Origin of the sequence: Pseudomonas sp. W2Aug9 (assembly GCF_023127755.1) — a bacterium.
Classification (GTDB): Bacteria; Pseudomonadota; Gammaproteobacteria; order Pseudomonadales; family Pseudomonadaceae; genus Aquipseudomonas; species Aquipseudomonas synxantha_A.
Map to the genome: position 1 here is coordinate 1 of NZ_SPKL01000030.1, position 49,062 is coordinate 49,062.

43 protein-coding genes, 1 tRNA gene and 5 pseudogenes are annotated in these 49,062 nt (G+C 59.5%); 22 read left to right on the top strand and 27 right to left on the bottom strand.

Features of this window, described 5'->3' with window-relative positions; translation table 11 throughout:
* Positions 1–718 (top strand): TolC family protein (locus E3O56_RS19385; RefSeq protein ID WP_248128817.1); only part of this gene is annotated, 718 nt, incomplete at its 5' end.
* 256 nt (positions 719–974) lie between these two features.
* On the opposite strand, the pseudogene E3O56_RS19390 reads toward E3O56_RS19385, so the two are convergent.
* Positions 975–2,450 (bottom strand): annotated as a pseudogene (locus tag E3O56_RS19390) (aldehyde dehydrogenase family protein).
* 86 nt (positions 2,451–2,536) lie between these two features.
* Here E3O56_RS19390 and E3O56_RS19395 point away from each other — a divergent pair.
* Positions 2,537–3,457 carry an AraC family transcriptional regulator gene (locus tag E3O56_RS19395; protein WP_103735334.1) on the top strand — a complete coding sequence of 307 codons (921 nt, stop codon included), beginning with the start codon at positions 2,537–2,539 and terminating at the stop codon, positions 3,455–3,457.
* Here the strand turns inward: E3O56_RS19395 and E3O56_RS19400 are convergent.
* The 6 genes and pseudogenes from E3O56_RS19400 to E3O56_RS19425 form a co-directional block, all read right to left on the bottom strand.
* Positions 3,454–4,203, bottom strand: a complete 750-nt coding sequence (locus E3O56_RS19400; protein WP_103735335.1) for a glucose 1-dehydrogenase — start codon at positions 4,201–4,203, stop codon at positions 3,454–3,456. The genes E3O56_RS19395 and E3O56_RS19400 overlap by 4 nt on opposite strands.
* Positions 4,204–5,216: 1,013 nt before the next feature.
* Positions 5,217–5,292: transfer RNA gene (locus E3O56_RS19405), tRNA-Gly, on the bottom strand.
* Positions 5,293–5,352: 60 nt separating this feature from the next.
* Complete coding sequence (pgsA, locus tag E3O56_RS19410) at positions 5,353–5,913, bottom strand: CDP-diacylglycerol--glycerol-3-phosphate 3-phosphatidyltransferase (RefSeq protein ID WP_034135291.1); 561 nt, start codon at positions 5,911–5,913, stop codon at positions 5,353–5,355.
* 32 nt (positions 5,914–5,945) lie between these two features.
* Entirely contained in the window at positions 5,946–7,769 is a 1,824-nt protein-coding gene (gene uvrC, locus E3O56_RS19415) for an excinuclease ABC subunit UvrC (RefSeq protein WP_032876705.1), read from the bottom strand.
* Between the two features lies 1 nt (position 7,770).
* Entirely contained in the window at positions 7,771–8,412 is a 642-nt protein-coding gene (gene uvrY, locus E3O56_RS19420) for a UvrY/SirA/GacA family response regulator transcription factor (protein ID WP_005786991.1), read from the bottom strand.
* 160 nt (positions 8,413–8,572) lie between these two features.
* Positions 8,573–8,704, bottom strand: a pseudogene (locus tag E3O56_RS19425) (transcriptional regulator); the annotation flags it as partial.
* Positions 8,705–8,786: 82 nt separating this feature from the next.
* Here E3O56_RS19425 and E3O56_RS19430 point away from each other — a divergent pair.
* A pseudogene (locus E3O56_RS19430) lies at positions 8,787–8,849 on the top strand (DNA-binding protein); the annotation flags it as partial.
* Positions 8,850–8,888: 39 nt separating this feature from the next.
* Here E3O56_RS19430 and E3O56_RS19435 read toward each other — a convergent pair.
* Positions 8,889–9,320 carry a GNAT family N-acetyltransferase gene (locus E3O56_RS19435; RefSeq protein ID WP_103735338.1) on the bottom strand — a complete coding sequence of 144 codons (432 nt, stop codon included), beginning with the start codon at positions 9,318–9,320 and terminating at the stop codon, positions 8,889–8,891.
* Positions 9,321–10,070: a carbon-nitrogen hydrolase family protein gene (locus E3O56_RS19440; protein ID WP_228309694.1), complete on the bottom strand. Its 750-nt coding sequence runs from the start codon at positions 10,068–10,070 to the stop codon at positions 9,321–9,323.
* A 619-nt stretch (positions 10,071–10,689) separates the two neighbouring features.
* Here E3O56_RS19440 and E3O56_RS19445 point away from each other — a divergent pair.
* On the top strand, positions 10,690–11,769 hold the full coding sequence (locus tag E3O56_RS19445) for a 3-deoxy-7-phosphoheptulonate synthase (RefSeq protein WP_248128819.1): 1,080 nt from the start codon (positions 10,690–10,692) through the stop codon (positions 11,767–11,769).
* Positions 11,770–11,809: 40 nt separating this feature from the next.
* Here the strand turns inward: E3O56_RS19445 and E3O56_RS19450 are convergent, their stop codons facing one another.
* From E3O56_RS19450 to E3O56_RS19480, 7 genes are all read right to left on the bottom strand, one after another.
* Positions 11,810–12,232 (bottom strand): chemotaxis protein CheY, encoded by a 423-nt coding sequence (locus tag E3O56_RS19450; RefSeq protein WP_248128820.1) that lies wholly within the window; start codon positions 12,230–12,232, stop codon positions 11,810–11,812.
* Between the two features lie 135 nt (positions 12,233–12,367).
* Positions 12,368–15,940: a transporter substrate-binding domain-containing protein gene (locus tag E3O56_RS19455; protein ID WP_248128821.1), complete on the bottom strand. Its 3,573-nt coding sequence runs from the start codon at positions 15,938–15,940 to the stop codon at positions 12,368–12,370.
* Positions 15,941–15,989: 49 nt separating this feature from the next.
* A complete protein-coding gene (locus tag E3O56_RS19460) occupies positions 15,990–16,616 on the bottom strand; it encodes a response regulator transcription factor (RefSeq protein WP_032876719.1) in 627 nt (208 codons plus the stop codon).
* A gap of 290 nt (positions 16,617–16,906) precedes the next feature.
* Complete coding sequence (locus E3O56_RS19465) at positions 16,907–17,623, bottom strand: MgtC/SapB family protein (protein ID WP_005786976.1); 717 nt, start codon at positions 17,621–17,623, stop codon at positions 16,907–16,909.
* A 166-nt stretch (positions 17,624–17,789) separates the two neighbouring features.
* Positions 17,790–17,960, bottom strand: coding sequence for a hypothetical protein (locus E3O56_RS19470; protein ID WP_216092241.1), 171 nt, complete (start codon positions 17,958–17,960; stop codon positions 17,790–17,792).
* 508 nt (positions 17,961–18,468) lie between these two features.
* Positions 18,469–18,813, bottom strand: a complete 345-nt coding sequence (locus E3O56_RS19475) for an antibiotic biosynthesis monooxygenase (RefSeq protein ID WP_032876723.1) — start codon at positions 18,811–18,813, stop codon at positions 18,469–18,471.
* Positions 18,810–19,970 carry a cytochrome P450 gene (locus E3O56_RS19480; RefSeq protein WP_248128822.1) on the bottom strand — a complete coding sequence of 387 codons (1,161 nt, stop codon included), beginning with the start codon at positions 19,968–19,970 and terminating at the stop codon, positions 18,810–18,812. The genes E3O56_RS19475 and E3O56_RS19480 overlap by 4 nt, the downstream gene beginning before the upstream one ends.
* A 74-nt stretch (positions 19,971–20,044) precedes the next feature.
* On the opposite strand from E3O56_RS19480, the gene E3O56_RS19485 reads away from it, so the two are divergent.
* On the top strand, positions 20,045–20,782 hold the full coding sequence (locus tag E3O56_RS19485) for a helix-turn-helix transcriptional regulator (protein WP_248128823.1): 738 nt from the start codon (positions 20,045–20,047) through the stop codon (positions 20,780–20,782).
* A gap of 12 nt (positions 20,783–20,794) precedes the next feature.
* On the opposite strand, the gene E3O56_RS19490 is transcribed toward E3O56_RS19485, so the two are convergent.
* Positions 20,795–21,394, bottom strand: a complete 600-nt coding sequence (locus E3O56_RS19490) for a GNAT family N-acetyltransferase (protein ID WP_248128824.1) — start codon at positions 21,392–21,394, stop codon at positions 20,795–20,797.
* Positions 21,395–21,405: 11 nt separating this feature from the next.
* The gene (locus E3O56_RS19495) at positions 21,406–21,750 is read right to left on the bottom strand and encodes an FKBP-type peptidyl-prolyl cis-trans isomerase (protein ID WP_248128825.1); all 345 of its coding nucleotides are present in this window, start codon (positions 21,748–21,750) and stop codon (positions 21,406–21,408) included.
* A gap of 397 nt (positions 21,751–22,147) precedes the next feature.
* On the opposite strand from E3O56_RS19495, the gene E3O56_RS19500 reads away from it, so the two are divergent.
* A complete protein-coding gene (locus tag E3O56_RS19500) occupies positions 22,148–22,393 on the top strand; it encodes a DUF3077 domain-containing protein (RefSeq protein WP_248128827.1) in 246 nt (81 codons plus the stop codon).
* A 59-nt stretch (positions 22,394–22,452) separates the two neighbouring features.
* Here the strand turns inward: E3O56_RS19500 and E3O56_RS19505 are convergent, their stop codons facing one another.
* From E3O56_RS19505 to E3O56_RS19515, 3 genes are all read right to left on the bottom strand, one after another.
* Complete coding sequence (locus tag E3O56_RS19505; protein ID WP_103735345.1) at positions 22,453–22,704, bottom strand: hypothetical protein; 252 nt, start codon at positions 22,702–22,704, stop codon at positions 22,453–22,455.
* Between the two features lie 263 nt (positions 22,705–22,967).
* Positions 22,968–23,588 (bottom strand): hypothetical protein, encoded by a 621-nt coding sequence (locus tag E3O56_RS19510; RefSeq protein ID WP_005786964.1) that lies wholly within the window; start codon positions 23,586–23,588, stop codon positions 22,968–22,970.
* A gap of 78 nt (positions 23,589–23,666) precedes the next feature.
* Positions 23,667–24,635, bottom strand: a complete 969-nt coding sequence (locus E3O56_RS19515) for a hypothetical protein (RefSeq protein ID WP_248128828.1) — start codon at positions 24,633–24,635, stop codon at positions 23,667–23,669.
* A 203-nt stretch (positions 24,636–24,838) separates the two neighbouring features.
* Here E3O56_RS19515 and E3O56_RS19520 point away from each other — a divergent pair, with 203 nt between their 5' ends.
* Positions 24,839–26,335, top strand: a complete 1,497-nt coding sequence (locus tag E3O56_RS19520; protein ID WP_248128830.1) for a helix-turn-helix transcriptional regulator — start codon at positions 24,839–24,841, stop codon at positions 26,333–26,335.
* A gap of 103 nt (positions 26,336–26,438) precedes the next feature.
* Positions 26,439–26,711 (top strand): DUF1652 domain-containing protein, encoded by a 273-nt coding sequence (locus tag E3O56_RS19525; RefSeq protein ID WP_032876742.1) that lies wholly within the window; start codon positions 26,439–26,441, stop codon positions 26,709–26,711.
* Here the strand turns inward: E3O56_RS19525 and E3O56_RS19530 are convergent.
* Both E3O56_RS19530 and E3O56_RS19535 read right to left on the bottom strand, forming a co-directional pair.
* Positions 26,674–27,867, bottom strand: a complete 1,194-nt coding sequence (locus E3O56_RS19530; RefSeq protein WP_032876744.1) for an MFS transporter — start codon at positions 27,865–27,867, stop codon at positions 26,674–26,676. The genes E3O56_RS19525 and E3O56_RS19530 overlap by 38 nt on opposite strands.
* Before the next feature lie 88 nt (positions 27,868–27,955).
* Entirely contained in the window at positions 27,956–28,264 is a 309-nt protein-coding gene (locus E3O56_RS19535) for an RcnB family protein (RefSeq protein ID WP_005786954.1), read from the bottom strand.
* Positions 28,265–28,532: 268 nt separating this feature from the next.
* Between E3O56_RS19535 and E3O56_RS19540 the strand changes: the two genes are divergently transcribed.
* The 3 genes from E3O56_RS19540 (at position 28,533) to E3O56_RS19550 (ending at position 32,486) form a co-directional block, all read left to right on the top strand.
* Positions 28,533–29,090: an XRE family transcriptional regulator gene (locus E3O56_RS19540; protein ID WP_032881000.1), complete on the top strand. Its 558-nt coding sequence runs from the start codon at positions 28,533–28,535 to the stop codon at positions 29,088–29,090.
* An 11-nt stretch (positions 29,091–29,101) separates the two neighbouring features.
* The gene (locus E3O56_RS19545; RefSeq protein ID WP_032876747.1) at positions 29,102–30,448 is read left to right on the top strand and encodes a glutamine synthetase family protein; all 1,347 of its coding nucleotides are present in this window, start codon (positions 29,102–29,104) and stop codon (positions 30,446–30,448) included.
* 178 nt (positions 30,449–30,626) lie between these two features.
* On the top strand, positions 30,627–32,486 hold the full coding sequence (locus tag E3O56_RS19550; protein WP_248128832.1) for a DUF3857 domain-containing protein: 1,860 nt from the start codon (positions 30,627–30,629) through the stop codon (positions 32,484–32,486).
* A 123-nt stretch (positions 32,487–32,609) separates the two neighbouring features.
* Here E3O56_RS19550 and E3O56_RS19555 read toward each other — a convergent pair whose 3' ends face one another.
* The gene (locus E3O56_RS19555; protein ID WP_148854144.1) at positions 32,610–33,503 is read right to left on the bottom strand and encodes a LysR family transcriptional regulator; all 894 of its coding nucleotides are present in this window, start codon (positions 33,501–33,503) and stop codon (positions 32,610–32,612) included.
* Between the two features lie 129 nt (positions 33,504–33,632).
* On the opposite strand from E3O56_RS19555, the gene E3O56_RS19560 reads away from it, so the two are divergent.
* The 6 genes from E3O56_RS19560 (at position 33,633) to E3O56_RS19585 (ending at position 41,360) form a co-directional block, all read left to right on the top strand.
* Positions 33,633–35,300 (top strand): GMC family oxidoreductase N-terminal domain-containing protein, encoded by a 1,668-nt coding sequence (locus E3O56_RS19560; protein WP_103735349.1) that lies wholly within the window; start codon positions 33,633–33,635, stop codon positions 35,298–35,300.
* A gap of 88 nt (positions 35,301–35,388) precedes the next feature.
* A complete protein-coding gene (locus tag E3O56_RS19565) occupies positions 35,389–37,011 on the top strand; it encodes an MFS transporter (protein ID WP_005786943.1) in 1,623 nt (540 codons plus the stop codon).
* A gap of 166 nt (positions 37,012–37,177) precedes the next feature.
* Positions 37,178–39,127 carry a DNA topoisomerase III gene (locus E3O56_RS19570; RefSeq protein WP_248128834.1) on the top strand — a complete coding sequence of 650 codons (1,950 nt, stop codon included), beginning with the start codon at positions 37,178–37,180 and terminating at the stop codon, positions 39,125–39,127.
* A gap of 130 nt (positions 39,128–39,257) precedes the next feature.
* The gene (locus E3O56_RS19575; RefSeq protein WP_148854148.1) at positions 39,258–39,698 is read left to right on the top strand and encodes a CBS domain-containing protein; all 441 of its coding nucleotides are present in this window, start codon (positions 39,258–39,260) and stop codon (positions 39,696–39,698) included.
* Positions 39,699–39,706: 8 nt separating this feature from the next.
* The gene (locus tag E3O56_RS19580) at positions 39,707–40,561 is read left to right on the top strand and encodes an NAD-dependent protein deacetylase (RefSeq protein ID WP_248128836.1); all 855 of its coding nucleotides are present in this window, start codon (positions 39,707–39,709) and stop codon (positions 40,559–40,561) included.
* Positions 40,562–41,030: 469 nt separating this feature from the next.
* Positions 41,031–41,360 carry a hypothetical protein gene (locus E3O56_RS19585; protein ID WP_003190335.1) on the top strand — a complete coding sequence of 110 codons (330 nt, stop codon included), beginning with the start codon at positions 41,031–41,033 and terminating at the stop codon, positions 41,358–41,360.
* A gap of 55 nt (positions 41,361–41,415) precedes the next feature.
* On the opposite strand, the gene E3O56_RS19590 is transcribed toward E3O56_RS19585, so the two are convergent.
* Positions 41,416–42,318, bottom strand: a complete 903-nt coding sequence (locus tag E3O56_RS19590) for a LysR family transcriptional regulator (RefSeq protein WP_032876764.1) — start codon at positions 42,316–42,318, stop codon at positions 41,416–41,418.
* Between the two features lie 133 nt (positions 42,319–42,451).
* Here E3O56_RS19590 and E3O56_RS19595 point away from each other — a divergent pair, with 133 nt between their 5' ends.
* From E3O56_RS19595 to E3O56_RS19605, 3 genes are read left to right on the top strand one after another with little or no spacing between them, the layout of a single operon-like run.
* On the top strand, positions 42,452–43,150 hold the full coding sequence (locus tag E3O56_RS19595) for a CoA transferase subunit A (protein ID WP_122488244.1): 699 nt from the start codon (positions 42,452–42,454) through the stop codon (positions 43,148–43,150).
* A 31-nt stretch (positions 43,151–43,181) separates the two neighbouring features.
* Positions 43,182–43,841: a CoA transferase subunit B gene (locus tag E3O56_RS19600; RefSeq protein ID WP_005786928.1), complete on the top strand. Its 660-nt coding sequence runs from the start codon at positions 43,182–43,184 to the stop codon at positions 43,839–43,841.
* 11 nt (positions 43,842–43,852) lie between these two features.
* Positions 43,853–45,034, top strand: coding sequence for an acetyl-CoA C-acetyltransferase (locus E3O56_RS19605; RefSeq protein WP_078820863.1), 1,182 nt, complete (start codon positions 43,853–43,855; stop codon positions 45,032–45,034).
* 139 nt (positions 45,035–45,173) lie between these two features.
* Here the strand turns inward: E3O56_RS19605 and E3O56_RS19610 are convergent.
* Positions 45,174–45,413 (bottom strand): annotated as a pseudogene (locus tag E3O56_RS19610) (acyl-CoA thioesterase domain-containing protein); the annotation flags it as partial.
* Between the two features lie 85 nt (positions 45,414–45,498).
* On the opposite strand from E3O56_RS19610, the gene E3O56_RS19615 reads away from it, so the two are divergent.
* The gene (locus E3O56_RS19615) at positions 45,499–46,293 is read left to right on the top strand and encodes a DUF4349 domain-containing protein (protein WP_116667358.1); all 795 of its coding nucleotides are present in this window, start codon (positions 45,499–45,501) and stop codon (positions 46,291–46,293) included.
* Here E3O56_RS19615 and E3O56_RS19620 read toward each other — a convergent pair whose 3' ends face one another.
* Positions 46,294–47,379 (bottom strand): DUF1615 domain-containing protein, encoded by a 1,086-nt coding sequence (locus E3O56_RS19620; protein ID WP_248128838.1) that lies wholly within the window; start codon positions 47,377–47,379, stop codon positions 46,294–46,296.
* A 237-nt stretch (positions 47,380–47,616) separates the two neighbouring features.
* Here E3O56_RS19620 and E3O56_RS19625 point away from each other — a divergent pair.
* A pseudogene (locus tag E3O56_RS19625) lies at positions 47,617–49,062 on the top strand (DUF6531 domain-containing protein); the annotation flags it as partial.

A 49,062-nucleotide genomic window follows, 5' to 3' on the forward strand; every position in this document is an offset into this window, starting at 1 on the left:
TTATCGGCTCGCCGTACTCACGGGCTCGCGGCCCAATGAGCTGCAAGCGCTGACCGACCTGAAAGCGCTTCCGGCATTGGTCACGCGCTTGCCGATTGGCCAGGTCAGCGATTTGCTGCGCCAGCGTCCCGATGTCGCCAGCGCCGAACGCGCTTTGGCGGCCTCGAATGCGGACATTGGTGCCGTGACAGCCGAGCTTTACCCAAGGATTGACCTGGGCGGCTTCCTCGGCTTCGTGGCCTTGCGCGGTGGGGATTTGGGCGACAGCGGCAGCCGCGCGTTCAGCGTGATGCCCTCGGTCAGTTGGCCGGCGCTGCACCTGGCCAGTGTTAAGGCCCGGCAGCGGGAGGCTCAGGCGCGTGAGGTGGGCACCCGAGCGCGTTACGAGCAAGTGGTGCTGAATGCGATTGAGGAAACCGAGAGCGCGCTGACGACCTATAGCTTGTCGCAGCAACGGGTACGTAGCCTGGCTGAAGCAGCAGCGCAAAGTGAGCGTGCGGCTCGACTGGCACATGCGCGTTATGAAGCAGGTAGTGCGGCGTATCTGGTAGAGCTGGACGCGCAGCGTACGCAACTGAATGCTCAGGACGCGCTGACGCAGGCAGAGACCGCGTCGTATCTCAATGTGGTGCAACTCTATAAAGCGTTGGGTGGTGGCTGGCGTGCGCCGGAGCCGCTCAGTTCGTATGCGGTTACCGGACAAGGCCCTCGCGGGTAAGCCTAACTCCCAAGGTAATCGGCCACGGCCGTGGCCGATCCTGAGCCGGCCAGCACGGCATTGATGCGCAATGAATAGGTGCCTGGACGCAGCAAGGAACTGGAACATGGCTGCCGAGGCGGCGCCGAGTACATGCCAGTGCAGGTCGGACAAGTGAAGGGGTAGTTTGCGGCGAATTTAACCACGTACAATCGTTGAAATCATGAAGGGGCAAGTCATGCGCGCACCCTACGGCTGCGCGCAGATCCCCGTTGAATTACACGCCTGCAAACCAGGGCAGTGGCGCACGCGCCTGCATTGTGATCGTCTTTATCTGTGTATAAGCATTGAGCGTCTCCCGACAAAACTCACGCCCAATCCCACTGTTCTTATACCCTCCAAACGCAGTGCCATCGGTAATGTTCGAGTAACGATTGATCCACACCGAACCTGCCTCCAGCCGTGCTGCAGTCTCCATAGCGTGCTGCAAATTGCTGGTGTAGATCCCGGAGGCCAACCCATATTCAGTGTCATTGGCTTGGGCGATCATCGTTTCATAGTCGTCCCACACGATCAGCGATAGCACCGGGCCAAAAATCTCTTCCTAGCAGATGCTCATGTCGTTACGTGCAAGTAACAACGTTGGCTGAATGAAGTAGCCATTTTCACAACCTGGGACTGCAGCCCGGCCGCCACCTGCGAGCAACTCGGCGCCCTCTTCCAGGCCCATGGTGATGTAACTCAACACGCGCTCACCTTGTTGGGCGTTGACCACACAACTGACCCGTGAATCCTCTGCCAAGGGTGCTCCTACTCTCACACGCTTGAACGCGGCTATCAGCTTTTCCTGAAACGCCTCTGCGATCGAGGCATGCACAAACAAACGAGTGCCAGCCAGGCACGACTGCCCATTGTTATGAATGGCCGCGAAAGTGGCGTTGTCGACCACCGCATCGATGTCGTCGATGTCAGGGAATACGATATTGGCACTCTTGCCGCCCAGCTCCAGTGTTGAAGGCACGAGGCGCCGGGCTGCAACACCGGCTACTGTGCGGCCGACTTCGGTACTGCCGGTAAATGACAGTTTCCTGACCAGAGGATGCTCGCTCAATGCTGCACCGACTATCTCTCCCAACCCAGTGACCATGTTCACCACCCCGGCGGGAAAGATCTTGTTGATCAACTTGCCCAGTTCCAGCGTCGACACCGAAGCATTTTCATCAGGTTTGAGCACGACGGTATTGCCGGCTACCAGCGCGGGGGCGAGCTTGAACGCGGCCATGATCGCCGGCGCGTTCCAGGGAATGATCTGCCCGCAAACGCCAAGTGGTTCACGCTTGGCAATGGCATAACCGCCTTCAATTTCACGGCCGGTGTCTTCATGGGCCATGATCACCGAGGCGAAATAGCGGTAGTGCCGGACAGCAGTCAGGTAGTCCTTGCGTACTTCGCTGATGCAGCGCCCCACGTCATGGGCATCGATCATGGCCAGACGTTCGCTGTGCTCTTCGATCTCGTCCGCCAAGAGGTTCACCAGGCGTGCGCGCATCTGCTGACCCAGGGTACGCCAGGCTGGAAACGCTGCATGCGCGGCCTTCACAGCGCGATCAACATCTTTGGCGTCACAATAATGAATGTAAGCTAGGTGTCTGCCCGTGGCAGGGTCGACCGCAGCAAACGAGCGCGACTTATCCTCAGTTTCAAACACGCCATCGATCAGCGGGCCATAAGAATTATCGAAATTGATTTGCATGGAGAACCTCACATTTAAAGATGAAATCTGGATTAGCTCTGATATAAAATCGCGATTACTTTATTATTCGTCCAACCAGGTGATGCATGGATCCTCTGTCCGACGTTCTTTCACTGTTGAGAATCCGTAATTACCACTCCGCCACGCTTTCCCTGGGCGGTGATTGGGCTTTCACCTTTCCCGAGCGCGAAGGCATCAAGTTCACGGCGGTGATCAAGGGCAGTTGCTGGCTGCACGTAGAGGGCGAACAGCAGCCGCAGCGCCTGCACCAAGGCGATTGCTTTCTGATGACTCGGGGCATGCCTTTTTCGCTCTACAGCGATATGTCCCAGCCGCTGATGAATTCCGATGGTCACTTTCAAACCCTCGCAACGGACGAACTGGCCCTGCATTACGGCGGCAACGACACGCAATTGGTCGGTGGCCGGTTTGACTTCAGCGGTGTTCCTACCCAGTTATTACTCAGCAGCCTGCCCTCAATGGTTCACGTGCAGGCCAATGAACCGCAGGCATCGCTCCTGCGCTGGGCGCTGGAACGGTTCACGTCGGAGCTACAGCAGAAGCGCCCCGGCCGCTCGCTGATGAATGAGCACTTGGCGCACCTGATGCTGGTCGAAGTACTACGCACCCACCTGGCAACGCTGGAGAACAACGGCACTGGTTGGTTTTACGGCTTGGCTGACCGTCACCTCAGTGTCGCTCTGAGTGCCATGCACGCTGACCCTTCCCATCGCTGGAGCGTCCAGGAGTTGGCGCAACGGGCTACCATGTCGCGCTCGGCGTTCGCGTTGCGCTTCAAGCAAGTGGTGGGCGCAGCACCGATGGAATACCTGACGTACTGGCGGATGTTGCTGGCAAGCGACCGACTGAAAAACTCCGATGACTCGGTCTCCACCATCGCGTTCTCATTGGGTTATGAGTCCGAAAGCGCATTCAGTACCGCATTCAAGCGCGTGATGTCACAGTCGCCCCGCCACTATGTGCGCGAGCACGCCACCCAGGCTTAGTGCAGGCCACCGCCGATTATCAGGGTTTCACCGGTGATCCAGCTTGCATCGGACGACGCCAGGAAGGCGACGGCGGGTGCGATGTCTTCGGGCTGACCGATGCGGCCCAGCGGCGTGATCGCTTCGATTTTCTGACGGAACGCATCTTCGAAGAAGCCACTGGCGTGCACGCCCTCGGTGACGACCAACCCTGGGTTGACCGAGTTGACCCGGATATTTCTCGGCCCCAGTTCATTGGCCAGCGTGCGGGTGATCGCGTCAACCGCAGCCTTGGACGCGGTGTACACCGTTGAGTTGGCCGGCGTGAACGAAGTCACGCTTGAGCTGACATTGACGATGCTGCCCCCCAGCACGTTGAACACTTCAACGGCAGCTTGTGTGCATTGGATCAGCCCTAGAACGTTGAGGTTGAATTGACGGTGAAACTCCTGTTCGGTGATATCGGCCAGGGGACTGGTCGAATAGACACCGGCATTGTTGACCAGAATGTCGAGATGGCCATGCTCATGCACGATGGTCTTGAACAACGCCTTGAGGTCAGTGCTGTTGGACACGTCCGCCTGCACCGCGTAGGCCCTGGCGCCGGTTTGCAAAATCTGCTCAACCACTCGCTCGGCGTCTAAGCGACTGCTGGCATAGTTGACGATCACAGTGGCGCCATCCTGGGCCAATTGCTTGGCAATCGCTGCGCCGATGCCCTTGGAGGCACCAGTCACCAGCGCGACTTTCTTATGCAACCTTTTCATGTTCACTTCCTACTTGTTGCTGGCTGAAAATCAGTCAAGCCAGCTTAAGAGGATGGCGGGAACCGGTTAATAGCCAGTGCTCCAGAAAAGCTTTGTGATCGTCCAGATGGCAGACGGTCATAGTGATCAGTCAAGGAGAAGTTGAAACTGACCATGAGGAGGCAGACGTATCGCCGACGTTATAGCTATCTGCAGCATCTTTCTCCAAGAAACGACTCGGGGTCGGCTTTGTAGCCTTATGCGGTGGGGATCTGCCTGAACGGGGCGGCATTCCAAGCTTATAAATCTCAATAGCGCATTCGACGCGCTGGATAAACGCTGCAACATCTGCATGGGTGTGGGCCAGCCCATCCCGTGCGACAGCGATCTCCAGCTCGCGACACAACTGGATCAGGCTCTTGGCTTTGCCGACCGCCAGCGCGCCCCGAATCCGATGCAGTAAACGGACCACCTCATCACTGCTCTGCCCCACGCTCAGCGCTTTAAGCTCACCCAAATCCTGGGCGATGGTTCTGAAGAAGAGTTCAAGCTGCGCTCCGTTCGGCCCTGCCCTTCAAATAGAAATGGTACCTGTCCATAACCCTGACAACGAAGATTTCACAACGATTCAGGAGCACGCTCATAAAACAAATGATCACGACTTTACGGCTGTAGAAACATCATCTGACTACACAGAACTGGATCAACTATCGGGGTTGGCAGAGGGTTCAGAAAATTGAGTCACCGAATTTTACTCACCCCGGACACATCGAATTTTAATTGATTTCAGTGTCATTTAAGGCCAGACCGAACCAATGATGGGGTGAACAGCTCGTCTCACGACCTGAGAGTATCCAGCAACAATGCGGGTTCGAGCCTGGCCATGAGACAGCACCTGGAACGGTACCTAGATTTACCGATCACCCTGGATTTCAGTGGTTTTCTCAAGAAACGAAAAACGACGCCAAAGCGTCTATTCCACAAATCGCAGGCAAAAAAAAGCCACTCGTTAGAGTGGCTTTTTCATTAATGCTTGGAGCGGGAAACGAGACTCGAACTCGCGACCCCGACCTTGGCAAGGTCGTGCTCTACCAACTGAGCTATTCCCGCTTGGTGATGCGCATTCTATAGAATCCTCAGCACCCGTCAACCCCTTGATTCAAAAAAGTTTTATTTCTTTTCAACAGTGGTTCGCAGATGGGGCCAGGCCGCACGCAGATATTGCAGCATGGACCACAGCGTCAAGCCTGCGGCGACCAGCAGCAGGGCGTAGCCGGTGAGCACCCAGAATGTGAAGTCCGACGGGTTGGCCAGCAGGATGACCAGCGCGAGCATCTGCGCGGCAGTTTTCCATTTGCCCATGTTCGATACGGCGACGTGGGCGCGGGCGCCGATTTCGGCCATCCATTCGCGTAGGGCCGAGACGACGATCTCGCGGCCGATGATGACGGCGGCCGGCAGGGTCAGCCACAGGTTGCCGTGTTCCTGCACTAGCAGCACCAGGGCGACGGCGACCATGAGTTTGTCGGCCACGGGGTCGAGGAACGCGCCAAAGGGCGTGCTCTGTTCCAGGCGGCGTGCCAGGTAGCCATCAAGCCAGTCGGTGGCGGCTGCGAAGGCAAATACCGAACTGGACGCGACGTAGCTCCATTCATACGGCAAATAGAACAACAAAATGAAAATCGGGATAAGCAGGACGCGTAGTACGGTGATCAGATTAGGGATATTCATCGGCACAACTGGCTACGAGGTGAGAAGGCATTCTATTCGCTGTGCAGATTGGCATAAATCAATTCAGCGAGCTTTTTACTGATACCGGGTGCTTTGGCTATTTCGTCAATGCTGGCACGGGAGAGCTCCTGCAAGCCACCAAAATGTTTAAGCAAGTCGCGACGCCGCGTCGGGCCAACCCCTGCCACCCCTTCCAGGGTTGAGGTTCGCCGGGTTTTGCCACGGCGCGCGCGGTGGCCGGTAATGGCGAAACGGTGGGCTTCGTCACGGATTTGTTGAATCAGGTGCAGCGCAGGCGAGTCGCCCTTCAACGTGAACTCATGGGCGGCATCATTCAAGTACAACGTCTCGAAACCGGCCTTGCGCGTGGTGCCCTTGGCGACGCCGAGCAGGATCAGGTCGGGCACCGCCAGTTCGTTGAGCACGTCTCGCGCCATGGACAACTGGCCCTTGCCGCCGTCTACCAGCAGGATATCGGGCAACTTGCCCTCCCCGTCCTTCAACTTGCTGAAACGCCGCGTGAGCGCCTGGTGCATCGCGGCGTAGTCATCGCCGGCGGTAACGCCTTCGATGTTGTAGCGCCGGTAGTCGGACTTGATCGGCCCTTCCGGCCCGAATACCACGCAGGAGGCCACCGTGGCCTCACCGCTGGAGTGGCTGATGTCGTAGCACTCCAGGCGCTGGGGCGGCTCGTCCAGGTTGAGGACTTCGGCCAGGGCGTCGAAGCGTGCGGCAACATGCTGTCGATTGGCCAGGCGCGCGCTCAGGGCCTGCTCGGCGTTGGTCACGGCCAGTTGCTGCCAGCGGGCACGGGTGCCGCGTACGCGGTGGCTGATGTCCAGCTCGCGGCCGCGCAGCTCGTGGATCGCTTCGATCAAGGTGGGGAAGTCTTCGTGTACCACATTGACGATCAGCTCCGAGGGCAGGTCGCGCTCTGGGCTGCTCACGTAGTACTGACCAAGGAATGCGGCCATCACCTCGGCAACGTCTTCGTCGATACCGGTCTGCGGGAAGAAGTTCTTGCTGCCCAGCACCCGCCCGCCACGCACGCTGATCAGGTGCACACAGGCGCCGCCCGGATTGACGAACGCGGCGATCACGTCGACGTCACCGGTGCCGCCTTCCATGCTTTGCTGGTCCTGGACGCGACGCAGCAGAGAGATCTGGTCACGTAGCTCGGCAGCCTTTTCGAAATCCAGGGTGCTGGCCGCCTGCTCCATGGCCCCGGACAGCTCATCGGTGAGCGCGTTGCTGCGCCCTTCGAGGAACATCACCGAGTGGCGCACATCCTCGGCGTACTCTGCCGGCTCAACCAGGCCCACACAGGGCGCCTTGCAGCGCTTGATCTGGTATTGCAGGCACGGCCGCGTGCGGTTCTTGTAGAAGCTGTCTTCGCACTGGCGTACAAAAAAGGTTTTTTGCAGCAGGCTCAGGCTTTCACGGATCGCACCTGCGCTGGGATAAGGCCCGAAGTACTTGCCCTTTTGTTTTTTAGCCCCGCGATGAATGCTCAGGCGCGGGAAGTTGCCATCCGATAAAAACACGTAAGGGTAGGATTTATCGTCACGCAGCAGGATGTTGTACGGCGGCCGCCATTCCTTGATCAGCGTCTGCTCAAGCAGCAGCGCCTCGGTTTCATTGGCGGTGATGGTGGTTTCGACCTGGGCGATACGTGCCACCAGGGCAGCGGTTTTCGGCGCAAGGCCGGACTTGCGAAAATAACTCGCCAGCCGGTTCTTGAGGTTCTTGGCTTTGCCCACATACAGCAGGCGTGCCTCGCTGTCGAACATGCGGTACACGCCGGGGCGGCCACTGCAGGTCGAGAGAAAGGCACTTGGATCAAACGGCGTAGTCATGTCAGGCGCTGGCGTCCACCATGCCGTGGCGCACCGCGAGCAGGGTCAATTCAACATCACTGCTGATGGCGAGCTTCTCGAAGATGCGATAGCGGTAGGTATTGACGGTCTTGGGCGACAGGCACAGCTTGTCGGAGATCGACTGCACTTTCTGGCAACCGACGATCATCAAGGCGATCTGGATTTCCCGCTCCGACAGCGTATCAAACGGCGAATCGCTGGTGGGCTGGAAGGATTTGATCGCCAACTGTTGGGCGATCTGCGGGCTGATGTAACGCTGGCCGGCAAAGACCAGGCGAATGGCCTGCACCATCTCCGCCAGGCCCGCGCCTTTGGTCAGGTAGCCCGCAGCACCGGCCTGCAGGAGCCGCGTCGGAAACGGGTCTTCCTCGCACACCGTCACCACCACGACCTTGATGTCCGGGTGGCTGCGCAACAGCTTGGTCGTGGCACCAAGACCGCCGATCCCAGGCATCTTGACGTCCATCAACACCACATCGGGTTTCAATTCCCGAGCCTTGATCAGAGACTCCTCCCCTGACTCAGCCTGGCCGACTACTTGCAGGCCGTCGATGTCAGCCAGCATTCGTGTAATGCCTGTACGAACGAGATCATGATCATCGACTACTAGCACCCTAATCAAGCAGACACCTCGCGATATGGTCTTATAGATTGCTGAACACCTTAGCAAAAAAGCTGGGCACAGACCTAGCCGCAAGCGTCATATATATGGAGTTTGCCTGCCCGGTAGTCGTCCAACGGGTGGTGGACGACCGAATTTATTGGGCAAAAGGTCAGAAATCCTGGGGCGCACACCCGCCGCTTTCATATTTGCCTTGAGCGTTGGCTTCAACGCCTCCGATTTCACCAAAAACTTTCTGCGACAGGCCGAGTCGCTCTCTTTCTTGCCTTAAACGCGAACCGATTCCACTCATTTGGATGCATGATCCCATTTTGCACACATCAAGAGGTGACGCCCTCATCTCTTCGTCGAACGAACTTGAACGGTTTTGAACCATGCCCGGAATCCGCACCGCTGCACAAGCCAAGGCCTGGCTGGAACATCAAGGGAAGTCGGTTCCTGAATCAGTATGCGCTTATTAGGATTTTGTACAGGGTTTAGCGTACGCGACAGACACGCTCCATCCGCCAGAAACCATCCTCCTCGCCAACAATGCTGAACCCCATGCGTTGATAGAGCCTTCTGGCCGGATTGGTCTTGAACACGGTCAACCGCAACAGCCCAAGCGCCTGCGCCTTCAGCGCTATCTGCTCCAGCACCCAAGTGCCTGCGCCCTGCCCGCGATACGCCTGGATCAAATGCAACTCACGGATGTATAGAGCGCCACCGTCGCGACTGAGGCTGATAAATCCCAACGTGTGGTCATCTCGGCAAATCAGCCAGTTTTCCCGACCGGCCCAGGCCGTGTCGAAGCCGGCATTGGACCAAATCAGCTGGTTTTGCACGTAGTAGCGGTTCATCGCCTCGTGGGTCAGGGCCCGCGCAAACGGCAGATCCTGTTCTGTGGCAGCACGCAGGTGAAAAGCCATTTACACGGCCACCACTTGGCCCACCCAATGCTCGCCGTCGCGACGGGCAATCACCAGCGCTTCGCCGACACCGGGTACCGCTGCAAGCAAACGGCCGTCCGCGGCCCAGATCGCGCTGCGACCTGCACAGGTCCAGCCACCCGATGGGCCACCGTGGTTAGCCATCAGCACCAGCAGACGATGCTCCGCGGCATAGCCCTGCAGCAGCGCGCTGTCTTTTGCGTAGCCGCCTTCGCTGATCAGTACGCCTGCTGCGTAGACATTGGCGCCCGCTTGCGCCGCATGACGTGGATGACTGGCGTGGGAGAAGTCGGCGCAAACCGCCAGGGCAATACGGTCATTGCCCCATTGGAGTGCCTCACCACCCTGCCCGGCCGCAAACGCCACGTCTTCGCCTGGATGCAGATGCTGCTTGGTGTACACCGCCAGTGAGCCGTCGGCCCCCAGCACCAGGGCGCCAATCAAAACATCCGCTTGCGGGGCCAGTCGGATCGGCATACCCACCACTGCCGTCAGCTGCAACTCGCGCGCCATCTCGCGCAGGGGCGCCAACACTGGCGCATCGGGAGCGATGGCCAAGTCAGCGGCCAGCGTGGGTTCATAACCGGTCAAAGACAGCTCCGGAAACACCAGCAATTGCACACCCTGCTCTGCCGCAGCCTGCATGAACACCCGGTGCCGTGCGATATTGGCTTCAACGTCGCCGGCAATGGAAAGGGTTTGCGCCGCAGCAAGGGTCAAGGCAGTCATGGTCGCGTCCTGGCAATCATCGTTTATGAGCCACCAGCATAGCGACACTCACCCCATAGCCGTAAGTACCCTCAAGCAATAGAAATTACTGATTGAATCCACCCGTGCGCCTCTAGTAAGCTCCCCCCATCATTTGGAGAGCCACCATGTTGCAACTCACCCACACTCAGGTTTGCCCTGCTGCCAGCGCCTTGCGCTTGGTGTCGGCTACCCGCGTGAACGGTTCGAGCGCACTGGCCGGCTTTTATTTTGGGTATTGGTTTAGCCACTGGCGCGCCTGATACCTGAAATCGGCGCCCACTACTCAAGGGGTCGCCTACCAGAGAAATCTAAACCCCCGGTCGGCTCCCCGACCGGGGGTTTTGTTTTTCAGCCGCTAACCATTTTGTTTGTTCAAGAACACTTAAAGGAATCACGCCATGAACTACGCCACTTATTACCGCTTCGACACTTGCACTGCATGGCGATTTAGCCAGCTCCGTTCGGGACAGCCTGCCGCCTCCGATCGGTCACCTATTGGTGGCAAACCAACACACCTCGCCAGTACGGCCAATTGTCGAACACCCCAGTAGGCCAAGCGCGCGGGAACAACCCGCCGCTTGCCCAGGAAGCCTTGAATATGAACTCCTCCGTCGCCGCTTTGCCCGTCTGCACCCTCAACAGCGCCAATGAAGCCCTGACCCAGCGCCTGCCCAGCTCCCTTGAGCTGAAACACCAGCTGCCCCTCAGCCCGTTCCTCCATGAACAGATCCACGCCCATCGCCAGGCCGTGCGTGCCATCCTCAATGGCGAAGATTCGCGCTTACTGGTGATTGTCGGCCCGTGCTCGATCCACGATCCGCAATCGGCCATGGAATACGCACGCAACCTGAAGAAACTCGCGCTTGAAGTCAGCGACCAGATGCTGCTGGTGATCCGCGCCTACGTCGAAAAACCGCGTACCACCATCGGCTGGAAAGGCCTGGCCTACGACCCGCACCTGGACGGCAGCGATGACATGGCCGCCGGCTTGACCCTGTCCCGCGAACTGATGCGTGAAATGCTGCGCCTGGGCCTGCCGGTCGCCACCGAGCTGTTGCAACCCATGGCTGCCGGCTACTTCGATGACCTGCTCAGTTGGGTCGCCATCGGCGCACGCACCACCGAGTCGCAGATCCACCGCGAGATGGCCAGCGGCCTGGGCATGCCCGTAGGTTTCAAGAACGGCACCGACGGCGGCGTCGCGATTGCCTGTGATGCAATGCGCTCAGCGTCCCACCCGCATCGCCATTTCGGTGTCGACAGCCAAGGCCATCCCGCCATCATCCAGACGCCAGGCAACCCCGACACGCACCTGGTACTGCGCGGCGGCCACCGTGGGCCAAACTACGATGCACAGAGCGTGGCCCAGGTGAAACATGACCTGGCCAAGGCCAAAGTGGCGGCGCGGATCATGGTCGATTGCAGCCACGCCAACAGCGGCAAGGACCCACTGCGCCAACCGGCAGTGTTCAATGACGTAGTGGAGCAGCGCTTGCAGGGTGATACGTCGCTGATCGGCATGATGCTTGAGAGCCACTTGTTCGAAGGCTGTCAGCCGCTGAGCGCGTCAATGCAATACGGCGTGTCGGTAACCGATGGTTGCCTGGGTTGGGACGCGACCGAGCAGTTGCTGCGCAGTGCGGCCGAACGCCTGCGCGCCTCTCACAAAACCAACTGACGGGTGTGGATCAACATGCGGCAGCAGCGTTGAAGCGAAGCTAGGCCCGGGCCACCCGCGCCCGGGACAACTCCCGTAGCCACGGCAGTACCCGCAGGCCATGGGCAGCCTCGCATGGGTCGACGATGTCCATGAAGTGTTCGAGGCTGACGTTGTCCGGCACGCCCGGCAGACGCACCCGCACCGCTGACGCTGCACCGGCAGGCTCGCCCAGGTCGATGTGCTCGTATACCAACACGTGGTGCACTGACTGCTGGAGCCCAATGGCATGGTCCAGCAACCCGGCATTGATGATGAGCGCATCGAAGGGTTCGGCTGGAATGGAGGTCAGAATCTGGACTTCTTCGAACGTTTGCACCGGCACGATCCGGTAATACCCCAACTGGTTGAGCATTTTCTCGATGTACAGGCGTCGCAGATGCTGTTCATCGGCAATCAGGACAGTCAGTGCTTTGTTTGGCATGGCAAACCCCTGGGGCAGGCAGTGCTCGGCAGTGAGCGTCGCCCATTTTCCAGACATATGCCGACGACAAAATCAGGCATTTTCCCCGTTCACGTAAGAGTTTTCCCAAATCGCCTGAATGGTGATCAACCGCGGTCAAGGCCGATTGCAATACGCGTTCAAGCCTTGCTGCAAAATACCAATCGCTTCACTGACGCCATCAACCGCAGGGCCCAATGCCAGGCGGTCCCGCTGTTCACACACCGCCTCCAATGTTTCACAACACGCGACCAACCCCTGCGCCTTGACCATCCGTGCGCCACCCTTGGCGCGATGGGCCAGGTCGTGCAGCTTGGCAAAGTCGGCCTGGCTTGACAGCTGTGAGAGCAAGGCACGGTCCGTTTCCAGGCTGTCGAGCAACGGCACCAGCAACTCGATAAGCGCGGGGCGATCGTCCCCCGTCAATGCGACCAGGGTGCTCAAGTCAAACGCCTGCATTTGTGGCGGGCCCAACTCGGCTGAACGCGAAGCCAATGCCGAGCGCAAGTCGTCCAGCCCGGTGGGTTTGAACAGGCAGCCGTCCATGCCGGCTTGCCGACAGCGCTCGGTTTCCTCCGGCTGGGCGTTGGCGGTGAACCCCAACAGCAGGCAAGGTGCCTGACCCCGTTCACGTTCTTGCGCACGAATCTCGCGCGCCAACTGGTAGCCATTCTTGAACGGCATATTGCAATCGGTGATCACACCGTCGAATTGTCCCGCCCGCCACTGCTCAAACCCTTGGACGCCATCTTCGGCCGTAGTGATCTGGTGGCCCAGGAAGGTCAACTGGCGCGCCAGCAGCAAGCGGTTGGCCGGGTAGTCATCCACCACCAGGATGCGCAGTGCGCGGCCCTCTGGCACGGCATCAGCAGTGTGTGCGGCATGGGTCGGCAAGCTGTCCGTCAGGGCCAGCGCCAGTGTCACATCCACCCGGGTGCCCTGCCCCAACACGCTGCTCAAGTGCAACTGGCCGCCCATCATTTCGCACAAGCTGCGGCTGATCACCAACCCCAGGCCAGAACCGCTGCGGGCCGACTGCTGGTTATTGCTGCCCTGGATAAACAGGCTGAACAATCGCTGCTGATCTTTGACGCTGATCCCAATGCCGGTGTCTTGCACCCATAGCTGCACATTCAACCGGTCGTCCTCGACTACCGCCCGCGCCCCGAGGCTTACCTGGCCGCTGGCGGTAAACTTGATGGCATTGCTCAACAGGTTCGACACCACCTGTTTGAAGCGTAGCGGGTCGACCAGCACCGTCCGCTCAACCAAGGACTCCAGCTGGACTTGCAGCGCCACCCCCTTGGCTCGCGCCAATCCCTCGAACACGCGCGCCACCGATGCCAGCAGCTCACGCAGATTGGCCGGCTCCAGGGTCAGCGACAAATGCCCGGACTCGATCCGCGCGATATCGAGAATGTCGCCAATCAACTCCAGCATGCCGCGCGATGCCACGGATGCCACTTCCAAGGCATCACGGTCGGCCCGCCCCTGTTCGGCATTTTTCAAGGCCAACTCGATCATGCCGATCACGGCGTTCATTGGCGTGCGGATTTCGTGGCTCATGGTCGCCAGGAAGGTAGTCTTGGCGCGGTTAGCGGCGTCGGCATCGTCCTTGGCTTCCTGCAATTGGCCCAGCAAGCGATGACGCTCGCTGACATCCACCCAACCGGCAATCATGCCCACCACCTTCTCGTCGCCGTCGCGATACGGCAGCATCCATTGGTAAATGGTCAGCACGTCGCCGTTGGGCACCTTGAGTATCCGGTCATGAATCTGCGGTTCACCGGCGGCCATCAAGCGCAGGTAATCCTCATGAAACGACTGGGCCTGTGGAGGATTGTTGACGTCGGTTTCCATCACCGTCTTGCCGATCACGTCTTCAAGCTTGTAACCAAACACATCGAGGTACGCATTGTTACAGGCCATCAACCGACCCTGGCGGTCGCGTACATAAATCGGATGCGGGGTGCCGTCGATCAATACGCTCATGAACCGCATCTGATCGCTGAGCGCCCGCTCGGCCTGCACGCGCTTACGAATCAGGCTGCGCAAGTAGATGATCCAACCCAGCGTGACCACCAACAACAGTGCGGCCAACCCGAAGCCCTGAATGATCACGTTGCGATAACGCAGCCAGTAGCTGTCCTCGATGATGACCTCGCTGCGCCATTGGCCAATCAATTCATCCATTTCCTGCGGTGTGATGCTCAGCAGTGCCTTGTCCAGGATCGAATACAGCTCCAACTGACTGCGGTTGACCCCGAAGGTCACGCGCGCCGGTTCAGTGCCGACCGTACTGGTGATACGCAAGCGGTCACGGTAATGCCGGGTGATCAGATAGCGCGCACTGATCAGCGAGTTCACGGCGCCCTCGGCGTCGCCATTGGCCACCAGCGCCATGGCTTGCAGCGGGTTTTCAACGTCGATAAACGCAACCCCTGGAAAGTTTTGCGCTATCTCATCATGCAGGCCATTGCCGGTCACCATGGCCAGGCGTTTGCCAACCATATCCTCCAGCGTGAGCGGGCTATCAGGGCTGTCGCGGGTCACCAGCACAAACGGGCTGGTCAGGTAGGGCCGAGTAAAGCGCACTTTGTCGGCACGTTCCGTACTGGGGGTAACCACCGCCAGCATATCCGCCGTGCCCGCACTGACAATATTGACCTGGCGCGGCAACGAACTGCCCGGTACCACATCGAACTTCAAACCGGTACGCAAGCTGATGCGCGACAACACCTCCGCACTCAGCCCTTCGAATTGCCCCTTGTCACCGATAAAAGACAATGGCAGAAAGTCGTTTAGCACCGCGACTCTGACCCGTGGATTTTTCTGCACCCAGCGTTGTTCATTGGCACTCAAGTGCAGCCGGTCGATGCCCACGATGCCCAGGTTGCCACCGCTCCAGCGGCGCAGGATTTCCATGTGCTCACTGGCGGGAATGGCCTCCAGCGCCGCATTGATGATCTGCAGCAGCCGCGTATTGTCCCGGGTGACGGCAAACGCAAACGGGTTGACCTCCAGGGTGGAAAAATCAGCCATGCGTACATTGTTCAGGTGGTTGCGATTGATCAGGTAATTGCTGCTGATGGCATCGCCCAGGTATACATCGGCGCGACCAAACGCCACGGCGCCAATGGCCTCGAAGGTCGAGGCAAAAAGCTCCAACTGTGCACGGGGGTAAAATGCCCGGACAGCGTCGGGCTGCATATAGTGATACAGCATTGCCACCCGCTTGCCTGCCAGGTCGTCACTCAACGCTTGGCTGTCACCGCTGCGAGTCACCAGGGTCGGTTGATCGTTGGCGTAGGAACGAGACAACTGCAATTGCTTGTCGGCAGCCTCATAGCCATTGGCGGAACCGAGAAAATCCACGTCACCCTGCTTCAGGGCCTGGACCACATCATCACGGGTTTCGTAACGCCGAACCTCGATGGAGATATGCAGGGCCTGGCCAATCAGCGCGGCAAAGTCGGCCGTGATACCTTCGAGTTCGTCGTTGTTATTGGTCAGGTCAAAAGGCACGTAATCGGGGGCAGAAATCCCCATGACCAATGTGCGCCGCTCGCGTAGCCAACGCCAATCAGCCTCGGTCATCTCTACTTTGGGGATTTCGAGGTGGGAGTGCCCCAACAGTTGCAAAGCCTGGGGCTCTTCAAAGGCCACCGCGATCAGGGGTAATAGGCTCATCCAAAGGATCGCGACGAACCTGGTCAACGCGGTGGTGATCATTTGCAGCTCAGATCAGATGGTTGCGCTGGGCAAACTTGGACAAATGCACCACCGAGGACATACGTAACTTCTCCTTGAGTCGAGTCTTGTAGGTGCTGATGGTCTTGTGGCTCAGCAGCATTTTCGCGGCCACTTCCTTATTGCCCAGCCCCAGGGCCAGCATCTGCAATACGGTCAATTCACGGTCCGACAATGACTCGATCATTTGTCGTTCCGTTTCCTGCAGGTCATCACGGCGTACCGAACTGGTCGGCAAACTGGGGAAGCAGCTGTAGCCCGACCTGATCGCCCTGATGGCTTTGATCAACTCGTCCAATTCCCCGGTCTTGGCCACGAACCCCATCGCTCCGGCACGCATACAGCGGGTAGAAAAGAACACCGCCATGTAAGAGGTGAGCACCAGAATCTTGCACGGCAGGGCCAGTGCCTTGACCCGGCTGATAACCTCCAACCCACCCAGTTTCGGCAGCGCAAGGTCGAGAATGATCAGCTCGGGACGTTGCTCCCTGGCCAACTGCATTGCATCTGCCCCATCCCCTGCTTGGTAGATTTCAGTAAACCCTTCCGATTTCAGAAGGTGTTTGACCGTCGCGCAGATAAATGGATGGTCATCCACAATTAATGCTTTGCTCATAAAACTTCCCTATGTGGACAAAATACCCTTACACATAACACCGGGACTGGATACCTGTGAGAAATGACAGTTCCGACGAGCGGCACTGCATACCCTCATGGCGATAACCAGGCGATGTCTGGCCCCTTCAATTAACTCAGCATAACCACGGACGCCGGACCACAACGACCCAACAGCCGCAAGTGCCCAACCTTACCAACGCCAAGATGTTTCAATTGAAGGGATATTCCTGACTATATGTAGGATTTTTCCACAACTAAGCTTAGCCAATCCTGGCGTGCCCAGAGGGATCAGTCGGTGGTACTCGGGCTCCAGAAGGCCTGTACCACCAGGGTTGACGTGGAGATGCGCGTCACCAGTGCATCCAGCTCATCGCCATCGACCGACGTTGCGGCCAGAGTGGCCTCGATTTCCACTTCTTCACTGCCGAATGGTCGCACGTCGACATCGCTGGCCGGGTAGTTACAGCGCGCCAGCTCGGCTTCCAACAGGACCATCACTGCCTGTTGCTGGCTGCGCCGCGCAATCACGTAAAGGATGTTGGTGACCTCTGCCGATACCACGTCCAGTGGCTGACGGTTGATGTTGTTGACGATCGGTCGCAGCAAGGTATTGGCCGCCAGCACAAACAGCGTGCCCAGCAATGCCTCAAGGATCAGGTCGGCACCGGCACAGGCGCCCACCGCCGCCGAAGCCCACAGGGTGGCCGCCGTATTGAGGCCGCGCACGTTGCCTTCTTCACGCATGATCACACCGGCCCCCAGGAAGCCGATGCCCGACACCACGTAAGCGACTACACGCACAGCGCCTTCCGCACCACCGAGGCGGTTGGCCATGTCGACAAAAATCGCCGCGCCCACCGCCACCAGCACATTGGTACGCAAGCCCGCGGTGCGCTGGCGGTACTGGCGCTCGAAGCCGATCAAACCACCCAAAATAAACGCCGCGCTGAGGCTGACCACGGTATCGATCAGGGAGTTGAGGTTGATGTTGTTGATTGCCTGCATAAAAAAATCTCCATGAATGCAGTGGCAAATTGGAAGCACCGCAGGTCCCTGTGGGAGCTGGCTTGCCTGCGATAGCGGCGCGTCAGCCAATGAATCAGGCGACTGATACACCGTCATCGCGGGCAAGCCCGGCTCCCACAGTTTTTGCGGTGTTGCATAAAACGTATTACTGCCAGCCAAACTTGCGGATGTAGTAGCCCTTCACCGCTTGGATCAGCGCCATGTACGCCAGCAAAATCGCGGGCAAAAATACGAAGTACAGCGACGCCAGCGCCTGCAATGTGAAGTAGTGCGCCAGGCTGGGCGGTACTTCGCGGCTGACACTGGCGTCAGTCACAGTCTCAAGCATCTCCAGGCGGAGAAAATGGCCCGCCGGCCGTAAAAGGCAGGCGCGTCCGTAGCATCCAGGCGTTACCCCGGTGCTGGTCAGCGTCGATGAGAGGGATTCAGGCAGGCGCCAGGACGGGCCACTGCCGGGATACCGCTTCTCGCTTTGTGAGGCGAGACAACGGCATCTGGAAAATGCGCGTTACCTTGCCAAGTAGATGCCGGTTACCGAAACCGGCCGACGACTGTCACTCGAACAAGTACCCACTGAGGGTCTCCGCTATTAATGAAAACGCGCGAAGCTTACGCCCCGATGGTGGCCGAGTAAACCGTAGGAAGGTGCCCACATGGAGAACACGAAAATTCTTCAGGATGGGTTCAGGAATGCCTTTCTCAACCCCATCTGCCAGCAAATGTGGGAGGGGGCTTGCTCCCGAAGAGGTGTGTCAGCTACGCATTCACTGCCTGACACACTGAATTCGCAGATACGCCCCAGCTATGGGCCAGGTGCTGTGCTTTCATTCATGAGCTTGCCTGCTATCGGCCGGCGCTTGGACACGATCTTCGAGACTGTAATCGCGCACTACCTGAGCAATACGCAGGTGGTAGTCAGCAAAAACCTGCCGACGGCCTGCTGATTGAGCTGCTCGATGTAGCTCAAGGCTGCGCCACTGCTGGATTGCTTCCTCGTCACGCCAGAATGATAGCGACAGCAGTTTTCCAGGTTCACTCAGGCTCTGGAAACGCTCAACTGAAATGAAACCATCGATTTGAGCCAGCAGGGGCTTGAGTTCGGCAGCGAGGTCGAGATAACGCTGGTAGTGCTCCTCGTGCGGCCAGGCTTCAAAAATAACAGCGATCATTGTTGAGTCTCCTCATCACGGCAGAACTGCGGGATACGGCCATTCAGGGAAGGCAAATAACGCCAGCGATAATCACGGGCAGAAGCGTTGGGCTGTCGATGCAAGAATGCCGAAATCACTTCTGAGGCAATAGCCAATGCCAAGGGTTGGCCTGGACATTGATGTCTGCCTGAGCCGAAGCTGAAGGTTCGTCGTTGCGCCCGCTCAAGCAAGAAGCTGTCGGGGTCTGGGTTGGCGCAGGGGTCTCGGTTGGCAGCAGCGAGCAATAATAAAATGGTATCGCCCGCCTCTAAAACGCTGTCGCCAATCTTGCATCGCCTGGCAACAAACCGCCGAGTGTTTTGTACCGGTGAATCGTGGCGCGCGACCTCTGCCACCCACTCAGCGACAAGCGTCGGTGTGGCTTGCATACCTTCAAACAGCTCAGGCTTACGTTGGAGCGCTATAAGGGTGTTGCCGATCAGCCCGGCGGTGGCTTCGCAGGTCTGTGACAATAGCCCGATCAGATTCGCGATCAATGCATCATCGTCTTCCCAGGCTGAAGCGTCGTAATCGCTATAAAGACGGCCCAACACACCACTACCTCTATCATCGTTACTCAGCAGCGTTTGGAACATTTGGCTCAGCCGTGCCGCCGCGCAATGGGCTTTACCGAGTTGAGCCTCGTCACTTAACGGCGACAGACAGGCAACAAAATCCCGTGTCAGCTGCACGACTTCCTTTAGCTGGCTGGATGTGAAACCTATCAAGGATGCAATGACCGAAACCGGCAACGTGAACATCCACTCATTCGGGTTATCGCCCGAGATATCAAATGTCTCGACGACCTGCGCCACGAGGCCTGCGATGTTTTGCGTGCCCATCGAGGCCAGGATGGGCTCGATAACCCTGCGCGGGCACTGATGTTGCGTCCCCTCGTTCATGCGCATCAAACGACCGAAAACGTGACCTGCGGCGCCTTGCGCAAGGGCAGTTGGAATCGGCTCGTGCAGTGGACGTACAAGGCAGTCGGGATGTTCCAGAATGGCCTCGACAACGCCGGCGCCACTGGCAATCCATACACCAAGATCTGCATCGAACAACAGTTCCCTTTGCTGCCTGAGGCATGAGTAATAAACGTAGGGATCGACATGAGTAGCGGCTTCAAACGGCGTCATTTTGGCAGTCCTTTTCACAAAGAACGGCTACTATCGAGCAATCGTCCCCCCCACAATTCGCTCAGGAACGAAATATGGATTCCCAAAGCAATGACACTGCTATTTCCCGTGTCGCAGGCGCCATTGCGGAGCCCGCGAGGACGAAAATGCTTTGTTCGCTGATGGACGGTCACGCCCGTACCAGCACCGAATTGGCAGTCATCGCCGATGTCAGTGCATCCACGGCGAGCGCGCACTTGGCAAGGCTCAAAGAGGACGGTTTGATAAAACTGCACACGCAGGGCAGGCACCGCTACTTCAGCCTGGCAGACGCGCACGTGGCCCAAGCTATCGAAGCTCTCATGGTGATCAGCCGAAACGCGCAGACCCAGTTCGTTTCGACGGCCCCCGGTCGATTGCAGTTGGCGCGGACCTGTTATGACCACATGGCAGGATCCCTGGCTGTACAACTGCACGACTATTTCATCGACGCCGGCTGGTTGAGCATGCCAGTCGCTGGTGACGGTACGTATCAGCTCAGCGTGGAGGGCGAAAAAGCGATGACAGGGCTCGGTGTCGAGATAGAAACCGTAAGGGCACAGCGACGTCGTTTCGCTTGCTCATGCCTGGATTGGAGCATGCGCCGCCCTCACCTCGCCGGCGCACTCGGGGCCGCTGTTCTACAAGCCGTTATAAGCCGCAAATGGGTGATCCAGGACCTTGATAGTCGAGCATTGGCCTTGACGCCCAAGGGGCGAAAGGAGCTGTACGGCAGATTTGGGATCACGGTTGAAAGCAAGGAGCTGGAGAAATCAGGCACCGCTCCCACTTAAGACAGGTACAGGCTACGGCGTACTGGGCCGGTCCCGCTCGACCAACGCCAAGTAGCCGTCAATGGTCGACTTGCCGAGAGGCTTGACCTGGATCGATACCCTATTCACCTGGCGCCCCATGGTGATGCCCTCGCGAGTTCGCACCTGTACATACCCAAGCCTGGGCCAAAAACGCTCGGCCCTGGTATTGCCCACCACCACCGTCAGTCGCAGCCATTGGGCACCCTTGGCCGCCGCCCATGCCTCAAGGTCCGAGTGCAAGCGCTGCGCCAGCCCGCTGCCGTGCCAGCGCATATGCACCAGCAGCAAGCCGATATGCCATACCCCGGCAGCGAGCAAGTCCGCGGCAATATTCACCACGGCGACCAGTTGATCCTGCGTATCGCGGTAGCCCAGCCAGTACATGCGGCTGCACTGCCAGCCAGCGGGTAACTGACCGTGTAATTCTTCCCGTGCTTCGCTCGGGGTAGCCGGCTCGCCATTCACCGCGAGGAAGTAATCCGGTGCCTGTTCAAAAAACTGCTGCAACTCAGCCTCATCGCAGCCAAGCAGCTCAACCACCCGAATGTCTTTGAGGGAGCAGCCAGGCAACACCTGTGGGTCAACGTCCATGTTCAATCTCTTCAATCATCCCGGGTCAGCACTTCCAACAATTCAATTTCGAAACGCAGGTTACTGTTGGGTTTGATATGCGCGCCCATGGAACGCTCGCCATAGGCCAGGTGCGCCGGCACATACAACGCACGTACCCCGCCGACCTGCATCCCCATCAACCCCTGGTCCCAGCCCTTGATCACGCGACCGGTGCCAATCACGCACTGGAACGGCTTGCCCCGCTCCCACGACGAATCGAACACTGTGCCATCTTCCAGGGTGCCGGTGTATTGGGTGGTGATCAGCGCGCCCTTGACCACGGTTTTTCCAGTGCCCGGGCGGATGTTGTTGATCTGCAGTTCGTCGTTGCTCATGGGGGTCTCATTGAAGGCGTGAAAGGCTGGGGTTTTCCCAGAATCGGCTGGGTTTGGCAAGTGTAGGAACAGTCGGAACAATGACATTTCCCTTTAACTTGAAGGACGTTTCCGAGAGAATCCCAACCGCTTGCGCCGCTCACATTGCGTGGCTAGTCTTCGTCGGTCACTGCCAGTTCAGTGACCGGGTTTAGCAGCCCGCCGATGTGACTAGGCGCTAAGCGCCACCTTTTGCAGGGCGCTTTTTTTCGGCCCACGCTTCATGGTGGCCGTGCGCAGGGCACCCTCGGGTGCACCGGGTTCCTAGTCACCGGTCTGCTAACCTGCGTATGGCCGCCACCCTTCAATCGTTTAGCAGCGATGGTGACGGCTCCTTACCGACTAGAGGAGCTTCAAAATGGACAAACTTGTCCCCGCACCACCCGCCCCAGAACTGCAATTCTTCGCCACCACACCCGACCTCAGCTTCGAAGACGCCCTGGCCCATGCCAGCAGCGTATTGCGTTGCGCAGCCGTTGCCGCGCAGACGGCGGGTGAGCAGTTGGATGGCACATCACGCACCCTGGTGATATCGGTCACGCACCTGGTGGAGATGGCCAGCGTGATGGTGGACCGCTCGCTGGAATACATACAGCCGCGCTGACCCGGCGACACATGTTGTGATGAGGGAGAGTCCCCTCATCACATGAAACCATCAATGACTCAAGGTTTAAGCCTTGCCAGCAAGGTCTCGGAGCCCGAAAGCAACTCCAGCTCCTGCAATACATCATTGACAGCGCCGACAGTCCCAAAGTCTTCAGGGTTGGCGGCCCCATCGACCACATTCTTCAACGCGGTCAAAAAATCCAACCTGCCCGAATCCACCCGATCAGACTTGCTCAACTTAGGTGAAATACGTGTACGGGCACTGAAAATTTGTTCTTCAAGGTAAACGCTGAACTCAGACTTTTTCATTGCAAAGCTCCATCTTCAGATTGTACTGCACACGCAGCAGCCTACGAAGATCGGTGTACCTTGCCTACTGTCAGAGATAACAGGTCTGTACGAGTGACTACAACCAATGCCACGACCAGCGTACAGCACTTATGGCACTGGTGCGGTCTAAGGTGGGAGGCAGCTTCCCGATGGCGGCGCATCAGTCACTCCATCACTGAATGACACCCTGCTATCGGGAGCAAGCCCCCTCCCACATATTGATTTGCGTGCAGCCCCGGTTTCTACAACCAATGCCAGAACCGGCTCCAGAAGCCTCGCCCCAACTCATCCTTGCACCCGGCATATTGCCGCGCATACATCTGCGAGCGCGCCTGTACCTTGCTCGCTACCGGCGGCAGCCAGGCTTTGCTGGCGTAGGTGCGCTGGCGGTAGCCGCCCCAGCCTTCGTGGTAGTTCAGGTATTGGCCATAGGCGTCGTATTTGTAGACGCCATTGATGGTGTAAGTCTTGTCCATGTACCAGCCGATAAAATCGATGGCGTCGTCGAAGTCTTCGCGATCAGCGCCGCTGCGGCCGGTGGCTTTGCGGTAGTCGTTCCACACTTCATCCTTGGCTTGGGCGTAGCCCGCAGCGGTGGACACTCGGCCCCAGGGGATGATCCACAACAGGTATTTACGCGGGGTCTTGGCGTCGTAGCGAAAGCCCGACTCCTGATACATGATCGCAAACGGCACCTGGATCGGCACGCCCCAGCGCTTTTGCGTGACCTTGGCGGCGTCGTACCAGTCATCTTTTTCGCGAAAGATGCCGCACAGGTCATTGGGCGTGCGTGGCGGCGAGGTGCCACACGCCGCCAACAGAGAAGTGAGTAATAACAGTCCAACGGCTTTGCCTGCGCTCAAGGGACACCTTTGCGGGATACGGGTAAAAGGCCAGCATTTTACCCGTTCCCACAGGCGGCGTCCTTGCCGCAGACAGTTTTACGACAAAGGCACGCGACGGGTAGTCAACGCGATACGACCAATAAAGAAGCTCAAAGCCGCGCCCAACAGCAGCATGGCCAAGGTGCTCCATGCAGCGCGGGACAATTGCTTGGCGGCCACTTCACCGGCTTCACGGGCTTTTTGTTCAGCCTGTTTTTTCAGCTCATCGACCTTCTGCATGGCTTGCTGATAAGCCTGGGCATAGTTGTCGACAATCTGGGTGGCTTCTTCTTTGCTCTTGCCGGTACGGGCCGCGACGATGTTGACCAGGGCTTCTTTATCCGCTGCATTCAAGGCTGGCTCGCCGGACGCTTTTACGCGCTCGAACCACTGCTTGAGCTCGTCACCGGCCTGGGCAGGGTTGGTCGCTGCATCGGTGGCCGATTGTTTGCCATCGGCAGCCGCCTGGTCGGCTTTTTGCTCAACGTTGGCCGGGTCCAATTCCGCCTTGCCGCTTTGCTTGAGCAAGGTATCGAGTTGGCCTTGCAGGCTGTTCCAGTCCAGCTCGATCCCCTGCTCGTTCAACTGCTGCTTGATGCTGTTGCCGATCCCCGGCGCTGCGGCCGCAATGCCACTTCCGGCAGCAGACAAGCCTTTACCCACGACGTTGCCGGCGGTGCCGACGACGCTGGAAGCCAAGCCTGCCAACAGCCAGGTGGTCAGCAAGGTGGTCAGGGTCCAGGTCAGCACCCCGTGCAGGCCGCCACGATCCGGCGCCGTGCGTCCAGCCACAAACGCACCCAACGCAATGGCGACCAAGGTCGAGACAAACAACCAGATACCCGCACCCGTGCCGAAGCCGCTCAACGGGTTACCTGCTTCCATCGGGTCAACGGCGCTGGCGCCGATAGCCGTACCCAACACACTCAACACCAGGTAGGTCACCAGTGCGATTGCACTACCGGCCAATACCGAGCTCCATGACACACGAAATAGCGATCGATTGGTTTCATAGACAGTGGTCATACAAAGGTCCTTTTCAAATTTAGAAGCAAGGCAATGCGCCTTGTTGAGTGTGAGTGTGGCGAAACGACATACGTTCAGTCCTGGCTCATATGCACCAGGCCGGGTGGTGCATTCGCACTCCTCCCAAGGCAAATTCTCTGCACTATCCTGAAGCCGGGATGTCGTACTCGAATGCACTCAAGCCTCGCCCCTTCGGAGACGTTATGACCCAGGATGTTCTCGCCAAAGAAACCAATCGCCGCCAGTTGCAGCAGATCATTTCCGGGTTGTCCGACGGTGTGATTCTGGCCGAGGTCGACCAGACCATCCTCTGGGCCAATGACGCTGCCTTGACCATGCACGGGGTCAGCGCCGTCGAAGACCTGGGCGCCAATACCGAGGCCTACGCCGAGCGTTTCGCCTTGCGCTATCGCAATAACCATCCTTTACAGCTGGACAGCTACCCGTTAAGCCGCGTGGCCGCTGGTGAAGAGTTCAGCGATGTGGTGGTGGAAGTCACCCCTGCCGCCGACGAGAGTCGCTACTGGGTGCACCGCTTGCGCAGCCTGATACTGTCCGACGCGCAGGGTGAGCCGGAGTTGCTGGTGCTGATCCTCAGCGACGCCACCGAATGGGCGAGCGCCGAGCAACGCTTTGAAAAAACCTTCAACGCCAACCCCGCACCCGCCGTGATCTGCCGCCTCAGCGACCTGCGCTACATCAAGGTCAACCAGGGTTTTCTGGAGATGACCGGCTACAACCGTGACCAGGTCATCGGCAAATCCGTGTATGAACTGGACGTGCTGGAACAGGCCGAGCGCAAGGACCTGGCGATCCAGCGCCTGGGCGAAGGCGCAACTATTCCGCAGATGCAGGCTGAACTGAGATTGCCCGAAGGTGGCAGCAAACTGGTGATCGTCGCCGGCCAACCGTTGGACATGAACGAGGAAGACTGCATGTTGTTTTCCTTCACTGACCTTGAGCCGCGACGCAAAGCGGAAATTGCCTTGCGACAGAGTGAAGAGCGCTTCGCCAAATCCTTCCGCCTGACGCCGGTGCCGACCCTGGTGTGCAGCGCCGACAACCGCCAGGTGGTGGATGTCAACGAAGCCTTCATGACCATCACCGGCTACATCAGCGAGGAGTTGATCGGCAAATCCATCGAAGACATCAACTTTATCGACAGCCCCCAGGCCGGCGCGCAGTTGTTCGCCACCCTGGAAAAAGCCGGCAACCTGGACGGCCAGGACCTCAAGGTGCGCAAGAAAGGCAACGAGGTGATCGACTGCGTGGTGTCCGCCGACACGGTGATCATCCAGGACGTGCCCTGCTACCTGATGGTGCTGATGAACATCACCGAACGCAAACGTTCGGAGCTGGAACTGGTGGCGGCCATCGAGGAAGTCATGCAGGACGCGTCCTGGTTCAGCCAGACCCTGATCGAGAAACTGGCCAACGCCAAGAGCGTCAACAGCCCCAACCTGCCGAACGTCTCATTCACCGACCTGACCGCCCGTGAGCGTGATGTGCTGGGCCTGATCTGCGAGGGCCTGGCAGACAAGGAAATCGCCTCGCGCCTGAAACTGGCGCCCAATACCGTACGCAACCACGTGGCCACTGTGTATTCCAAGCTGGGGGTGCACAGCCGCAGCGCGGCCATCGTTTGGGCCCGTGAACGCGGGCTGTTCGCCGGTGAATTGCGCCTTAAAAACAAACCCTGACCCTTGCAAATGCACTAGTCCACCTAGTGCGAATTCGCCTTATGGCGCGCGGGTGCACGCCATAACCTTCAAGGGATCGTATTTATGCCTTGAAGGAATCTGCATGTTTACCCTCTCTCAACTGCGCAACTGCATCGAAGAAGGCCTGTCACCGCTGACGTGCGAATTCACCCTGTGCCGGGATGCGTCCTTGACCCTCAAGGTCTACGACGCAGAAACCGGCCGTGTCGACCTGGTGGTTACCGGCATCAGCACCAATCGCCTGCAAACCCCGCAGGAAGTGGCGAAGATGGTGGATGAGTTGCGCTACGAACTGCAAAGCAACAACGTCGGCAAGCTCACGCTGGATGATTTGCCTTCATCGCCGCCCCCATGAAATAGAACACCCCGCCGCCAATGATAAACGCCCCCAGCATATAGAACATGTAGTGGGCCGGCAGGCTGGCCAGCACCAGCCCACAAAGCACCGGCCCCAGCGCGGCACCGAGATTGGACAGGTTCTGCGCCCCGTAATACATGCCCCGCAGGTGGTCCGGGGCGATTCGGTCGATAAACATGTACTCGGCCGGGAACACGATGATTTCCCCTACGGTAAACACCGCCATTGCCAATACCCACCACAACACGCTGGTGGACAGCGCGAAACCGATCAACCCCAGCATGAACATGCTCAAGCCCGCGATCAGCCATTGGCTGAGATAGCGATGCGAAATGCGCCGACCAATCAGGTACTGCAAGGCAATCACCAGCACGGCGTTGGTGGTCAGCACTGCGCTGATCACGGTGTAGGTGTATTCGGCGGTGGTGGTGGTTACCAGGTATTGAGACAGGTAGGCCGTGAACTGGCCGAACACCACCGCACTGAGCAAACCGCCGAGGGTGAAACACACCAGGCGACGATCTTGCAGCAGCACACGGGCGACGGCCAGAAACGGCACCGGTTTTTGCGTGGCATCCACAGTGGCCAAGGTGCGGTCGCCCCACCGCCAATACAGCAGGAAAAAACCGAGCCCCAACAGCGCCGACAGAATAAACGGCAGGCTGATATCCAGCTTGGCCACCATCGCCCCGAAGGCCGGCCCCACGGCATAACCGATATTGGTGAGGGTATATTTGATTGAAAACACTTCACTGCGTGCGTCTTCGGGCAACAGGCTGGCGAAGCCGGCTTTCACCGCAATGTCGATGACCGCGTAGGCCAGGTTGATCAGGATCAGGCAGCCATAGAACGCCCAGATATCCTGCGCCAACAGCGTGCCGATAAACCCCAGTACAAACACCAGGCTCAATGCGAGCAACAGCCGATAGCTGTTGATGCGGTCGACCAGGAAGCCGCCGTACACGCTGAGCAGCGAGCCGACGATCAGCGAACTGCCGATCACCAGGCCAACCTGGGTAATGTCCAGGGCGAAGTGGCTGGTGAGGTAGATCACCAGGTAGGGAAAGGTGATGGCCTTGGCCAACGTCAGCAGCAAGGTGGCGCACAGCAGCAGATTCACCGTGCGGGGGTAGGTTCTTATTGTGGCAAGCATCCTGCTTCTTTCCTGTGAAGGTAACGCGACCATTGCGGTCGGTTACCTTAACGCATGAACCACGAAACGAGCAGGTGGCCCGGCAGAATTATTTCTTGACCGGCGTAATCTCAAGGATGGTGCCGTTGGTGGTTTTGAGCAGGACGTACTTGTCGCCTACACGCGCCCATTGGCTCTCATCCTCAGGCTGTTTGAGGCCGCGCTTTTTCCAGTCTTTAATCGCTGATTCCTCGCGCATCAACATGTCCGGGGCGCGATCACCTTCTTTCAAATCACGGGCGTTGATGTTTGAAGGTTGCACGGTTTCCTGAGGGGTATCGCCGGCCTGCACTACAGCGCTGGCGGTGGAAAAGCTGGCAGCGACCAGCAGGCAAGCGGCTAAGGTTTTCGACTTCATGGGTGCTCCTTCAATTAATGGTGCGTACCCAGGTTCCGACCGCGGCGGCGCAGAATCATTCAGCCCGCTCAGTTTCCCCTGTGGCCAGCTCGGCCTTGCTGACCCATAAAGTCCGGCCAACAATTGTCCCACCCGATCCGCATCCGATCGCGTGCTACACCCCTGCAGCTCCTGTTCCAGCAAGAATAAATACGCTTCAAACTCCCTCCCGATTGCCTCCATGAAATTAATCATGTAATTTTTCATGAAATTATTCGAACTAAATTTCATGAACCAGCAACAAGAACTCGCCACTCTCGCGACCCTGATCCACGACCTGCGCAAGCACAAGAAACTCACCCTGGCGCAATTGGCACAAAAGATCGAGCGCTCGGTGGGGTTTGTGTCCCAAGTGGAACGCGGGTTGTCGCAACCCACCGTCGCCGACCTGACCGCCATCAGCCACGCCCTCGATGTGCCCACCACCTATTTCTACAGCCTGCCCAAACCCAAGGCGGTGGACTGGGTGACCCGCCCCAACGAGCGGCGCACGGTGTATTACGCCAATGGCATCACCGACATCCTGGTGTCGCCGAGCATGAACGGTGCTTTCTCGATGCTCGACAGCTTGTTGGCCCCCGGTGCCAACAGCGGCGAGCAAAGCATGAGCGATCGCGCCGAGCAGGCTGGCTTTGTGCTGGAGGGCGAGCTGACCCTGTGGGTTGAGGGTGAGTCCGATGCAGTCACCCTCTACGAAGGCGACAGTTTCCACCTGGCCAGTTTCGCCCACTGCCGCTACGCCAACCTGACCGACCTGCCCGCCCGCGTCCTGTGGGTTTACAACTAGGAGCTGCACCCGTGAAAAGCCCATCTGCAACGTTGCTGGCCGAAGTACGGACCTTTCGCCAGAACCACCCCGACGTGCGTTATGTCGACCTGATCGCCCTGGACATTCCCGGGCATTTCTACGGCAAGCGCTACCCGGTGGAGATGCTTGAAAAAGTCGCCGCCGGCAGCCCGTTGAAGTTGCCGCAGAACGCGGTATTGCTGGGGGCTCAGGGCGGGTTGTTCAAGATTGGCGACTACTGCTTCAACGACGGTGACCCGGATGCCAATCGCCGCCTGGTGCCGGGCACATTGAAGCCGGTTAGCTGGGAATCGCAGCCCTTGGGGCAAATGCTCATCACCTCGGACGGCACCGCAGCGCCGATCGAGTTCGAGCCCCGCGAAGTATTGGCCAAGGTGCTGGAACGCTTGCAGCACAAGGGCATCCACCCGGTGGTAGCGTTTGAGCTGGAGTTCTATCTGTTCGATAAGAAGCTCGACAACGGCCTGCCGCAATTTGCCCGAGACCCGCTCAGTGGTGACGCCGACGACCAGCCCAACCTGCATATCGAGCGGCTCTCGCGCTTCAGCGAAGTGCTCGACGACATGGCGCAAACCGCCCAGGAACAGGGTATCGACATCACCGTGATCACGGCCGAGATTGGTCCCGGCCAGTTCGAGATCAACTTTGGCCACTGCGACGACGGCTTGCGCGCCGCCGACTGGGCCGCACTGTTCTGCCGCAGCACCCGGGGCGTGGCACTCAAGCACGGTTACCGCGCCAGTTTCATGGCCAAGCCCTACCTGCAATTTCCCGGCAGCGGCATGCATGTGCATGTCAGCCTCTACGACGCGGCGGGCAATAACCTGCTTGCCGCTCATCAACAGCAACCGCTGCGCCACGCCGTGGCCGGTTGCCTGGAGCTGCTGCCGCATTGCATGCCGATCTTCGCGCCCAACCACAATGCCTTGCGCCGCCTGGGTGGCACCGTCAACGCCGCCACCCGCGCCAGTTGGGGCTTTGAAGACCGTGACGCGTGCGTGCGCATCCCCGAGTCCGACCCGCGCAACCTGCGGATCGAGCACCGCCTGGCCAGCGCCGACGCCAACCCCTACCTGGTGCTGGCGGCGATCCTGATGGGCCTGGAGCATGGGCTTGAGGCCAAGCGCGAGCCGATCACATCGCTGAACGAAGACCGTAACAGCGGTACCGATTTCCCGGTGGAGATGCTCGACGCCGTGCGCGCCATGCAGCAGCAACCGGTAGTGCGCGACAAGCTGGGCGCGGAATTTGTCGATGTATATTGCGAGAACAAGCGCCAGGATCACTTGGCTTTCCAGCAAGAGATTCATGCGCGGGAATATCGCTGGTTTCTTTAAAAACTACCGAAACTGACTTACCCAAAACCTGACTTAAATCAAAGAAAGGCTCTAGCACGGGCCTTTCAGACGGATAAATTGTCGAACAATCCTGGCTTTTGCCGTTGAGACCCATTATCATCCGGCGCCTTCTCGCTACCCGCCGGGTAGCTGTTTCAATGTGTCACCCGAGGCGCCCATGTACCGTTTTTCGTTTCACCGCCCTTTGATTGCCATCAGTCTGGGGCTTGTTTCCCATTCCGTCAGCGCTGCCCTGCAACCTATTGCCGAAGCGCCGCTGGCCAACGACACCGAATTGCACTGCCACTTCAACCGCGACGCCAGTACCGACTGCACCACCACTTACCGCTACACAATCCTCAAGCCCAACGGCCGCGAAATGCTTTCGCGCATCGACTTCGATTACTCCGAAGGCGATACCTTTGAGGTGATCAGCGCACAGTCCACCCAGCCTGGCGCCAAGCCGGTCCCCCTGGCGGCCACTCAAATCGACACGCGCAGCGCGCCCAACCCGGACCAGGGCTTCAGCCGCGACAAACAAACCTCCCTGGCCTTCCCCAACTTGCGCGTGGGCACAAAGATCCGCTACACCGTACGCCAGCACTACCCGGCCAAACCGCTGATGACCCAGTTCCATTACGTGCTCAAGTTCGGCCCCGGCGCGGCCCGCCGTGATCGCTTCAAGGCGCGCTTTACCGCCGAACGCCCGATCCAGTGGCGCAGTGAAATGTTCGACGCGTTCAACGTGACCCCTTCGAGCAACGGCAAGACCCTGGACGTGGCGCTTAAAGCCCCGATCTACCTCAACTACATCAATGAATCCTCCGCTGCCGCCCTGCTGCGCATCCCACGCCTGGAAGTCGGTAGCGCCGTGGAACGCCAGGCTTACTTCGGTGATTTCGCCCAGCGTTACAACCAGATTCTCGGCGCCAACCTGCCGGCGCAAGCCGCCGCCGCCGTGGCCGCCGCACGCAGCCTGGCACCGGCCGAGCAAGTGGCTGCGCTGATGCAGCACATCAATGATCACTACCGCTACCTGGGTGACTGGCGGGCCAGCGAGCGTGGTTATGTGCCATTCAGCCTGGCGGAAATCGAGCAGCATGGCTACGGCGACTGCAAGGACCTGGCGACGCTGCTGACGGCCATGCTCAAGGCCAGTGGCATCAAGGCCGAGACCGCGTGGGTGAGCCGTGGCGATGTGGTCCACTCCTTGCTGATTCCGGGTACCCAGGCGCCTAACCACGCCATCGTGCGTGCCGAAGTGAATGACCAGGTGTGGTGGCTTGACCCGACCAATCCGGTCTTCGCCCCGGGCCAGATCATGCCCGACATTCAGGACCGCTGGGTGCTGGTCAACGACGCCCTGGGCCACGTGCGCGAAGAACACATTCCATTGGAACGGCCCGAAGTCTCGATCCGCCTGGACAAACAGGTGCAGTACGGCAAAGAAGGAGATGGCGCGGTGAAAGCTACTATCACCTTCAGCCGCCTGCCGCTGATGCAAATGAGCGTCGCCGACCGCCAGCAAGGCACCACCGCCACCGACCAGAATATCTGCGCCAACTTCGGCAACGACATCAGCGACTGCCAGATCACCCGTGAACCTACCGGCTTTGTGGTGCATGACGGTTATAGCGTCACCGCGCGCATGAATGATCAGCGCGCCCTGGAAAAACTGGCCAATGACTATGTCTACACCGACCCGTCGTTGAAAGACCGGTGGGAGGGCTACATCAACTATCGCCGCCAGGGGCAGCAGGCCGACCTTTACTTGGGCAACCCGGAAACCTACGACTACACCTACACCCTGACAGGCGGGAAGATGGAAAAAGCCATCCCCGGCTGCACAGTGCGCTCGCCCTGGTACGACCTGGACCTGGACGGAAAACTGCAGGATGGCTCGCTGCGCTACCACTATCGCCTGAGCCAGAAGAAACGCTGGCTGACCCATGCTGAAGTGGCCAGTGATGCGTTCGGCAAGATGATTGACGAGGCTCGGGCGTGTGCCGAGCAGGTGCATCAGGTAGTCAAGCTCTAAAATCAAACTCAGATCAAATGTGGGAGCTGGCTTGCCTGCGATGGCGGCGGGTCAGCTTGCACATGCGTGACTGATACACCGCCATCGCAGGCAAGCCAGCTCCCACCTTTTAGTCCGTGTGTGTCAGCGGGATTCGCCGAGTAGCAAACTCTGCTCGCGCGCGCACAACTCCACCACATAATCCCACAACACCCGCAACCGCACCGACTTGTGCAACTCCCGACGCGAGCTGATCCAGTAGCTGCGCTGGATGCTCTCTGCCGGCAGCAACGGCACCAAATCCTTGTCGCCCGCCGCCATAAAGCATGGCAACACGGCAATGCCCAACCCCGAACGCGCCGCCTGGTGCTGGGCGATCACGCTGGTGCTGTGGAACACCACCTTGGGGTTGCGACAGAAGCTGTTGAGGAACTTCAGTTCCTGGCTGAACAGCAGGTCATCGACGTAATCGATCCAGGCATGGGCGGCGAGGTCTTCGCGCTTTTCGATCGGCGGGTTGCGCGCAAGATAAGCGCGGCTGGCATACAGCGCCAGGCGGTAGTCGGTGAGTTTGCGTGTCACCAATTGATCGACGCTGGGGCGTTCCAGGTGGATGCTGATCTCCGCTTCGCGATTGAGGATGCTGACAAAACGCGGTACGGCCACCAGCTCCACTTCCAGACCTGGGTAACGCTCGAACAACCCGCCCATGCGCCCGGCGAGGAACATCACGCCCAGACCTTCGGCGACCCCCAGACGTATCTTGCCCAAGGGCGCGGCTGAGTGGGTGAGTTCGTCTTCGGCCAGCAGCGCCACGTTCTCCATGACTTCGGCATGTTTGAGCAGCGCCTCGCCCGCGGGTGTCAATTCGTAGCCTTGGGCGTGTTGCACAAACAGCGCGGTGCCGAGGCTTTTCTCGATGGCCTCGATATGCCGGGCCACGGTGGCATGCGTGGTTTTCAAGCGTTGCGCGGCGGTGAGCAGGCGGCCACTGCGCTGCAACTCGAGAAAAAACCGCAGGTCATTCCAGTCGAACATATCGCCTCCATTGCCTGAGCCCGGACCGCGCTGTTTAAAAACGCACAGCAGCTGGGTAAAAACTAACATTTTTAAGACGAAAACTAACAACTAGGATGGGGCCAACAAGAAAAACAAGCGAGCCCCCAGATGCCCATTGCAACTGCTGAATACGATTACATCGTGGTCGGCGCCGGCCCCGCCGGTTGCCTGCTGGCCAATCGTTTGTCCGCCAACCCGGCCCACCGCGTCCTGCTGCTGGAAGCCGGTGGCCGCGATAATTACCCCTGGATCCACATCCCCGTCGGCTACCTGTTCTGCATCGGCAACCCGCGCACCGACTGGTGCTTCAAAACCGAAGCGCAGGCCGGCCTGCAAGGTCGCGCCCTGAGTTACCCACGGGGCAAAGTGCTCGGCGGCTGCTCGTCCATCAACGGCATGATCTACATGCGCGGCCAAGCCCAGGACTACGACGGCTGGGCGGCAGCAGGCAACCCGGGCTGGGCCTGGAAGGATGTGTTGCCGCTGTTCAAACACAGCGAAAACCACTTTGCCGGTGGATCGGAATTCCACAGCGATGGTGGCGAGTGGCGCGTCGAGCAGCAGCGCCTGTCGTGGCCAATCCTCGATGCGTTTCGTGAGGCGGCAGCCCAGAGCGGCATCGCCAACATCAATGATTTCAACCAGGGCGACAACGAAGGCTGCGGCTACTTCCAGGTCAACCAGAAGGCCGGGGTGCGCTGGAATGCGGCGAAGGCGTTTCTCAAGCCGATCCGCCAACGCCCCAACCTGACTGTGTTGACGGAGGTGGAGGTCGACCGTGTGCTGCTGGAAAACGGCCGGGCCTCCCAGGTTGTCGGGCGCCAACACGGCCGACAGCTCAGCTGGAAAGCGCGCAAGGAGATCATATTGTGCGCCGGTGCCGTGGGCTCGCCGGGCATTCTGCAGCGTTCCGGGATCGGCCCCACCAACGTGCTCAAACCGTTGGGCATTGATGTGGTGCATGAACTGCCGGGCGTGGGCGGCAACCTGCAAGATCACCTGCAACTGCGCCTGATCTACAAACTGGAAAATGCGCGCACCCTGAACCAGATCGCCGGCACGCTGTGGGGCAAGATGGGCATGGGCCTGCGCTACCTGTACGACCGCAGCGGTCCGCTGTCGATGGCGCCCAGCCAGCTTGGCGCATTTGCCCGCTCCGGGCCGGAGCAGACGTCGGCCAACCTTGAATACCATGTGCAGCCGCTGTCCCTGGAGCGCTTTGGCGAACCGTTGCACGGCTTCCCGGCGTTTACCGCGTCGGTCTGCGACCTGCGCCCGCAAAGCCGCGGCCGCGTGGATATTCGCTCGGCCAACCCGGCGGATGCCCCGCTGATACAACCCAACTACCTCAGCCACCCCGAGGACTTGCGCGTGGCCGCCGACGCCATCCGCCTGACCCGGCGCATCGTCGCCGCGCCCGCCTTGAGCCAGTTCAAGCCGGTGGAATACCTGCCTGGCGATGCGCTGCAAACAGAAGCACAACTGCACGAAGCCGCGGCACGCATCGGCACCACCATTTTCCACCCGGTGGGCACCTGCCGCATGGGCGATGACAAGGACGCCGTGGTCGACAGCCAACTGCGTGTGCATGGCATCCCCGGGCTGCGCATTGCCGATGCGTCGATCATGCCGCGCATCACCTCCGGCAATACCTGCTCACCGACGCTGATGATCGCCGAGAAGGCCGCGCAGTTGATCCTTTCACCGAACACTGTAGGCGCGAGCTTGCTCGCGAAAAACCCACCCGCACCGCGCACCGCAGGGCACCCCGCGTAATCGTTGACGATATATGAAGAAAAACAGCGGCGCCGAAGTTGGCGCCGACAGTGGGACAACAATAAATAATCACTGTGAGGGACACCCAATGTCAGAACATGCTCAACCCCTGGGCTCGGCGGCCAGTGCAAGCACTGCCAACGAATCAAGAAAAGTCATCTTCGCCTCGTCCCTGGGGACGGTGTTCGAGTGGTATGACTTTTTCCTCTACGGCGCCCTGGCGGCGGTGATCAGCAAGCAGTTCTTTGCCGGGGTCAACGACACCACTGCGTTTATCTTTGCCTTGATGGCCTTCGCCGCAGGCTTTGTGGTGCGCCCGTTCGGAGCATTGGTGTTCGGCCGCCTGGGCGACATGATCGGGCGCAAGTACACCTTCCTGGTCACCATCATTTTGATGGGCGTGGCAACCTTCTGCGTCGGGCTGCTGCCGACCTACGCCAGCATCGGCATCGCCGCACCGATCATCCTGATCGTACTGCGTATGTTGCAGGGCTTGGCGCTGGGCGGCGAGTACGGCGGCGCGGCCACCTATGTGGCCGAACATGCGCCACCCGGCAAGCGCGGCCTGCATACCAGCTGGATTCAATCCACCGCCACCCTCGGCCTGTTGCTGTCGTTGCTGGTGGTGCTGGCCTGCCGTTACTTCACGGGCGATCAGTTCGAAGTGTGGGGCTGGCGCATTCCGTTCCTGTTTTCCATCGTGCTGCTGGGCATCTCGACCTGGATCCGCATGAGCCTGCACGAGTCGCCGGCCTTCCTGAAAATGAAAGAAGAAGGCAAGGCCAGCAAGGCGCCGATCCGCGAATCGTTCGGTAAATGGGAAAACCTCAAGGTCGTATTGATCGCGCTGTTCAGTATCAACGGCGGGCAGGCCGTGACCTTTTACGCGGCGCAGTTCTATGTGCTGTTCTTCCTGACCCAGTTCCTGCGCATGGACCCGGCCCTGGCCAATATGTTGCTGATCATCAGCGTGGTGATTGGCGCGCCGTTCTTTATCCTGTTTGGCTGGCTGTCGGACAAGGTCGGGCGCAAGCCGGTGCTGATGCTCGGCCTGCTGCTGGCGACCGCGCTGTACTTCCCGATCTTCAAGGGCCTGGCGCACTACACCAACCCAGCGATGGACCAGGCCAGCCGACAGGCGCCGATTACCGTGCTGGCCGACCCGGCCACCTGTACTTTCCAGTTCGACCCGGTGGGCAAGGCGCGTTTTGACAGCCCATGCGACAAGGTCAAGACCTTCCTGGTCAAGCAGGGCCTGCCCTACAGCAGTGCCGCCGCTCCGGCAGGCAGCCCGGTGCAGGTGAGCGTGGGTGATGTGCGCATCGACGGCTTTGACGAGGCGGCACTGCGTGGCGCCGTGACCCTGGCCGGCTACCCGTCTTCGGCGGACGTGGCCCAGGTCAACAAGGTGATGGTGGTGGTGCTAATCGTCGTGCTGATCCTGATCGCGGCCATGTGCTACGGGCCATTGGCAGCGCTGATGGTGGAGCTGTTTCCGACGCGTATCCGCTACACCTCGATGTCCCTGCCCTACCATATCGGCAACGGCTGGTTTGGCGGGTTCCTGCCGACCGTATCCTTTGCCCTGGTGGTGTACACCGGCGATATCTTCTATGGCCTGTGGTACCCGGTGGTGGTGACTGGGGTGAGCTTGATCGTCGGTTTGTTCTGCCTCAAAGAAACCCGGCATGTGGATATCGATAACAACTGAGTTCGTTTGAACACCGAAGATCCCTTGTGGGAGGGAGCAAGCCCCCCTCCCACATTTTGGTTGTTGTTGCTCACACAAATTGCTGTACATCCATACAGATAATGGTTGCTCAAATCCTTTTGACTAAGCATCCTGCAAGGCATCAACCCGATCTGATGTGATGACCATGCGGCTGTACCTCTGTGAAAAACCCTCCCAGGCCAAGGATATCGCGGCCGTGCTCGGCGCCACACGCCGCGGCGACGGCTGCTGGCTGGGCAACGGGGTTACTGTCACCTGGTGCATCGGGCACCTGTTGGAAACTGCCCCGCCCGACGCCTACGACGCCAAATACAAACGCTGGGTGCTGGCCGACCTGCCGATCGTTCCGGAAAAATGGAAGATGCTGGTCAAGCCCAAGACCGCCAGCCAGTACAAGGCGGTCAAGCGCTTGCTGGGGGAAGCCCAGGAGCTGGTGATCGCCACCGATGCTGACCGTGAGGGCGAGATGATCGCCCGTGAACTGGTGGAGCATTGCCGCTACCGTGGGCCGATCCAGCGGCTATGGCTGTCGGCACTGGACGAGGCCTCCATTCGCAAGGCCCTGGCGGCGCTCAAGCCGGGCGCCGAAACCTTCAGCCTGTATCACTCGGCCCTGGGCCGCTCCCGCGCCGACTGGCTGATCGGTATGAACATGAGCCGCCTGTTTACCCTACTGGGGCGCCAATCCGGCTATCAGGGCGTATTGCCAGTAGGCCGGGTGCAAACCCCGACCCTGCGCCTGGTGGTGGACCGTGATCGCAGCATCGCCGATTTCGTGCCGGTGGCGTACTGGGCCATTGATGTCGACCTGCGCCACGAGCGCATGACCTTTACCGCCCAGTGGCGCGCCCATGAAGATGCCTGCGACGACCAGGGCCGCTGCCTCAACCCGCAACTGGCGCGGGACGCGGCCGACGCCATGGGCAACGCGAACACGGCGCGGCTGGTAAAGCTGCGCACCGAACGCATGCGCGAAGTTGCCCCCCTGCCCTTTGACCTCGGCACACTGCAGGAAATCTGTTCCAAAAAGCTCGGCCTGGGCGCCCAGGAAACCCTGGATATTGCCCAATCCCTCTACGAAACTCATAAGGTCATCACCTACCCGCGCAGCGATTGCGGCTACCTGCCGTTGAGCCAGCACAGTGAGGCGCCAAAGATCCTCTCGGCGCTGGGCCGTGCGGATGCGGCGGTCAACGAATTGATGCCGCACATCGACCCTCAACGCCGCTCGCGGGCCTGGAATGACGCCAAGGTCAGCGCCCACCACGGCATCATCCCCACTGGGGCGGGCAAGGATTTAAGCCAACTGACCGGCAAGCACCGTGCGGTCTACACCTTGATACGCGCGCGCTACCTGGCGCAGTTCCTGCCCAACCATGAATACGACCGCACCCAGGCAGATTTCGACTGTGCCGGCCAGGCGTTGCGTGCGGTGGGCAAGGTCATCATCGAAGCGGGCTGGAAACGCGCATTGCCCGAGGCACTGGCGCCCGCCAAAGGCCGTGAAGCACCCGCCCCCCAGGCCTTGCCGACGCTGGTACAGGACCAGGACTACGCCGTGGCCAAGGTCAACCTCAAGGACCTGTGGACCCAACCGCCCAAGCCCTTTACCGAAGGCGACCTGATCAAGGCGATGAAAAACGTCGCCAAACTGGTGCAAGACCCGCTGCTCAAGCAAAAGCTCAAGGACACCACCGGCATCGGCACCGAAGCCACTCGCGCCGGGATCATCCAGGGCTTGCTGGACCGCGGTTACCTGATGAAAAACGGCAAAGCCCTGTCGGCAACCCCAGCCGCGTTCAGCCTGATTGACGCGGTGCCCCGCGCCATTGCCGACCCAGGCACCACCGCCATCTGGGAACAAGCGCTGGACATGGTGCAAAGCGGCGAAATGAGCCTGGAAGAATTCGTTGCCAAGCAGGCGGCGTGGATGAGCAAGCAGGTGGCGCGCTGTAACGGTATGCGCATGACCATCACCGGCCCCGCCAGCCCGGCAGGTCGAGGTGCCACGCCCTGGAAGAAGAAACGTAAGAGCGCTCCACGCAGGGCTGCGGCCAGTCCAAAGCGCACAAAGAAACCGACAACGGCGGGCTAGAACGCGTAAAAATCCGGCAAATGACGTTTTTCGACAGGTTTAACGCCGCTTTGGGTCTTGCCCTGCCGCAGGCCGTCTAGGATTCTTTAGGGGACCCTGACTACCTAAGAACAACACCGGAGTGGCCGCCATGAAAACCGTCGCACAATTGCTCAAAGCCAAGGATCAGAAAAACCAGGACGTCCACACCATTCAATGGGACCACACGGTGTTCGAAGCGCTGGTGCGGATGTCGGAGAAAAACGTCGGTGCCTTGCCAGTCGTCAAGGAAGGTGCGGTCGTAGGGATCATCAGCGAGCGTGATTACGCACGTAAACTCATTCTCAAAGGCCTGTCGTCGGTGACCACTCGGGTCGACGATGTTATGAGCTCTCCCGTCATCACCGTCGACACCCATAAAAGTGTCGAGGAATGCATGAACATCATGACCGACAGTCACCTGCGCCACCTACCGGTGGTCGAAGACGGCAAACTGTTGGGCCTGCTGTCCATCGGCGACTTGGTGAAGGAAGCCATTGCCGAACAGGCTGATCTGATCAAACAGCTGGAGCAATACATCCGCGGCGAATAGGAGACACCATGCTCGACACGCTGGAACATCAGGCGGACCACCTCGAAATCCTGCACCGGGCTATGGCTGAACGACGCTTTTTAGTCTTGACCGGCGCAGGCATCAGCACCTCGTCGGGCATCCCGGATTACCGCGACAGTGAAGGTGTACGCCGGGGCAAAGCACCGATGATGTACCAGGAATTTCTTGCCACCCCGGATGCGCGACGCCGTTACTGGGCGCGGGCGATGCTGGGTTGGCCGCGTGTGCGCATTGCGCAGCCGAACAAGGCTCACCTGGCACTGGCGACACTGCAACACCATGGCCATATCAGCGGGCTGATCACGCAGAACGTCGACACCCTGCATGACCAGGCCGGCAGCCATGACGTGATCGAGTTGCACGGCAGCTTGCATCGGGTGCTGTGCCTGGATTGCCAACTGCGCAGCGAGCGCGATGTGATCCAGCGGCAAATGGAAGTTGATAACCCGCATATGGCGCAGGTTCACGCCGTGCAAGCGCCGGATGGCGACACCTTGCTCGATCCGGCATTTGAACAACACTTCCAGGTGCCCCACTGCCCCCATTGCAACGGCGAGCGGCTCAAACCTGACGTGGTGTTCTTTGGCGAGAATGTCGCACCGGCGACGGCGCTGAAGGCGATGGCGGCGGTAGAACACGCTGAGGGCCTGCTGGTGGTGGGGTCGTCGCTGATGGCCTATTCGGCGTTCCGATTGTGCAAGGCCATGGTCGAGCAGGGTAAGCCGGTGATTGCGATCAATCTGGGCAAGACACGCGGGGATGAGCTGCTGCAGGTTAAAATCCAGGCCTCCTGCGAGCAGCTACTGCCGTTGCTCGTCGACCGGCTCCTACAGGAGGGTTGAAACGCCCGACCTGCACCTCCAAAAAATGACGCCCAAGTCACGTTTTCCCGCATTCCCCCGCCCCCACAACAAATTATGTAGTGATCAAAAATAATCACTACATAATCGTTGACGTAACCTTTTTGTCCTTGCATGATCTAGACGTCTCCCGGATCGGGAGCGTTGGTAACAAGCGTTTTGAACAGGCTCGTCTGACCGCCGAGCTGTTTTTCCGGATGTGCACTGCCCACAAGGCAGATTGATGAAGCTGACCAGCCCCGAAAGGGTCCGGTACAAGGAGCTAAAACGCTGCTTGTCTTCGTTATGAAAGCGTTGCGTAGCAGTTCATCAGCAAGACTACATGCATCAGGTTCAAGACCCTGCCCGTATTCGGCAGACCGTCACTGACGCCCGGTTTTCGGAACCGGAGACAACTACGCAGTTTTAACGAATCAATTGATAGATCGCCAACTGGTCAAGGGGCTTACACATGAATCTGAACAACCAACCAACTATCGATGAATTGGCTGAGATGTTCGCAGCGCAGAAAGACACACTCGACGACCATATCCTGTGGATTGGCAAATCGGGCGAAGTGCAAATTGACTGCCTGGCGCCCCATACCGAAGAAGCCGAGTTCGACCGCAATAACCGTGAACTGGCGGCGCGCCTGAAGATGTACCGCCGTGGCCAGGGCTATGTCGGAAAGAAGGCTGCGGCTGATCGAAACTTTATCGAGCAGGTGTTCGATACACTCAACAATGCCTGGGCATCTTTCAAAGACAGCTCGCAAGTTAAAGTGATCGACCGCTACTACTAAGTATTACTCAATCAATGCGGGAGCTGGCTTGCCAGCTCCCGCATTTTTTATAACGTTAGAAAGTTGGAAACCTGCCCTTCCCCGCCTCATCCCGAAAAATATCGAACAACACTTGCGCCGCCGCCGACAACTCATGGCCCGGTTTGGTCAACACGCCAATTGGCCGCTCGATCACCGGGCCGGTCAAGGTAATGCAATGAGCACCCGCCTCCTCCATCTGCCGGGCACATAACGCTGGCACGGCGCTGACGCCCAGCCCGCTGGCGACCATCTTCCCCACGGTCGCCAGTTGATGGCTTTCCAACGCTACGGGCAATTTCATCTGCAAGGCACCAAGGTGTTCTTCCAACATCACCCGTACCGTGGAGGGGCGTTGCAACGTGATAAACGGTTGCTCCAGCAAGGTTTTCCAATCGATCTCGGCACGCTGAGCCAACGGCGAATCCCCTGGCACCACGGCGATAAAGCGATCCAGATATAACGGCGTAAATGCCAACGATGACCCTTCGGACGGCTCGAATGCCACGCCCAACTCCACCTGACGGTCGCGCACCATCTCCAGCACTTGCTCGTTGATCAGGTCATGCACCGTCACGTTCACCTGAGGGTAACGTGCGCGGAAGATCTTCAGGATCGGCGGCAACAGGTTACCGGCAAACGACGGCATGGCCGCCACCGTCACGCGCCCGCGTTGCAGGGTAAAACGCTGGCGCAGTTCGTCCTCGGCGTTGTCCCAGTCGGCAATCAACCGTCGCGCCAGGGGCAACAGCGATTCGCCCTCGGGGGTCAGCGCGACGTTACGGGTATTGCGGCTGAACAGGCGCCCGCCCAACCCTTCTTCCAACCCCTTGATGGTCAAGCTCAGTGCCGACTGAGAAAGGTGCAGGCGCTCGCAGGCAGCAGCAAAACTCAGACTCTGAGCAACGGCGAGAAAGGCACGCATCTGTTTGACGGTCATGAGGCAGCTCCAGACAGCAGTTGGACTATGCTGTTTTCTAAATCAATCAACCTTAAAAAACAACTTAACAAATCAATCCACTGGCGCAACACTCAACGCACTGGCTGGACCACAAACAATAAAAGAGGTGCATATGGCAGGTTTCGATAAACGCGTGGCGTCCTATGAAGAAGCACTGGCAGGCCTGGAAGACGGCATGACCGTGCTCTCCGGCGGTTTTGGCCTGTGTGGCATTCCGGAAAACCTCATTGCCGAGATCAAGCGCAAAGGCACCCGCGACCTGACGGTGGTTTCCAACAACTGCGGCGTCGATGGCTTCGGCCTGGGCGTGCTGCTCGAAGAAAAACAGATCAGCAAGGTGATCGCCTCTTATGTGGGTGAAAACGCCTTGTTCGAGAAGCAACTGCTCAGCGGCGAAATCGAAGTAGTCCTCACCCCCCAGGGCACCCTCGCGGAAAAAATGCGCGCAGGCGGCGCCGGCATCCCGGCCTTCTTCACCGCCACCGGCGTCGGCACCCCGGTCGCCGAAGGCAAGGAGACCCGCGAATTCAAGGGTCGCCCGTATTTGATGGAAGAATCGATCACCGGCGATTTCGCTATCGTCAAAGGCTGGAAAGCCGACCACTTCGGCAACGTCATCTACCGCCACACCGCCCAGAACTTCAACCCGCTGGCCGCCACTGCGGGCAAGATCACCGTGGTCGAAGTCGAGGAAATCGTCGAACCGGGCGAGCTGGACCCGGCGCAGATCCACACCCCTGGCATCTACGTCGACCGGATCATCTGCGGCACCTTCGAGAAGCGCATCGAACAGCGCACCGTCCGCAAATAATCCACGTCCAGAACAATAAGAGGAAACAACCATGGCTCTTACCCGCGAACAAATGGCTCAACGCGTCGCCCGCGAAATGCAGGACGGTTACTACGTGAACCTGGGCATCGGCATTCCGACCCTGGTGGCCAATTACATCCCCGACGGCATGGAAGTGATGCTGCAATCGGAAAACGGCCTGCTCGGCATGGGACCGTTTCCGACTGAAGAGACCATTGATGCCGACATGATCAACGCCGGTAAACAGACTGTGACCGCGCGCATCGGTGCTTCGATCTTCTCCTCCGCCGAATCCTTCGCGATGATTCGCGGCGGGCATGTCGACCTCACGGTACTCGGCGCGTTTGAAGTGGACGTACAAGGCAACATTGCCTCGTGGATGATCCCCGGCAAGCTGGTCAAGGGCATGGGCGGTGCTATGGACCTGGTGGCCGGTGCGGAAAATATCATCGTGATCATGACCCACGCATCCAAGGACGGTGAGTCCAAGTTGCTCAGCCAATGCAGCCTGCCGCTGACCGGCGCCAACTGCATCAAGCGTGTGCTCACGGACCTGGCGTACCTGGAAATCGAAAATGGCGCTTTTGTCCTCAAGGAACGCGCACCTGGCGTCAGTGTTGAAGAGATTGTGAGCAAGACCGCCGGTAAACTGATCGTCCCGGACCACGTTCCAGAAATGCACTTCCAGTGAGGACAGATTCCATGCAAGACGTCGTGATTGTTGCTGCCACCCGCACCGCCGTGGGCAGCTTTCAAGGTTCGCTGGCGAGTATTCCGGCCCCGGAACTGGGTGCCGCGGTGATCCGTCGCCTGCTGGAGCAGACCGGCCTGGACCCGGCCCAAGTCGATGAAGTGATCCTCGGCCAGGTGCTCACTGCAGGCAGCGGCCAGAACCCGGCGCGCCAGGCTTCGATCCTCGCCGGCCTGCCCCACGCCGTGCCGAGCCTGACCCTGAACAAGGTTTGCGGCTCGGGCCTCAAGGCCCTGCACCTGGGCGCACAGGCCATTCGTTGCGGCGACGCCGAGGTGATCATTGCCGGCGGCATGGAAAACATGAGCCTGGCACCCTACGTACTACCCGCCGCGCGCACCGGTTTGCGCATGGGCCACGCGAAGATGATCGACAGCATGATCACCGACGGCCTGTGGGACGCATTCAACGACTACCACATGGGCATCACCGCCGAGAACCTGGTAGACAAGTACGGCATCAGCCGTGAAGCCCAGGATGCGTTCGCCGCCGCCTCCCAGCAAAAAGCCGCCGCTGCCATTGAGGCCGGACGTTTTGCCGACGAGATCACCCCGATCCTGATTCCCCAGCGCAAAGGCGACCCGGTGGCTTTCGCGGTGGACGAACAACCCCGCGCCGGTACCACGGCCGAGTCCCTGGCCAAGCTCAAGCCGGCATTCAAGAAAGACGGCAGCGTCACCGCCGGCAACGCCTCCAGCCTCAACGACGGCGCCGCCGCCGTGCTGCTGATGAGCGCCGACAAAGCCCGCGCCCTCGGCTTGCCTGTACTTGCGCGTATCGCCAGCTACGCCAATGCGGGCGTGGACCCGGCCATCATGGGCATCGGTCCGGTATCGGCCACTCGCCGCTGCCTGGACAAGGCCGGCTGGCAGTTGGCAGACCTGGACCTGATCGAAGCCAACGAAGCCTTCGCTGCGCAATCTTTGGCAGTGGGCAAAGAGCTGGAATGGGACGCCGATAAAGTCAACGTCAACGGCGGCGCGATCGCCATCGGCCACCCGATTGGCGCCTCAGGCTGCCGCGTGCTGGTGACCCTGCTGCATGAAATGATCAAGCGCGACGCCAAAAAAGGTTTGGCGACGCTGTGCATTGGCGGCGGCCAAGGCGTGGCCCTGGCACTCGAACGCAACTGAATCGGATCGCTATTGTGGCGAGGGAGCTTGCTCCCGTTGGGCTGCGTAGTAGCCCCATGCCAATAAGAGCAACACAGAAAAGGCCCGGTTCCACGAAAAGCCAGGCCTTTTCTTTTATCGATTCCCTACCTGTAAGCACTCGGTCAGACGGTGGCACCGCAAACACCGCACTCGCACGCAGCACAATGCGCTCCTGCACTTGCAAACTCAGCGTCGCAAACGCCATCTGCCGCCCGCGCCTGTGGCTTTCCAAACGTACCACCATCCACTCCCCCACCTGCACGGCGCCCAGGTAGTCCACGGTCATGCTGGCAGTAATCAACGGCAGCGGTGGCTCACTGGAAAACGCCATGGCGTATCCCATGCCAATATCGGCCAGGCAAATCCCCGGCAATGCTTTGCGTTAATGGACCAGACCGGCTTTAATCGCGATCAATTTCTCCTGCACATTTCAAGGAAACGTAATGCGCCACCTGGACGGCAATTCCCACCCGCTTCGCGCGCCGCTGTTGATTTTGCTCGCTGGCCTGGCCTTGGCCGGTTGCTCACCCAAGGACCACTCTCGCGCCACGGTCATCAATGGCGAACAGGGCAAGGCCGGGGCGCAACTGGCCTATGAGCATGACTTGACCCTGGCCCTGCCCGGCGCTCTGCTCGCGCCGCGTATGCAGGCCACTCGTGAGGCGTGTGAAACGGCGCGCTTTGGTGCCTGCAATATCCTCGGCATTACCGAAGACGGCCAGGGTGGCCAGGTCATCCTGCGGATCGCGCCCACGGGTGTGGAGCCGATGGTCGCCCTGGCGGCCGAAGGCGGTAAGCTCGGCCAGCGCATCACCACTGCCGAAGACCTGGCCGATGCCGTGGCGGATGTGCGCCGTCGCCAGGACCGCCTGCAAGCCCAGCAGCAACGCCTCGATGAACTGGCCAAGCGCAAGGACATCACCGTCAGCGACCTGATCGTCCTGAGCAAAGAGCAAGCCGGCATTGAAAACGAGCTGCAGGAACTGGCTCAGGTTGCCGCCGGCCAGCAACGCCGCCTCGACACCAACCGCGTGACCTTGAACTTCCGCTCCTCCGACGGCGCCAACCAGGTGTCAAGGTTCACCCGGATGTTCAGCAACCTGGGAGACAACCTGGTGAACGGCACCGCAGACGCCCTGGAACGTGCCAGCTATGTGCTGCCCTTCGTGATCCTGGCGTTCCCGGTAGTGTGGTTGTGGGTGGGCTTGTGGCGCCGGTTCGTCAAGCGCCGCAGTTGATCAGCGCTTCATGCAGCGCTGATAGCGCTCATCCACACGCTTGGCAAACCAGGCCGTGGTCAGGTTGCGGGTGATCTTCGGGCTCTTGAGCGCAATGCCCGGCAGGATCGCCCGTGGCAGCGGTTTGCCGGCCGCCTGGTCGGCCAGGCTGAAGACGCGCTTGTACAGCGTGGTGTCCTCGAAATCCAACTGGTCGCCCTGCTCCAACTGGCTGCGGATGCTCGGGTTGCGCATGTCCAGCTTCGCCCCCAGTGAGCGCACTGCCAGTTCGGTGGTGCCGGGCAGCAGGGAGCCATAGCGGATCAAGTCCCCATCCAGCGCCAGCTCTTTGCCCGTCACGCGGCTGACCGCGGCCTGGAACGCAGCATTGCGGCTGGCGTACCAACCGGCATTGAAATCGGCAAAGCGGTACAGCGGCTGGTCGTAGCTCACCGGGTAGCCGAGCAAATGGGCGATGCCGAAGTACATACCGCCGCGACGGGTGAACACTTCACGGCGAATCGTACCGTCCACCGTGTAGGGATAACCCCGCGCCTGTTTTTGTGCAAAGTCGATACTGACCTGCATCGGGCCTGCGGTGTGCACCGGGTTGAAGCCGCCAAACAAGGTATTACCCAGGGGCACCATGCTGATGAAGTCATCGAAGATCGCGCTTAAGTCCTTCTCGGTGCGTGCGGCATTCAAGCGGTCGGCGTAGGTTTTGCCGGTGGGCGAACGCAATTGCAGGGCGCTGCGTACCACGAACGCGGGCACATGCACCTTGCCGGCGCGACGCAGGATTTCATCCTGGGCGATCTTGCCCATGCCCGGCACAGGCGGGTCGACCTGATAGGTAGACTCCTGCTCGGTCACCGCCAGCACGGCGCAGATGTTTTCGGTGCTGGGGTAGATTTTCTGGGTGTCGAAGGCGGTGTAGATGTCCTGGGCCCAACCGTTGCGGTCCGACACCTTGGCCGGCAGCAGGCGCACGATCTGCGCCTTCACCTCGGCCTCACTGCGCTCGGGTTGCTGCGGGCCACGGGAGGTGGAACAGCCGGCCAGCACCAGCAAAGGCATGAGGCAAAAGAACAGACGACTTGGATACATGAGGCTTCCTTGGTTAACGACAGGCCGGGCAGTGCTGATATCGACAGGTAAGTCTAACCGGGGTTCGTCGGTGAGCCGAAGCGGATGCCTAGCCTTAGCTGAAACATCCCACATAACTGCCGGATAAGCGCTACTCCCCTGCCCTGTGAACCGCTGCAAAGTCCCTCGCCTGATTGAACAGTGCGAGGGATTGCAGATGGTTGTTTTCGTTACCCCCCCGGTTGATGGGGTTGGCGCTTGAACCCGGTCATTGGCAGGCTGGCCCTGACCCCAAAAAACGGTCGACGTTGAAGGCGTCTTCCGTGACTTTCGCGATTGCTTGAACACCTTTGACGATTGGGCCAATAGCTTCTGGAGCTTCTCGGCGCTGGAGCTTGAGCAGGTGTTCAAGGTCGGCGATGAGGTAACGCTCGTTGCCCCGATCAATCGCTCCCTGTTTCCCAGCAGCACCGTCGCCACCTGCCGGGCCAACGGTACGTTGACCCTGGTGCATATGTTCCAGAGCACGCGGTTCGTGCCGATCGGCGACACAGCGGTGATGCTGCAACGCGTTGATCCAAACGGCGGTCCGCTGGGCGAGCCCATCCACAAGACCATCGGCCCGAGCGGCATCCTTGAGATCACCGAGTGTGATCGCAACCAGCAATATCGGGTGAGCTTTTACCCCAACGTTTCCCAGGATCACCTCAAGGCGCTGTATGCCTCCTACCAGTCGGTGATCGCAGCGCTGGAAGCCCGGCTGCGCAAAGAGTGGACCGACACTTTCCAAGCCCAGTGGAAAAGTTACGCAGACGCTCGCCCGCTTGAGCGGCGCCGCCTGCTGGAGGCGGCCTTTGCCAGCGGCATGGTCAAGGCGCTTTACAGCCTGTGGGACAACATTGGCGAGCTGTCGGCGCGGCTGGCGGACCTCAAGCCCAACAGCGAAAAACTGCTGCAATACCTTTCTCAAACTGAGCTCGATGAACTGCTGACACTGAGCAGTGACGCGATCGCCCAGGGCTTGCTGGTGCTCAGTGATGAGCCGCTGTTGTTTATCTATCTATCGGCGCTGGTCAGCTGGATGCGCATGCTCCCGCCGCCGGAGATGGCTGAACTGTGGGGCGAAATTACCGGTGAGGTCCTGATCAATCTGCTGCTGATTCGCGTCTTGGGTGCGATGGGCGTAGTGGTGCGATTGGGGGCTGGTGTGCTCAGTCACGTCAAATCCGGGCGCGCACGAGCGTTGTTGGAATTGCTGGCCAAGCAAGTAGTGGGGCCAGGGTTGGGGCCGCATGTCGAGGTCGCCAAGCCGGTGTTACTGAGCAGTGCCGCGACACCGGTCAAGGCCGTGCCGGTGGTGCCGTTGAAGGCAGGCGATACGCTGGTTTCGAACCCGGTGTCGATGGTGCGCAGCAAGACCCAACGCACCACGTTGGTCCGCCAGGAATCGGTGGATGATGCGCCTGCCGTGGCGTCGAATCCGAAGGGAGATGCGGCGGCTCCAGCAGATAAGACGGTCACTCATGGTTGCCCGGTGTCGATGGTCACCGGCGAGGAATTGCTGACCCTTACCGATGGCGCGCTGGACGGGATTTTGCCGTTTGAGTGGACGCGGCTGTATCGCACCAGTGCGGTGGAACTGGATTGCGGGTTGGGGTTTGGCTGGAGTCATGCGCTGGCGCACAGGCTTTGTGTGTCGGGCGA

Bases quoted from the DNA above. Each gene is read 5' to 3' on its own strand.
- E3O56_RS19495 (WP_248128825.1), bottom strand. From the start codon at position 21,750: ATGAGCAACGACGAACTGCAGATCAACAACATCCGCCCGGGCACTGGA.
- E3O56_RS19535 (WP_005786954.1), bottom strand. From the start codon at position 28,264: ATGAAGTCGAAAACCTTAGCCGCTTGCCTGCTGGTCGCTGCCAGCTTT.
- E3O56_RS19500 (WP_248128827.1), top strand. From the start codon at position 22,148: ATGGACAAACTTGTCCCCGCACCACCCGCCCCAGAACTGCAATTCTTC.
- E3O56_RS19435 (WP_103735338.1), bottom strand. From the start codon at position 9,320: ATGGCTTTTCACCTGCGTGCTGCCACAGAACAGGATCTGCCGTTTGCG.
- E3O56_RS19475 (WP_032876723.1), bottom strand. From the start codon at position 18,813: ATGATCGCTGTTATTTTTGAAGCCTGGCCGCACGAGGAGCACTACCAG.
- E3O56_RS19570 (WP_248128834.1), top strand. From the start codon at position 37,178: ATGCGGCTGTACCTCTGTGAAAAACCCTCCCAGGCCAAGGATATCGCG.
- E3O56_RS19525 (WP_032876742.1), top strand. From the start codon at position 26,439: ATGTTTACCCTCTCTCAACTGCGCAACTGCATCGAAGAAGGCCTGTCA.
- E3O56_RS19515 (WP_248128828.1), bottom strand. From the start codon at position 24,635: ATGACCACTGTCTATGAAACCAATCGATCGCTATTTCGTGTGTCATGG.
- E3O56_RS19505 (WP_103735345.1), bottom strand. From the start codon at position 22,704: ATGAAAAAGTCTGAGTTCAGCGTTTACCTTGAAGAACAAATTTTCAGT.
- E3O56_RS19460 (WP_032876719.1), bottom strand. From the start codon at position 16,616: ATGAGCAAAGCATTAATTGTGGATGACCATCCATTTATCTGCGCGACG.
- E3O56_RS19490 (WP_248128824.1), bottom strand. From the start codon at position 21,394: ATGGACGTTGACCCACAGGTGTTGCCTGGCTGCTCCCTCAAAGACATT.
- E3O56_RS19520 (WP_248128830.1), top strand. From the start codon at position 24,839: ATGACCCAGGATGTTCTCGCCAAAGAAACCAATCGCCGCCAGTTGCAG.
- E3O56_RS19455 (WP_248128821.1), bottom strand. From the start codon at position 15,940: ATGAGCCTATTACCCCTGATCGCGGTGGCCTTTGAAGAGCCCCAGGCT.
- E3O56_RS19615 (WP_116667358.1), top strand. From the start codon at position 45,499: ATGCGCCACCTGGACGGCAATTCCCACCCGCTTCGCGCGCCGCTGTTG.
- E3O56_RS19620 (WP_248128838.1), bottom strand. From the start codon at position 47,379: ATGTATCCAAGTCGTCTGTTCTTTTGCCTCATGCCTTTGCTGGTGCTG.
- E3O56_RS19590 (WP_032876764.1), bottom strand. From the start codon at position 42,318: ATGACCGTCAAACAGATGCGTGCCTTTCTCGCCGTTGCTCAGAGTCTG.
- E3O56_RS19445 (WP_248128819.1), top strand. From the start codon at position 10,690: ATGAACTCCTCCGTCGCCGCTTTGCCCGTCTGCACCCTCAACAGCGCC.
- E3O56_RS19560 (WP_103735349.1), top strand. From the start codon at position 33,633: ATGCCCATTGCAACTGCTGAATACGATTACATCGTGGTCGGCGCCGGC.
- pgsA (WP_034135291.1), bottom strand. From the start codon at position 5,913: ATGAATATCCCTAATCTGATCACCGTACTACGCGTCCTGCTTATCCCG.
- E3O56_RS19555 (WP_148854144.1), bottom strand. From the start codon at position 33,503: ATGTTCGACTGGAATGACCTGCGGTTTTTTCTCGAGTTGCAGCGCAGT.
- E3O56_RS19440 (WP_228309694.1), bottom strand. From the start codon at position 10,070: ATGACTGCCTTGACCCTTGCTGCGGCGCAAACCCTTTCCATTGCCGGC.
- E3O56_RS19395 (WP_103735334.1), top strand. From the start codon at position 2,537: ATGGATCCTCTGTCCGACGTTCTTTCACTGTTGAGAATCCGTAATTAC.
- uvrC (WP_032876705.1), bottom strand. From the start codon at position 7,769: ATGACTACGCCGTTTGATCCAAGTGCCTTTCTCTCGACCTGCAGTGGC.
- E3O56_RS19530 (WP_032876744.1), bottom strand. From the start codon at position 27,867: ATGCTTGCCACAATAAGAACCTACCCCCGCACGGTGAATCTGCTGCTG.
- E3O56_RS19540 (WP_032881000.1), top strand. From the start codon at position 28,533: ATGAACCAGCAACAAGAACTCGCCACTCTCGCGACCCTGATCCACGAC.
- E3O56_RS19400 (WP_103735335.1), bottom strand. From the start codon at position 4,203: ATGAAAAGGTTGCATAAGAAAGTCGCGCTGGTGACTGGTGCCTCCAAG.
- E3O56_RS19595 (WP_122488244.1), top strand. From the start codon at position 42,452: ATGGCAGGTTTCGATAAACGCGTGGCGTCCTATGAAGAAGCACTGGCA.
- E3O56_RS19585 (WP_003190335.1), top strand. From the start codon at position 41,031: ATGAATCTGAACAACCAACCAACTATCGATGAATTGGCTGAGATGTTC.
- E3O56_RS19575 (WP_148854148.1), top strand. From the start codon at position 39,258: ATGAAAACCGTCGCACAATTGCTCAAAGCCAAGGATCAGAAAAACCAG.
- E3O56_RS19550 (WP_248128832.1), top strand. From the start codon at position 30,627: ATGTACCGTTTTTCGTTTCACCGCCCTTTGATTGCCATCAGTCTGGGG.
- E3O56_RS19600 (WP_005786928.1), top strand. From the start codon at position 43,182: ATGGCTCTTACCCGCGAACAAATGGCTCAACGCGTCGCCCGCGAAATG.
- E3O56_RS19605 (WP_078820863.1), top strand. From the start codon at position 43,853: ATGCAAGACGTCGTGATTGTTGCTGCCACCCGCACCGCCGTGGGCAGC.
- E3O56_RS19485 (WP_248128823.1), top strand. From the start codon at position 20,045: ATGGATTCCCAAAGCAATGACACTGCTATTTCCCGTGTCGCAGGCGCC.
- E3O56_RS19480 (WP_248128822.1), bottom strand. From the start codon at position 19,970: ATGACGCCGTTTGAAGCCGCTACTCATGTCGATCCCTACGTTTATTAC.
- E3O56_RS19580 (WP_248128836.1), top strand. From the start codon at position 39,707: ATGCTCGACACGCTGGAACATCAGGCGGACCACCTCGAAATCCTGCAC.
- E3O56_RS19450 (WP_248128820.1), bottom strand. From the start codon at position 12,232: ATGCCAAACAAAGCACTGACTGTCCTGATTGCCGATGAACAGCATCTG.
- E3O56_RS19465 (WP_005786976.1), bottom strand. From the start codon at position 17,623: ATGCAGGCAATCAACAACATCAACCTCAACTCCCTGATCGATACCGTG.
- E3O56_RS19565 (WP_005786943.1), top strand. From the start codon at position 35,389: ATGTCAGAACATGCTCAACCCCTGGGCTCGGCGGCCAGTGCAAGCACT.